Below are 55,732 nucleotides of genomic sequence, written 5' to 3' on the forward strand. Positions count from 1 at the left end.
AAACGCCCGGTTACATTCCGAACCCGGAAGCTAAGCCTTACAGCGCCGATGGTACTGCAGGGGGGACCCTGTGGGAGAGTAGGACGCCGCCGAACTCCTTTTACAGCTCTGGCTCTTGGGCATACAGCCCAGGAGCCAGAGCTTTTTTGCGTTGAGGTAAGGTCAGGGGGCATCGTTGGCTCGTTTCCTACTGGAGGCCCCCGGGTGGAGGTCCAGGAGACCCGTGTTCAGACCGACCGGGTCCTCACCATCCCGAACATCCTCAGCATGGCGCGTCTCGTCGGCGTGCCCTTGTTCCTGTGGCTGATTCTCAGGCCTGAGTTCGGGGGTCCGCAGAGCGACGGCTGGGCCCTCCTGGTGCTGGCTCTGAGCGGGGTCAGCGACTACCTGGACGGCAAGCTCGCACGTCGCTGGAACCAGATCAGCAGCCTGGGCCGGCTTCTCGACCCGGCCGCTGACCGGCTCTACATTCTGTCCACCCTGGTCGGTCTCACCTGGCGGGAGATTCTGCCTGTCTGGTTGACGGCGGTACTTCTCGCGCGGGAACTGCTTCTGCTGCTGATGGTGGGCGTCCTCAGGCGGCACGGCTATCCGCCGCCCCAGGTCAACTTCCTCGGGAAGGCGGCCACGTTCAACCTGATGTACGCCTTCCCCCTTCTGCTGCTCAGTGACGGATCTGGATGGTTGGCGTCACTCGCTGCTATTTTCGGATGGGCGTTCGCAGGATGGGGTACAACGCTCTACTGGTGGGCAGGAGTCCTCTACGTGGTGCAAGTCCGCCGCCTGGTCCGTGCGGACGCCATGGCCGACTGAGCCCGCCGATCGCCTAGCAGTGGCTCGATGGCCCGCGGCGGAAAAGTGCGGGACAATCTGGACGGGTGAAGTCGGCTAGACCGTCGTCTCTTCAAGGAGGACGCTTCCGACATGAAGGCCGTCGTGATGGCCGGAGGCGAAGGCACACGCCTTCGCCCTATGACCTCGAGCATGCCCAAGCCGCTCCTGCCGGTGGCCAACCGGCCGATCATGGAGCACGTTCTGAGGCTGCTCAAAAGGCATGGGCTCAACGAGACCGTCGTCACTGTCCAGTTCCTGGCGTCATTGGTCAAGAACTACTTCGGTGATGGTGAAGAGCTCGGAATGGAGCTCAGCTATGCCAACGAGGAGAAGCCACTCGGTACCGCCGGAAGCGTCAAGAACGCAGAGGAGGCGTTGAAGGACGACGCCTTCCTCGTGATCTCCGGTGATGCCCTGACCGACTTCGACCTCACCGAACTGATCAACTTCCACAAGGAAAAGGGTGCGCTGGTCACCGTCTGTCTGACACGGGTGCCCAATCCGCTGGAATTCGGCATCACGATCGTCGACGAAGAGGGCAAGGTCGAGCGTTTCCTGGAGAAGCCGACCTGGGGCCAGGTCTTCTCGGACACCGTGAACACCGGCATCTACGTGATGGAGCCCGAGGTCTTCGACTACGTCGAGGCCGACGTGCCCGTCGACTGGTCCGGCGACGTCTTCCCGCAGCTCATGAAGGAAGGCAAGCCGATCTACGGCTATGTCGCCGAGGGCTACTGGGAGGACGTCGGCACGCACGAGAGCTATGTGAAGGCGCAGGCCGACGTCCTCGAGGGCAAGGTCGACGTCGAGCTCGACGGGTTCGAGATCTCGCCGGGCGTGTGGGTGGCCGAAGGTGCCGAAGTGCATCCCGACGCCGTTCTGCGTGGGCCTCTCTATATCGGTGACTACGCCAAGGTCGAGGCCGGCGCGGAAATCCGTGAGCACACCGTCGTCGGGTCGAACGTCGTCGTGAAGAGCGGCGCCTTCCTGCACAAGGCCGTCGTGCACGACAACGTCTACGTCGGGCAGCACAGCAACCTGCGCGGGTGTGTCGTAGGCAAGAACACCGACATCATGCGGGCCGCCCGGATCGAGGACGGTGCCGTGATCGGTGATGAGTGCCTGATCGGTGAAGAATCGATCGTGCAGGGCAATGTGCGGGTCTATCCGTTCAAGACCATCGAAGCGGGCGCGTTCGTCAACACCTCGGTGATCTGGGAGTCGCGGGGGCAGGCGCACCTCTTCGGCGCCCGCGGGGTGTCGGGAATCCTGAACGTGGAGATCACGCCGGAGCTGGCGGTGCGGCTCGCCGGCGCCTATGCGACGACGCTGAAGAAGGGCTCCACGGTCACCACGGCCCGTGACCACTCCCGCGGTGCGCGTGCGCTGAAGCGGGCGGTCATCTCCGCGTTGCAGGCGAGCGCCATCGACGTACGGGACCTGGAGAACGTGCCGCTGCCCGTGGCGCGGCAGCAGACCGCGCGGGGCAGTGCCGGCGGCATCATGATCCGGACCTCGCCCGGTGTGCCGGACTCGGTGGACATCATGTTCTTCGACGGGCAGGGCGCCGATCTGTCACAGGGCAGCCAGCGGAAGCTGGACCGGGTGTTCGCGCGGCAGGAGTACCGGCGGGCGTTCCCGGGCGAGATCGGGGACCTGCACTTCCCGGCCAGCGTCTTCGACTCGTACACCGGGTCGCTGCTGCGGAACGTGGACACGACCGGGATTTCCGAGTCGGGTCTGAAGGTCGTCGTGGACGCCTCGAACGGAAGCGCCGGGCTCGTGCTGCCGAGTCTGCTCGGCAAGCTCGGGGTGGACTCGCTGACCATCAACCCCGGTCTGGACGAGTCCAGGCCGACCGAGACGGGCGACATGCGGCGCCGGGGGCTCGTGCGGCTCGGGGAGATCGTGGCGTCCTCGCGGGCAGCGTTCGGCGTGCGTTTCGACCCCGTGGGCGAGCGGCTGTCCCTGGTGGACGAGAAGGGCCGGATCATCGAGGACGACCGGGCCCTGCTCGTGATGCTCGACCTGGTGGCCGCGGAGCGGCGCAGCGGGCGGGTGGCCCTGCCGGTGACGACGACGAGGATCGCCGAGCAGGTGGCGGCGTATCACGGCACTCAAGTCGAGTGGACGACGACCTCGCCGGACGACCTGACCAGGGTCGGACAGGACGAGTCGACGATCTTCGGTGGCGACGGCAAGGGCGGATTCATCGTCCCGGAGTTCAGCAGCGTCTTCGACGGTACGGCGGCCTTCGTCCGGTTGATCGGGCTCGTGGCCCGGACGCAGCTCACGCTGAGCCAGATCGACGCGCGGATCCCGCGGGCGCACGTCCTGAAGCGGGATCTGGCGACGCCGTGGGCCGTGAAGGGGCTCGTGATGCGGCGGGTCGTCGAAGCCGCCGGGGACCGCTTCGTGGACACCACCGACGGTGTCCGCGTGGTGGAGACGGACGGACGCTGGGTCATGGTCCTGCCGGACCCGGCCGAGGCCGTCACGCACCTGTGGGCCGAGGGTCCCGACGACGCCTCCGCGCAGGCCCTGCTGGACGAGTGGACGACGGTCGTGGACAGCGCCGGGCGCTGAAACCCGCACCACGCGCGCGTGCCGGACACGTGTCCCCCAAGGGGGCCTGTCCGGCACGCCGGTGGGGCCGTTCGGAGCTACTGGGCGCGGCGTGCGACGATGTGCGGCATGCCGCAGCAGCCCCCCGTTCGGAGCACACCCGCGCGCGCGTCGCGCCCGGACGCGTCCATGTCGCTGCTCACGAACGTCATGGACCACAGCCTCGACGACGGGTACGCCGAGGCCGCCGCCCGGAAGCGGGCCGACGGCGCCGGGGGCATGCCCAAGACGCTGCGGGCGAAGCTGGGCCTGGCGGCCGGTCTGGTGCTCGCCGCCCTCGTGGTGACCGTCGGCGCGGCGCAGGCACGCGTCGCCGCTCCCGTCGTGGCCAAGGAGCGCGAGGAGCTGATCGACCGCATCGACCGGGAGACCGAGGCGGCGGACAAGCTCGAGGGGACCGTCGACGAGCTGCGCGACGACGTGAGCGCGCGGCAGCGGGAGGCGCTCAGGGACAGCGGGGGCGGCGACCAGGCGGAGCTCGTGGGCATTCTGGCGGGCGCGGTCGAGGTGCACGGCCCCGGGATCAAGCTGGTCGTGGACGATGCGAAGGAAGCCGCCACGGGCGGCGAGGGCGATCCGCGCGAGACCACCGGGTTCTCCGACACCGGTCGGGTGCGCGATCGCGACATGCAGCGCGTGGTCAACGGGCTGTGGGCGTCCGGAGCCGAGGCCGTCTCCATCAACGGGCAGCGGCTGACGGCGCTGTCGGCGATCAGGGCAGCGGGCGACGCGATACTGGTCGACAACAAGCCGCTGGTGCCGCCGTACACGGTGCTCGCGGTGGGGGACGGCAAGAACCTCGGCACGCGGTTCCAGGACAGCGCCGACGGGCTGTACCTGAACGCCCTGCAGGAGAACTTCAACATCCGGACCGCCCTTTCCGTGGAGGACGACGTCCGGCTGCCCGCCGCACCGAGTGTGATCGTACGTACAGCACAGCCGAGAACTGAGAAGGGCACATCGTGATCGCCGTACTGGGCCTCGTCGTGGGAGTCGTGGCCGGCCTGTTGGTCCGGCCCGAGGTTCCGGCGGTCGTCGAGCCTTATCTGCCGATCGCCGTCGTGGCGGCGCTGGACGCCGTGTTCGGCGGTCTGCGGGCCATGCTCGACGGCATCTTCGACGACAAGGTCTTCGTCGTGTCGTTCCTGTCGAACGTGGTCGTGGCCGCCCTGATCGTCTTCCTCGGGGACAAGCTGGGCGTGGGAGCGCAGCTGTCCACGGGCGTCGTGGTCGTCCTGGGCATCCGTATCTTCTCCAATGCCGCGGCGATCCGCCGGCACGTGTTCCGGGCGTGAGGCCGATGAGCAACCAGGACGGGACGCACCAGGACGAGACGCCGACCACCAGGCTGCGCAGAGAGCTGCCCGCGGAGGTCCCTGCGGCGGACGTGGGGGCGGACGCGCCCGAGGAGGCCTCCGAGCCGTCGCTGACCGGCCGGCAGCGGCTGGTGCAGGGGCTGTGGCCGCCGCGCGTGTCGCGGGCGCAACTCATCGTCGCGGTGCTGTTGTTCGGCCTCGGTTTCGGCCTGGCCGTCCAGGTCGCCTCCAACAGCGAGAGCAGCAACGCCCTGCGGGGCGCGCGTCAGGAGGATCTCGTACGCATCCTCGATGAACTCGATGACCGCAGTCAGCGTCTTGAGGACGAGAAGCAGGGACTCGAGAAGCAGCGGCAGGAGCTGGAGAACAGCTCCGACCAGGCCGAGGAGGCCCGGAAGCAGACGGTCGAGAAGGAGAAGCAACTGGGCATTCTGGCGGGCACGGTGGCCGCCCAGGGGCCCGGCATCACCATGACCATCGAGGACACGAAGGGGACGGTCGAGGCGGACATGCTGCTCGACGCGATCCAGGAGCTGCGCGCGGCAGGGGCGGAGGCGATCCAGGTGAACGACGTGAGGGTCGTCGCCGGCACGTTCCTGACGGATTCCGGCAAGAGTGTGAGTGTCGACGGGAACAAGATCAACGCGCCCTATCGTTTCAAGGTCATCGGCAAGCCGCAGGACCTCGAACCGGCGCTCAACATCCCTGGAGGCGTGGTGCAGACTCTCGAGAAGGAGCAGGCCACCGTGACCGTCGAGCGATCGACCAAGATCGTCGTGGACGCCTTGCGACCGGCGGAGCAGCCTGACTACGCTCGGTCGTCCTCCCAGTGAACCGGGGGTGCATGCGGGCCGTCCGGCAGGGGCATGAGGTTGCGGGGGGTCGGCGCACCGATCGGGTGGTGCGTGGTGGAAACTGTCTGGTGGATACGGACGTTGTGAAGGTGTCCGGGTCGGCCGGTGTATTCAGTCAGGGTTCGTCCTGCCCCACGGGCGGGTCTGTTTCGGTCAAGGGGAATCGCCCGTGAAGTTGTTTGCGAAGTTGTTCGGCAAGAGCGCGCGAGAGGGCAGCGACAACGCGACCGCCCGCCATCGCGCACAGCCTGACGCGGAGGGCCAGCGGCCGTTGTTCCGCGACCAGGTGCCTGGTCCGGGTGGTGACATTTCCGGAGGCCAGGGCGGGGCGTCGGTTGACCCTGCCCAGTCCGGCGGCATAGGTTTCGGCCAACCGTCAACCTCAAGTGCGGGTGGAGGGTTTTCCCCTATGTCGGCCCTGGTGTGTACGAGGTGCGGTAACCGCAACGCGGAGAACAGCCGCTTCTGTTCCAACTGCGGCGCGCCGCTGAGGCCCGGCCTGACGCCCGAGCGCGCGTCGGAGACGACCTCCACCATCTCCATCTCCGGTCTGGAGGCCTACGACTCCGAGACCACCGGTCAGACCCAGTTGCCGGCGCTCTCGCCCGAGGCGCAGGCCGCTGTGGACGCGCTGCCGCTCGGCTCCGCCCTGCTCGTCGTGCGTCGTGGGCCCAACTCGGGCAGCCGCTTCCTGCTGGACGGTGACCTGACCACGGCCGGGCGTCACCCGCAGAGCGACATCTTCCTGGACGACGTGACGGTGTCGCGCCGCCACGTGGAGTTCCGGCGCCGCCAGGACGGTTCGTTCACGGTGGCCGACGTCGGCAGCCTGAACGGCACGTACGTCAACCGGGAGCGGATCGACGAGGTCGCTCTGTCGAACGGCGACGAGGTGCAGATCGGCAAGTACCGGCTGGTCTTCTACGCGAGCCAGCGAGGCTACTGACCCTCCCCCCGGGCTCCGTCCGGGGGTACTCCCAGGGAAGGCCCATGCTGCGAACACCGAGGGGCGGTGCCGGACACGGCACCGCCACCGCGGACGGTGGTCTGATGAGCATCGGCACGGTGCTGAACGTGCTGCGCGACGAGTTCCCCGAAGTCACCATCTCCAAGATCCGCTTCCTGGAGTCGGAGGGGCTCGTCGAGCCGCAGCGGACCCCATCCGGGTACCGCAAGTTCAGTGCCGAGGACGTCGAGCGTCTCGGGCACGTACTGAGGATGCAGCGGGACCACTACCTGCCGCTCAAGGTGATCCGGGAGTACCTGGACGCCATGGAGCGCGGCGAGGCCGCGCAGCTGCCGACCCTGGGCCGGCAGCGGGACGGGGAGGCCGTCCCCGAGCCGTCCGACGCCCCCACGGTGGCCCGCATCGGGCGGGCCGAGCTGCTGGCGGCCGCGGGCATCGGGGAGCCGGAGCTCGCGGAATGGGAGTCGTACGGGCTCGTCGTGCCGCTGGAGGACGGCGTCTACGACGCCGAGGCGGCCACGGTGGCCTCACTCATCGCCGAACTGGGGCGCTTCGGCATCGAGCCCCGGCATCTGCGGGTGATGAAGGCCGCCGCCGACCGTGAGGCGGGGTTGGTGGACCAGGTGGTCGCCCCGCTCAAGAGGCACCGCAATCCGCAGACCAGGGCCCTTGCGCAGGCCCGGACGAAGGAGCTCGCCGACCTCACGGTCAGGCTGCACGCGGCGCTGGTGCAGACCGCGCTCGGTGTGCGGCTGCCCTGAGACAGAGGGCTCCGGGCGGCCCGGATCGGTCACCCGTTCCCGGCCCGACTACCCAAACGTCCCGGGCACGGCCTAGGGTTGCTGTGTGAACGAGCTCGATGTCGTAGGTGTCCGGGTCGAGATGCCCTCCAACCAACCGATCGTGCTGCTGCGTGAAGTGGGAGGCGACCGCTACCTCCCCATCTGGATCGGACCGGGGGAGGCGACGGCCATCGCCTTCGCCCAGCAGGGCATGGCTCCCGCGCGGCCGCTGACCCACGACCTGTTCAAGGACGTGCTGGAGGCCGTCGGCCAGGAGCTCACGGAAGTGCGCATCACGGACCTGCGTGAAGGCGTCTTCTACGCCGAGCTGGTCTTCGCCAGCGGCGTCGAGGTGAGCGCCCGCCCCTCCGACGCCATAGCGCTGGCACTGCGCACCGGGACGCCGATCTACGGCAGCGACACCGTGCTCGACGACGCGGGGATCGCCATCCCGGACGAGCAGGAGGACGAGGTGGAGAAGTTCCGCGAGTTCCTCGACCAGATCTCGCCCGAGGACTTCGGCAGCAGCAACCAGTAGGAGGCGCTCCGCCTCGGCAATTGCCGGTGGCCCGTGAGAGCGTCCTACGGCTTCCCCTCAGCGCATTCGGCTAGCCTTTCCCCGCGGTGGGGTGCGGGAAACCACTCTTAGGGTGATTATCACTCGGCGTGGCGAGTGTGGCGATCGTTGACGCACCCCTGGTGACTGCCTACCGTCGAGAAGGCAGGTCAAGGACGGAGGTCGGCGTGAGAAGCAGCGGCGACGGTACGGCTGGGGGTGCCCCCGGACTCGGTGTCGGGGGGAGCGGTCCGTACCCTCCCCCGAACTCGCGGCTGCGTTCGAGCAGGGGGTACCCCCATCACGGCAGCGCGGCCGATCACGCTCCTCAGCGACCGGCGGCCGTGCCGAGCAGCGGAGGGGCGGCGTCCATGGCGTCCGAGCAGATCGGCTACCGCGGTCCGACGGCCTGTGCGGCCGCCGGCATCACCTACCGGCAACTGGACTACTGGGCGCGCACCGGGCTCGTCGAGCCGAGCGTGCGCCCCGCGTACGGGTCCGGCACACAGCGTCTGTACAGCTTCCGGGACGTCGTCGTCCTGAAGATCGTCAAGCGGTTCCTCGACACCGGCGTGTCGCTGCAGAACATCCGCACCGCCGTGCAGCACCTGCGCGAGCGCGGGTTTCGCGACTTGGAGCGCCTGACGCTGATGAGCGATGGTGCGACGGTCTACGAGTGCACCTCGCCGGACGAGGTCCACGCACTGCTCCAGGGCGGTCAGGGCATCTTCGGCATCGCCGTCGGCGTGGTGTGGCGGGACGTCGAGAGCGCGCTGTCCCAGTTGCACGGGGAGCGGGTCGACACCGGCGAGACGCTCGTCGGGCACAATCCGGCGGACGAACTGGCGCGGCGGCGCAACCGGGCGGTCTGAGCCCTTCCCGTCGGGCGCCGGGTGCCCGGACCGCCGAACGGGGCTGGCTCCGCCGTATTGTCGGGGCGCCGGACGGCCGGTCCGCCGGCAATGTCGGGGCGCCGGGCGGCCGGTCCGCGGTCGGTCATTGTCAGTGGCGTGGTGCAGCATCGGAGATGTGAGAAACGCGCCCACCATCCTGCATCTCGACATGGATGCCTTCTTCGCGCAGGCGGAGCAGGCGTCCAAGCCGAGTCTGCGCGGGAAGGCCGTGATCGTCGGCGGTCTGGGGCCGCGCGGGGTGGTGGCGACCGCCTCGTACGAGGCGCGGGTCTTCGGGGTGCACTCGGCGATGCCCACGGCCCAGGCGCGTCGGCTGGCTCCGAACGCCGCCTACCTCAGTCCGCGCTTCGCCTTCTACCGGTCGATCAGTGACCAGGTCATGGGGCTGCTGCGGGCCCTGTCTCCGCTCGTCGAGCCGCTGAGTCTGGACGAGGCGTTCGTGGACCTGGAGGCCGGGGGAGCGGCCTGGGACAGCGAGTCGGCGCGGCTGGCCGGAGTGCGGCTGCGGGCGGACATCCGGGCCGTCACGGGGCTGACGGGGTCGGTGGGCCTGGCCGCCTCCAAGATGCTCGCGAAGATCGCCTCGGAGCAGGCCAAACCCGACGGCCTGGTGCTGATCGAACCGGGCACGGAGCGGGCACTTCTAGGTCCCATGTCGGTGCGGACGCTGCCGGGGGTCGGACCGGCCACGGGCGACCATCTGAGGCGGGCCGGCATCACCACGGTCGACGAGATCGTCGAGGCGGGCGAGGACGAGCTCGTACGGCTGCTGGGCAAGGCACACGGGCACGGGCTGTACGCCATGGCGCTGGCGCGCGACGACCGGCCCGTGGTGGCGGAGCGGGAGACCAAGTCGGTGTCGGTCGAGGACACCTACGACGTGGACATCCACGACCGGGTGCGGGTGGAGACGGAGGTGCGGCGGCTGGCCGATCGGTGTGTGCACAGGCTTCGGGGCGCGGGTCTGTCGGGACGGACCATCGTGCTGAAGGTGCGGCGGTACGACTTCTCCACCCTGACCCGGTCCGAGACGCTGCGGGGGCCCACGGACGATCCCGCGGTGGTGCGGGAGGCGGCCGCACGGCTGCTCGACTCCGTGGACACCACGGGCGGGGTGCGGTTGCTCGGCGTCGGGGTCAGCGGGCTGGCCGACTTCACCCAGGAGGACCTGTTCGCGCAGGCGGCCGAGGAGCGCGGGGAGGGGCCGGAGGAGGAGGTCGCGGTCGAGCCCGTCCAGGAGGAGGCGGTACCGGCCGAGCATCACTGGCGGCCCGGGCACGACGTGCGGCACAGCGAGCTGGGGCACGGCTGGGTGCAGGGGAGTGGGCTGGGGCGGGTGACCGTGCGGTTCGAGACGCCGGAGTCGGAGGTGGGCCGGGTGCGGACGTTCCGGATCGACGACCCGGATCTGGAACCGGCTGATCCGTTGCCGCTGGTGCGGCGAAGACCGGGGGAGGCCGCGTCGTCGGACGCGGCGGATGCGGCGGCCACTGTGGAAGCAGAGGGGGTGGCGGGCACGGCGGGCTCAGCGGACGCGGCGGGCACTGGGGACATCGACAACGCGGTGCAGACGGTGGGCACGGTGGGCACGGTGGGCACCGCGGAGTCGGCCGGCGCGGCGGGGGCGGAGGGCGATGTGCCGGTGGGGCGGCACGGGGGCGGGTCCTGACGTCGGTGCGTCCTGTCGGGGTTCCCGGAGTGCCGGGACGAGGCAACGGGGCGTGGTGCGCGGGTCACCGGGTCGGCCGTCGGCCTGAGGGCCCTCCAGGAGGCGACCGACCCCGGATCCGGCCACCCAGCACCCGGACACGGGCCCCGGCGAGCAGCACCGTTTCCACTGCCGGTCGACGGCGGAACGTGACGCGGCGCCGGTGATGGGGCCCGTGGCCTGCGCTGTCCCGTCGCAGCTGTGCCCGACCGGGTTCAGGTCTCGTCCTTGCCCGCCAGCTTTCCGAAGTCGTGGTCCTCGAGCGGGGGAGGGGCGCCCACGTCGAGGCCGTAGTGGTGGTAGAGCTGGAGTTCCTGCTCGGGGGAGAGGTGGCGGCCCACGCCGAAGTCCGGGGCGTCCTTGATCAGGGCGCGGTCGAAGGGGACGCGGAGGGTGCCGTCGACCAGTTCGCTGGGCTCGAGGGGGACGAAGGCGTCCCGGGAGAACAGGCCGGTGCGTATGGCCGCCCACTCCGGCACGCCGGTCGCGTCGTCGAGGTAGACCTCGTCGATGGTGCCGATCTTGGTGCCGTTGCGGTCGAACGCCTTGCGGCCGATCAGGTTGCGCGGATCGATGTCGGTCTGCACGGGCCCTCCACTTGGTCGCAACTCATCCGTAAGCACTACAAAAGAGCACATTTGTGATGGCGGCCACTCGACAGGAGGTGGCGTTGACCTCGCTGGTAGTCTGACAACGGCTGCTGACCCCGTGCGGGAGAGTTCTCCGGAGATCTCCGGAGGCGCCGAAGGAGCAAATCCTCCCCGGAATCTCTCAGGCACACGTACCGCACGGACGAGGTCACTCTGGAAAGCAGGGCGGGTGTCGACGGCTTCCGCTCTCACCGACGGTGAAAGCCGGGCGCTCTCGGGCGGCCGGTGAAGCTCTCAGGTTGAGATGACAGAGGGGGAGGCCGTCCGGGTACCCGTTCCGTGGTGCCCCTCGAAGGTCGCGTCAGACCAGGAGGCCTCCGCAATGACCGCCCATCGCATTCCGCTCTCCGACCTCGAACAGGGAATCCCCTTCGAGCAGCGCCACATCGGGCCCGACCAGGAGGCGCGGGCCAAGATGCTCGCGCAGGTCGGGTACGGCTCGCTGGACGAGCTCACCGCCGCCGCCGTCCCGGACGTGATCAAGAGCGCCGACGCGCTGGACCTGCCGGGCGCCCGGTCGGAGGCCGAGGTGCTGGCCGAGCTGCGCGCGCTGGCCGATCGCAACCAGGTCCTGGGCTCAATGATCGGGCTCGGCTACTACGGCACCTTCACGCCGCCCGTCATCCTGCGCAACGTCATGGAGAACCCGGCCTGGTACACGGCCTACACGCCCTACCAGCCGGAAATCTCCCAGGGCCGGCTCGAGGCGCTGCTGAACTTCCAGACCATGGTCGCCGACCTCACGGGCCTGCCGACCTCCGGCGCCTCCCTGCTCGACGAGGGCACGGCCGCCGCCGAGGCGATGGCGCTGTCCCGGCGCATGGGCAAGAACAAGAAGGGCCTCTTCCTGGTCGACGCGGACGCGTTGCCGCAGACCATCGCCGTGATCGAGACCCGGGCCGAGCCGACCGGCGTCGAGGTCGTCGTCGCCGACCTCAGTGAGGGCATCCCGGCCGAGATCGCAGCTCGGGAGATCAACGGCGTACTGATCCAGTACCCGGGCGCCTCCGGGGCCGTACGTGACATCAAGCCGGTCATCGAGCAGGCGCATGGGCTCGGAGCGCTCGTCACCGTGGCCGCCGATCTGCTCGCGCTGACGCTGCTGACGTCGCCGGGTGAGCTGGGCGCGGACATCGCGGTCGGGACCACGCAGCGGTTCGGGGTGCCGATGGGCTTCGGCGGGCCGCACGCCGGCTACATGGCCGTGCACGAGAAGTTCGCGCGCAGCCTGCCCGGGCGGCTCGTGGGCGTGTCCGTCGACGCCGACGGGAACAAGGCCTACCGGCTGGCGCTGCAGACGCGTGAGCAGCACATCCGGCGCGAGAAGGCGACCAGCAACATCTGCACGGCGCAGGTGCTGCTCGCCGTCATGGCCGGGATGTACGCCGTCTACCACGGGCCCGAGGGGCTGAAGGGGATCGCTCGGCGGACGCACCGGTACGCGTCGATCCTGGCTGCGGGGCTCACGGCCGGTGGCGTGGAGGTCGTGCACGGCTCCTACTTCGACACGCTGACCGTGCGCGTGCCCGCGAGGGCCGCCGAGGTCGTCGCCGCCGCGCGGGACAACGGCGTGAACCTGCACCTCGTCGACGCGGACCATGTGTCGGTCGCCTGCGACGAGACCACCGGGCGGGCCCAGGTGGGCGCCGTCTGGGCCGCCTTCGGGGTCGACGGGGACGTCGAGGCGCTCGACGCGGTCACCGAGGGCGCGCTGCCGGCCGGGCTGCTGCGCAGCGACGCTTTCCTCACCCACCCCGTCTTCCACGAGCACCGCTCCGAGACCGCGATGCTGCGCTACCTGCGCCGGCTCGCCGACCGCGACTACGCGCTCGACCGTGGCATGATCCCGCTGGGTTCCTGCACCATGAAGCTCAACGCGACCACCGAGATGGAGCCGGTCACCTGGCCCGAGTTCGGGCAGCTGCACCCCTTCGCGCCCGCGGAGCAGGCGCAGGGTTACCTCACGCTCATCCGTGAGCTGGAGGAACGCCTCGCCGAGGTCACCGGGTACGACAAGGTGTCCCTCCAGCCCAACGCCGGGTCCCAGGGCGAGCTGGCCGGTCTGCTGGCCGTCCGCGGGTACCACCGGGCCAACGGCGACGAGCAGCGGACCGTGTGCCTCATCCCGTCGTCCGCGCACGGCACCAACGCCGCCAGCGCCGTGATGGCGGGCATGAAGGTCGTCGTCGTGAACACCGCCGAGGACGGCGAGATCGACATCGAGGACCTGCGGGCGAAGATCGAGAAGCACCGGGACGAGCTGGCGGTGCTGATGATCACGTACCCGTCGACGCACGGTGTGTTCGAGGAGCACGTCGCCGACATCTGCGCGCGGGTGCACGAGGCCGGCGGGCAGGTCTACGTCGACGGCGCCAACCTCAACGCGCTCGTCGGGGTCGCCAAGCCGGGCCACTTCGGCGGTGACGTCTCCCACCTGAACCTGCACAAGACGTTCTGCATCCCGCACGGCGGCGGCGGTCCCGGCGTCGGCCCGGTCGCCGTACGGTCGCACCTGGCGCCGTATCTGCCGAACCACCCGCTGCAGCCCGCCGCCGGGCCCGACACGGGTGTCGGGCCGATCTCGGCGGCGCCCTGGGGTTCCGCGGGGATCCTGCCGATCTCGTGGGCCTATGTGCGGCTCATGGGCGGTGAGGGGCTGAAGCGGGCCACGCAGGTGGCGGTGCTGTCCGCCAACTACATCGCCAAGCGGCTCGAGCCGCACTACCCGGTGCTGTACACCGGCCCCGGCGGGCTGGTCGCGCACGAGTGCATCATCGACCTGCGGCCGCTGACCAAGGCGACCGGGGTGAGCGTCGACGACGTGGCCAAGCGGCTCATCGACTACGGCTTCCACGCGCCGACGATGTCGTTCCCGGTGGCCGGGACGCTGATGATCGAGCCGACCGAGTCGGAGGACCTGACCGAGCTCGACCGGTTCTGCGAGGCGATGATCGCCATTCGCGCCGAGATCGAGAAGGTCGGCTCCGGCGAGTGGCCCGCCGACGACAACCCGCTGCGCCACGCCCCGCACACCGCGGGCGCGCTCGGCGGCGAGTGGGAGCACGCGTACACGCGCGAGGAGGCCGTCTTCCCGGCCGGGGTGTCCGCGGCCGACAAGTACTGGCCGCCGGTGCGCCGGATCGACCAGGCCTTCGGTGACCGGAACCTGGTCTGCTCCTGCCCGCCGCTGGACGCGTACGAGGACTGACGCGCGGACGCCGCAGGCGTGGGGCTCCCGTCCGGTTCGGGCGGGAGCCCTCGGCGTGTCAGGCCGTCACCAGCGAGACCTCGGTCGACTTGATCAGGGCGACCACCGGGGAGCCGGCCGTCAGTCCCAGGTCGGTGGCCGCCTCCTTGGTGATCACGGAGGTCAGTTCGCCGGCTTCCGAGGCGATCTTCACGGAGGCCATGGCTCCCCCGGCCGTGACCTCGGTGACCGTCCCGGGAAGCTGGTTGCGGATCGAGAGGTGGTCGGCCCGCGCCGTGGCGAGGGAGACCTCCGTCGCCTTCACCAGGACCCGGACGGCGGTGCCCGGGGCGAGACCGAGGTCGGTGACGGCGTCCAGGGTGATCGCCGCGGTGAGGGCCTGACCACCGGTGAGACGGACCCCGACGGTGGCCATCACCTCGCCGGGGTTGACGGCGGTGACGGTGCCGGGGAGCTGGTTGCGGATGCTCAGGGTCATGGCAACCACCGTAGGACCCCATGCCCTCTCTGCCCGGTATGCACTCTGTTGTCTGTCGTGGCTATGCAGGCTTTGTCATGCCGGGTAGGCGTGGGTCTGGGCCGCCTTCACCGTCGCCCATACCGGAGCCCCCGGGTGCAGGTCGAGTTCCGCGGCCGCGACCGTGGTGAGGTCGGCGGCGAGGGGGAGTTCGCCGGTGAGGTCGGCGCGGATCTGGTCGCCGTGGGTCTCCAGTCCGGCGACCTCGCAGCGCCAGAGGTTGCGGGCGCTGGAGCCGGTGGGGCGGTCGCGGTGGAGGGTGACCGCGCTCGGCGGGAACGCCACGAAGGCGGGCCCGGAGAGATGCTCCGTGGTGGTGATGACCGGCCCGGTGGGTGCCTTGCCCGCGGTGGTCGCCGGACCCGCGTCGAGACGCACGGTGTGGCCGTCGGCCCGGCCCCGGTAGAGGTTCAGGCCGACCAACTGCGCGATGTAGTCGGTGCGCGGATGACGGGCGATGTCGGACGGAGTGCCCTCCTGGACCACCGCGCCGTGCTCGACGACGACCAGGCGGTCCGCGAGGACCATGGCGTCGAGCGGGTCGTGGGTGACGAGGACGGCGACGGCCTCGAACTCGGCCAGGTGACGCCGGAGTTGGGCGCGGACCTCGAGACGGGTCCGGGCGTCCAGCGCGGCGAGCGGCTCGTCCAGCAGGAGCAGCCGGGGGCGGGTGGCGAGGGCACGGGCCAGGGCCACGCGCTGGGCCTGGCCGCCGGAGAGGCGGCGGGGCTTGGCGCCGGCGTGCGCGGCGAGCCCCATGCGCTCCAGCCACGCGGCGGCCCGGGCGCGGGCCTCCGCCTTGGTCGCGCCGTGGCAGCGCGGGCCGAAGGCCACGTTGTCCAGGGCGGTCAGGTGCGGGAAGAGCAGGTAGTCCTGGAAGACCACGCCGACAGGGCGGGACTCCGGCGGTGTGCGCTCCAGCGCCGTACCGTCCAGCCGGAGATGGCCGCCGGAGAGCGGGACGAGGCCGGCGAGGGCGCGCAGGGCGGTCGTCTTCCCGGCGCCGTTGGGGCCGAGCAGTGCCACGACGTCGCCGGGGGCCGCGGTCAGGGAGACGTCGAGGCGGAACGGGCCGCGGTCGACGACGAGACGGGCGTCGAGCCCTTCGCCGGGCGGGCCGGTCGTCGTCGTGGCGCGGGTGGTGGAGCTCATGAGGCGGTCATCCAGCGGTCGCGCAGGCCTGCCAGGACCGCGATCGAGACGGCCAGCAGGACCAGGCTGAGGGCGATCGCGGCCTCCGGGTCGCTCTGGAGGGCGAGGTAGACGGAGAGCGGCATCGTCTGGGTGCGGCCGGGGAAGTTGCCCGCGAAGGTGATCGTCGCCCCGAACTCGCCGAGCGCGCGGGCCCAGGCCAGTACGGCGCCGGCCGCGATGCCCGGCGCGATCAGGGGGAGGGTGACGCGCCGGAACGCGGTGAAGCGGGAGGCGCCCAGGGTGGCGGCCGCCTCCTCGTAGCGGGGGTCGGCGGCGCGCAGGGTGCCCTCGACGCTGATGACCAGGAACGGCATCGCCACGAAGGTCTCCGCGAGGACGACCCCGGTCGTGGTGAAGGGGAGGGTGATGCCGAACCAGGCGTCCAGCCACCGCCCGACCACGCCGTTGCGGCCGAGGGCGAGCAGCAGGGCCACGCCGCCCACGACCGGGGGCAGGACCAGGGGGAGGGTCACCAAGGCGCGGACGACACCGCGGCCGGGGAAGTCGGTGCGGGCCAACAGCCAGGCCAGGGGCACGCCGACGACCAGGCTCACGGCGGTCGCGGCCGTGGCGCAGACCAGGGAGAGCCGGAGGGCCTGCCAGACCGCGGGGCTGGTCAGCTGCTCGGGAAGGCTGTGCCAGGGGGCGCGTACCAGCAGGGCGACCAACGGGAGGAGGAGGAACGCCAGGCCGAGGAGGGCGGGGAGGAGGAGGGCGAAGGGCACGCCCGTGCGGACGCGACCGGGCCGCGCGCCGTCGTGGTGCGGCGTGTCCGCGGTACCGGTCTTCGCGGGAGACGTCATGGCTCGAGGAACCCGGCCTCGGACAGCACCTTCTGACCGTCGGCCGATCGCACCAGGGCGATGAAGGCCTTGGCCGCCTCGGCGTTCGGCGCGTCCCTCAGGAGGGTGATGGGGTAGTCGTTCACGGCGTCGGCCGACTCGGGGAAGTCCACGCCGTCCACCTTGTCACCCGCCGCGTGCACGTCGGTCTTGTACACCACCGCCGCGTCGGCCTCCTTCAGCTCGACCTTCGTCAGGGCGCCCTTGACGTCCTGCTCGTAGGAGACCGGGGTCAGCTTCAGGCCGCTCGCGTCGAGGGCCTTCTGGGCGGCGGCCCCACAGGGGACCGTCCTGTCACACAGGACGACTTTCAGGCCGGGCCTGGTGAGGTCCTCGAACGAGGTGACCCCGTCGGGGTTGCCCGGCAGGGTGGCGATCGCCAGCCGGTTGCGGACGAAGGTCACCGGAGGCGTCGCGTTCGCCTTGTGGTCCGTCACGATCTCCATCGTCTTGGCGCTGGCGGCGGCGAAGACGTCGGCCGGGGCGCCGCCGGTGATGTTCGCGGCGAGAGTGTCGCTGCCACCGAAGTTGAAGGTGACCTTCGTCCCGGGGTGGGTCTTCTCGAACTCCTCGCCGAGCGTCGTGAAGCTCTCCTGCAGGGAGGCGGCCGCGAAGACGGTCACCGTGCCGGAGAGCTTCGCGGAGGAGGGGGAGCCGGATTTCGAGGACGCGTCCGCGGAGCCGTCGGAGGAACAGGCGCTCAGGGCCAGCAGCGCGGCGACTCCCACGCCGGTCGCCTGGAGGGTGCGGCGGGCGCGACGCCTGGTACGGGTCATCACGGTGTACTCCTCGGTGTCTGCGAGCCCTCGAACAGCCCCGGCGCAGCCCGGTGCGGCCCGGTGTGATGATGATGCCGCACATGCGAGGCGTATGTCTCCTGTGGCATCGCATCATCAGGGGCGATCGCGGGCTTCGCCGCGCATGTGCGTTCCTACGGCGATGACCTGTGGTCGGCCCGGCGGACGCTCAGACGCGGTCGATGTGTACGTTCGTCGACTTCACGCGGGCCGTGGCCTCCATACCGACCTCCAGGCCGAGTTCCTCGACGGCCTCCCGCGTGAGCAGGGAGACGAGGCGGTGCGGGCCGGCCTGGATCTCGACCTGGGCGGCGACGTCGCCGAGTTTGATCGCCGTGACGATGCCGGGGAAGGCGTTGCGGGCCGAGGTGTAGGAGGCGCCCTCCTCGCCGCCGGTGGACCCCGCGAGTTCGACGGAGAACTCGGCGAGGTCCTTTCCGTCGATGAGGCGTCGTCCGGTCTCGTCGCGGTGGGTCGCCACCCGGCCCGCGTCCGCCCAGCGGCGCGCGGTGTCGGGGCTCACGCCGAGCAGCCGCGCGGCCTGGCCGATGGTGTAGGACTGCATGTCGGTCACGATAAGCGCCTCGCCTGCCGGGGCGGTGACGGGGGACGCGGGCGGACGTGGGCACGGCCCGGCGGGCGGACGCGGGCGGACGTGGGCACGGCCCGGCGGGCGGACGCGGGCGTGGCCGGGCGGGCGGACGCGGGCGTGGCCGGACGGCTCGGGTATGCCCGCAGGGCTTGAGGACCCGGAGCACGGCAGCCGTGTGGACGCGCGCGGCGGGTGCAAGCGCGTGCCGGACCGGATGGCGGGTGGTTCGGCCGATCGATGCCGTCTTGCCGAGCCACCCGTGGCTCCCTACAGTCCGCTCCGTAATGTTCGTCGACGAGACCGAATGTTTCGACCGCTCCGGTCTCCCGAAGGGGCTGACGTACGTGAGGACGAACGGCAAGGCGTCGCGCAGGACCTACGACAATCCCGTCATCACCGGCTTCCACCCCGACCCCAGCGTCTGCCGGGTCGGGGACGACTACTACCTGGTCTGTTCCAGCTTCGAGTACTTCCCCGGAGTCCCGCTCTTCCACAGCCGCGATCTCGTCCACTGGCAGCAGATCGGCAACGTCCTGGACCGGCCTTCCCAACTGCCGCTGCCGGACGACCTGCCCGCCTCGGCCGGTGTCTACGCGCCCACGATCCGCCACCACGACGGCCGCTTCCACATGATCACCACGAACGTCGCCGGCGGCGGGAACTTCCTCGTCACCGCCGAACGGCCGGAGGGCCCGTGGTCGGATCCGGTGTGGATCGACCTGCCGGGCATCGACCCCGACCTCGCCTGGGACGAGGACGGCACCTGCTGGTGCGCGGTCGCGGGCGTGGGGGTGGCCCGTATCGACCCGGTGACCGGCAAGGTCCTCGAAGGGCCGGTCAAGGTGTGGTCCGGCACGGGGCTCCAGCACCCGGAGGCCCCGCACCTGTACCGCATCGGGGAGTGGTGGTACCTGCTGCTCGCCGAGGGCGGCACGGCTCACGGGCACAGTGTGTCCGTCGCCCGCGCGCGCTCGCCCCTGGGCCCCTACGAACCCGCCCCGGCCAACCCGCTCCTCAGTCACGCGGGCACCGATCTGCCGGTCCAGTGCACCGGCCACGCCGACCTGGTCGAGGCGGCCGACGGCAGCTGGTGGATGGTGCTGCTCGGCACGCGCCCGCGCGGCTGGTTCCCCCAGTTCCACGTGCTCGGCCGGGAGACCTTCCTGACCCCGGTCGAGTGGGTGGACGGCTGGCCCCGGGTGGGCCCGGTGCGCGAGCGGCACCCCGCGCCGGCGGGCGCCTGGCACCCGCTCCCGCCCGAGCCGGAGCGGGACGACTTCGACGCCCCCGCTCTCGCGCCGTACTGGATCTCCCCGCGCCGCAGGCCCGAGGGGTCCTGGTCGCTGAGCGCCCGGCCCGGCCGGCTGACCCTCGTCGCGACCGGTGACAGCCTGGACCGGCCGGGCTGCACCTTCGTCGGCCGCCGCCAGCGCCACCCGGACTGCCGTACGGCCGCACTGCTGGAGCCCGGATCCGGGCGCGCGGGACTGTCGGTCCGCCTCGACGAGGCCCACCACTACGACCTGGAGGTGGGCGGGGGAGAGGTCGGCGTGGTCGCCCGGATCGGCCCCGTACGGCAGTGGGTCGCGCGTCGGCCGGTACCTCCCGGGCCGCTCACCCTCGTCGTCGACGTCCGCACGACGGACGTGGTGGCGCCCATGGTGACGACCGCGGGTCAGGAGACCGCCGGCGTCCGTCCGGCGGGCCCCGACACGATCGCCTTCTCCGTCGAAACCGCCCAAGGCGTCCTGTCGCTCGCCGAACTCGACGGGCGGTACCTCTCCACCCAGGTGGCCGGCGGCTTCACCGGCCGGGTCATCGGGCTCTACGCCACGGAGGGCACCGCGGCCTTCGACTGGTGCGAGCACCGTTCGTCCCGCTGAGCCGACCGCTCGACGACCCGGTCGGATTCCCTGCGTTCAAGGGGTTGCCACCCGTCGGAGCCTGTCTCTAGGGTGCGGCAGCAGCGAAGCTTTCTGGATCTACTCCGAAACTTTCGAAATCATTGGACGGACACGGTGTGCCGTCCCGTACCCCAAGGAGCGCATGATGGGCGACCCGGCACTGTCCCGCCGCGGCTTCCTGGCGGCCTCCGCCGCGGCCGGTCTGAGCATGACGGCACTGAGCGCCTGCGGCGGCGACTCGGACGGAGGGTCGTCGGGGACGACCACGATCGAGTGGTGGAACATCTCCACCACCCAGCCGACCAAGGACGTCTGGGCCGCCCTGGCCAGGCAATTCGAGGCACAGAACCCCAAGGTCAAAGTCAAGATCGTCCAGCTGGAGAACGACGCCTACAAGTCGAAGATGACCGCGCTGACCGCTTCCGGGAAGCTGCCGGACATCTTCCACACCTGGGGCGGCGGCGTCCTGAGGCAGCAGATCGACGCAGGACTCGTCGAGGACCTCACCGACCGGACCAAGGAGTGGGCGGACGGTCTGCTGCCGGTCGCCAGGGAGCCCTACCTCGTCGACGACAAGGCCTACGGCATCCCGTTCGACATCGGCATGATCGGCTTCTGGTACAACAAGGCCCTCTTCCAACAGGCCGGCATCAGCGCGCCCCCCACCACGTGGACCGGCTTCCTCGACGCCGTACGGAAGTTGAAGTCCGCCGGCATCACCCCGCTGGCCCTGGCCGGCAAGGAGAAGTGGCCCGGCATGTACTTCTGGGCCTACCTCGCGATGCGCACCGCCGGGATCGACGCTCTCCAGAAGGCCAACGACGACAAGGACTTCACCGGGGAGGGCTTCGTGCAGGCGGGGCAGCACCTGCAGGAGCTGGTCGACCTCCAGCCGTTCCAGAAGGGCTTCCTCGGCGCCGCCTACTCCAGCCCCACCGGCCAGGCGGCCACCGTCGGCAACGGCAAGGCCGCGATGGAACTCATGGGCCAGTGGGCGCCCGTGGTCCAGGCCGACGCGGGCAAGGGGCTCGGCGCGAACCTCGGCTTCTTCCCGTTCCCGAAGGTCGAGGGCGGCAAGGGCGCGCTCACCGAGGTCTTCGGCGGAGGCGGCGGACACGCCCTGCGGGCGGGCGCCCCGCAGGCGGCCGTCGACTTCCTGAAGTTCTTCGCCTCCGCCACCACCGACACCGAACTCGTCAAGAAGACCGGCGTGCTGCCCGTGGTCCCGGCCGCCGAGAGCGCCCTCACCGACCCCAACCTCAAGGCCGTGCAGACCCAGTTGAAGGCGGCGACCGGCTTCCAGCTCTACCTCGACCAGGCCTACGCGCCCGCCGTCGGCCAGGAGGTCAACGACAGCGTCGCCGCCCTCATCGCCGGATCCAAGTCGCCCCAGCAGGTCACCGAGTCGATCACCAAGGTCGCGAAGGAAGAGCAGTAGCCGGCGATGACCTCACGTTCCTCAAGGAAGCGGGACAGCAGGCGATGACCTCGACCTTCCTCCCGGACAAGCGCAGCGGCCCCGACGTCGGCCCTCCGCCCCCGGCCGCCGGCGCGGCCCGGGGGCGGGCCCGGCGGCGCGCGCTGCACTGGCTCACCGCCGTCGGCTTCCAGGCGCCCGCCCTGGTGCTGTTCGGCACGCTCGTGCTGCTGCCGATGCTGTTCGCGCTGTACGCCGCGTTCTTCCGCTGGGGCGGCTTCGGCATGCCCGAGGACTACGTCGGCGGCGACAACTTCACCCGGCTCTTCCAGGACCCCGTCTTCCTGGGCGACCTGTGGCGCTGCCTGGTCCTGGTGGTGCTCTCGCTCGCCCTCCAGCTGCCGTTCGCGCTCGCCCTGGCGGTCGCGCTCAACCAGCGGATCCGCGGCCGGGCCGTCTACCGGATGCTGTTCTTCGCGCCGTACATCCTCTCCGAGGCGATCACCGGCGTGCTGTTCGGCATGATCTTCGCGCCGGACGACGGACTCGCCGACCACGTCCTCGGCGCGATCGGCCTGGACGGGGTGGGCGGGCAGTGGTTCGCCGACCCGTCCACCGTCATGGCCACCCTGTTCCTGGTCATGACGTGGAAGTACTTCGGCTTCCACATGATGCTCTACCTGGCCGCGCTCCAGTCCGTCCCGGCCGAGTTGACCGAGGCGGCCCTGATCGACGGGGCCGGACCCTGGCAGCGCTTCCGCCACGTCACCCTGCCGCTGCTCGCGCCGACGCTGCGAATCAGCGTCTTCCTGTCCGTCATCGGTTCGATCCAGCTCTTCGACCTGGTCTGGGTCACCACCGCGGGCGGCCCCGACCACCACTCCGAGACGATGGCCGTGACCATGTTCCAGTACGGCTTCAAGCGCTACCAGGTCGGCTACGCCAGCGCGATCAGCGTGGCCATGTTCGCCATCAGCCTCGTCTTCGCCCTCGCCTACCAGCGGTTCGTGCTCCACCGCGACCTGGAGGGCGCCACCACCACCCTGCGAGGAGGCGGCTCGTGAGCGCCCGCAAGACCGGCGGCGCGGTGAGCGTCCGCGAGACCGACACCGCCGTACGCGCCCGCAGGACCGGCCGTACCCTCCCGCTGCACGTCGTCCTCGTCGCCGTCGGCGCGGTGATGGTCGTGCCCCTGGTCTACGCCGTCCTGTCCGGTTTCAAGTCCACCGACGAGCTCTCCCGCAACCCCGTCGGCCTGCCCGACTCCTGGATCACCTCCAACTACACGGACATCCTCGGCGCGGGCTCCTTCTGGCGGCTGGTGGGCAGCAGCACACTGATCGCGATCGGGACGACGCTGGTGGTGGTCGCGGTGTCCGCGCTCGCCGCGTTCTCCTTCGCCCGGTTCGCCTTCCGGGGGCGCGAGGCGCTGTTCACGCTGTTCACCATGGGGCTGATGTTCCCCTTCGCGGTGGCCGCCCTGCCGCTGTTCCTGCTGCTGCGCTCGCTCGACCTGCTGGACAACCCGCTCGGCGTGATCCTCCCGCAGGCCGCCTTCGGGCTGCCGATGACCATCGTCATCCTGCGCGGCTTCTTCCGGGAGATCCCCGCCGAGCTGGAGGAGGCGGCCACCCTCGACGGCTGCGGCCCGCTCGGCTTCTTCTGGCGAATCCTGCTGCCCATGGCCCGCCCGGCCCTCGGCACGGTCTCCGTCCTCGCCGTGGTGGGCAGCTGGAACAACTTCTTCCTGCCGCTGCTGGTCTTCACCGACTCCACGTGGTGGACGATCCCCATCGGCGTCCAGCAGTTCCAGGGCCAGTACTCCGCCGAGTACGCCCGGGTCTTCGCCTACCTGGTCCTCGCCATGGTCCCCGCCCTGGCCTTCTACTCCGTCGCCGAGCGCCAGCTCGTCGGCGGCCTCACCGCCGGCGCCACGAAGGGATGACGCGCGCCCGCGAACGCACCGCACCAGCACCGCCGTACGGCTCACCCACACCCCGTACCGTGAGGAGTCGCACCATGGCCAGCACCTTCCGTGCCCCCCGCCCCTTCCGCACCCGGCTCGGACTCGCCGGAGCCCTCGCCGCCGTCCTGGTCGCCGCCGGGGTCGCCGGCGGCCCTGCCGCGCAGGCGGGGGAGCGGCACCGCGAGCAGACCCTCGCCGACCTCGCCCAGCGCCACGGCCGCTACTTCGGCAGCGCCACCGACAACCCCGAACTCACCGACACCGCCTACACGAAGATCCTCGGCCACGAGTTCGACATGATCACCCCCGGCAACGGCATGAAGTGGTACGCCACCGAGCCCCAGCAGGGTGTGTTCGACTTCTCCCAGGGCGACGAGATCGTGAACCTCGCCCGCGCGAACCACCAGAAGGTCCGCGCCCACACCCTGGTCTGGCACAGCCAGCTGCCCGGTTGGCTCACGAGCAGGGAGTGGACGGCCGACGAACTGCGGGCCGTGCTGAAGAACCACATCCAGACCGAGGTCCGCCACTACCGGGGCAAGGTCTACGCCTGGGACGTCGTCAACGAGGCGTTCAACGAGGACGGCACCTACCGGGAGACGATCTTCTACAAGACGCTCGGACCCGGCTACATCGCCGACGCGCTGCGCTGGGCCCACCAGGCCGACCCGAAGGCGAAGCTCTACCTCAACGACTACAACGTCGAGGCCGTCGGCCCCAAGAGCGACGCCTACTACCGGCTCGCCAAGGAGCTGAAGGCGCAGGGCGTCCCGCTGCACGGCTTCGGCCTCCAGGCCCACCTCGCCCTCCAGTACGGCTATCCGACGACCCTGGAGGACAACCTCCGCCGCTTCGCCCGCCTCGGCCTGGACACCGCGCTCACCGAGGTCGACGTGCGGATGCTGCTGCCCGCCACCGAGGAGAAGCTGGCCCAGCAGGCCGAGTGGTACCGGGACATGACCGAGGCGTGCCTCGCGGTGCGCCGGTGCGTCGGGATCACGGTCTGGGACTACACGGACAAGTACTCGTGGATCCCGGCCTTCTTCCCCGGCGAGGGCGCGGCCCTGCCGTGGGACGAGCAGCTCGCGCCGAAGCCGGCGTACCACGCGATCCGGGAGGCCCTGCGGCGGAAGTAGCGCTCAGGACCGGCGGGCTGGTGGCGCGGTGCTCGACCGCACCACCAGCTCCGTGCCCAGTTCCACGCGCGGTGCATCGGGGCGGTCGCCTCGCGCCAGGCTGAGCACGGTGCGGGCCGCGAGCTTGCCCATGTCGGCGAGGGGCTGGCGGACGGTCGTCAGCGGCGGGGAGGACCAGCGGACTTCCGGAAGGTCGTCGAAACCGACCACGCTCATGTCCTCCGGCACGCGCAGCCCGCGCCGGCGCAGTGCCTCGATCGCGCCGAGGGCCATCTGGTCGCTGGCCGCGAAGAGGGCGGTCGGTGGTTCGTGCAGGTCGAGCAGGGCGGTGCAGCCGGTGAAGCCGGACTCGGGTCGGAAGTCGCCGGGGACGACGAGGGACTCCTCCACGGCGAGGCCGGCCGCCTCCAGGGCCGCCCGGTAGCCGTCGAAGCGGGCGCGGGAGCACAGCAGGCGCGGCGGGCCGGCGATGAGCCCGATCCTGCGGTGGCCGAGGGAGAGCAGATGCTCGGTGGCGGCCAGGCCGCCCGCCCAGTTGGCGGCGCCGATGGCCGGGGTGTCCAGGGCGGGGGAGCCCGTCGGGTCGACGACCACCAGCGGGACGCCCAGGATGCGCAACTGCTCGTGCAGGGTGGGTTCCAGGGCCGAGGTGACGAGGATGACGCCGTCGGAGGCGCGGGCCCGCAGGTTGCGCATCCACTCCCTCGCGTCGCCGGAGCGTCCGTGGATGGCCGACACGACCGTGCCGACGCCGGCCGCGTGGGCGGTCTCCTCGACGCCCCGGATGATCTCCACCGCCCAGGGGCTGTCGAGGTCGTTGAAGACCAGGTCGAGCAGGGCGGCGCGGGTCGGTGCGGAGGAGGGGCGCTTGCGGTATCCGTGCAGGCGGAGCAGGTCCTCGATCCGGGCCCGCGTCTCGGACGAGACGTCGGAGCGGCCGTTGACCACCCGGGACACGGTGGGCACGGAGACGCCGGCCCGGCGGGCGATCTCCGTGAGGGTGACCCTGCCCCGGGGCGCGGGTGCCGTCTCGTCCGTCGCCACTTCCCCCACCTCCGTCGCGTCGCCTCGGACGCTCCCGCCGGAACTTCCGGGAGTCTTCCGGAAGCCGGTGGCCGGGGGAAGACGTGCAGTCGGGAATCGGAGCGGCTTCGGCGGGTGAGCGAGCGGAACGGGGCGGCGTGGAGACGAGGAGGGCGGGGCACGCGGCAGTGCGCGAGCGCGGAGAGCGGGAGCGGACCGTTCGGTCACGGTGAGTGAGCGTGCGCGGACACGCGTGGGGGCCGGTGCGCAGCGGCGGCTGCGGTCCCGGCCCCTCGGGTCGGCGGGCGGCGCTGCCTCACGCCGTCCGGGCGGTGCTCAGGCGGCCGTGACGATCCGGCCGGCGTCCAGCGGGCGGCGCGGCGCGATGACCTGGCCGTCCGGCAGGAGCTCCCCGGTGTCCTCGAAGAGCAGGACGCCGTTGCACAGCAGGCTCCAGCCCTGCTCCGGGTGGTGCGCCACGAGACGGGCGGATTCCCGGTCGGCGGACTCGGCTGTCGGACACGCTGGCTGGTGCTGGCACATGGAGGGGATCTTTCGCTCTGTCGTGATGTGTGGACGGTGTGTCGTGTCTGTCCCGCGGCGTGAAACGTCGTTCATGGCCGCCCCCCGTTGTGATAAGTCGGTCGGAACCCAGTGTTGCCCCACGGGCGTCGATCCGCAGGGATTTCGCTGCACCGCTTCTCACAGGTTGATGACGCATCACCCGCGCGGGCGGTTCATTCCAACTGCACGGTCACTTCGGGTGGTTCCGGCTGGCCGGATGGGGCTAGTCCGCCTGGGCGAGCAGGCCGCGAACGGCACCGTACCCCGCCACCGGGGCCGGCGGTGGCGGGGTACGGAGACGGGCGCCCGGCCGCGGGCGGGCGTATCAGGCCGGGGAGCCGAGCAGCGGGCCCGGGCCCGGCGGCACCCGGAGGGTCAGCACCGGCAGCAGTTCGGCGACCCGGTGCGGGCGGTGGGCGGCGATGCCGGGCGGCGCCGGGGCCAGCGGCACCAGCACGTCGGTCGCCGCGGGATGGCCGGTGGTCCCGTCGGAGGCGCAGTCGCCGTGCAGCCACAGGGTGAGCATGTACAGGCCGGGCACGGACAGCAGGCGTGCCTGGTAGGGCTGGGAGGACGACTCCGCCTGGCGCAGCGCGCGCTCGGTGGAGGCGATGTAGGGGCCCTCGAAGAAGTGCGAGAAGGCCCAGCCGTCCGGGGTGAGCCGGGTCTCGGCCGCGGCCACCGCCCGGTCGCCGCAGCGGATCAGGAAGCGCCAGCCGGCCAGTCGTGTCGCCGACACGCCCTCGGGGGTGATCCGGTCCAGGACGTGCACGGGCAGGGGGAGTTCGGGGGTGACGGGGCCCTGGGCGGTGCGCAGGGACGGGGTCCGAGCCTCGAGGACCGCGGTGGGAGAACTCAGTGCCGTGAGGACGGAGCGCAGGGCGGGCGCGGGAGCCGGGGGGACATGCAGCGGCATGGTGGGTCGCCTCTCATTGACAGGCACGGTGGCGCGAGGGCGTGTGGGGCGGACGACGCTGTCAGCTCTCAGGAGGAGGTCGGAGAGGCGGTGGCCGGGGTCTGGGATCGGGGCTGCGCGACTGGCCCGCCGTCCGTCACCTCGACGACGACAGGCTCCTTCGACCGCGGGCGCCCACCTTCTCCGCCTTGTTCGCGGAGTTTATACGACACGTGTTCAGACTGTGTTTCGTCTAGTCGGTTCCGGGACACTCGGCAAGGGTCCATTCCGTCGCCGATACGTGTGAATCATCCCGATTCAGAGGGGGTCGCACCACGATGACCTCGTGATATGCGCGCCCAACGGTCGGCCAATTTTCATCGGCGTTTTTCACGAGGCCCCGAGTTCACGAAACACTCGTGACACATCGATTTGCGTCTTGCCCGATGAATGTGCCTCCGGTCATCTCCGGTGAGGGTAGCGGCTCACACGGCCGACGGGGGACGTTATCGATCGAGAAGGCTGGGCATCATCCCACCTGACCCCGGGACACCGGCGGCCGGACAGCCGGCCCGCCCATGCGAGGAGGGACGCTTCGATGGGGGAGAAGGTCGTGGCAGGCGGGTTCGACCTGTCCGATCGTCAGCGCTACCGCGACAAGCTGCGACAGTGCCTGACGGGGCTGGAGCGGCTCCTGGCGCAGCAGCGCTTCGACCGCCCGAAGAACCTCATGGGTCTCGAGATCGAGTTGAATCTCGCGGGCGCCGACGGTCTGCCGAAAATGCTGAACGGGCAAGTACTGGAGAGGATCGCCAGCCGCGATTTCCAAACAGAACTCGCCATGTTCAACCTGGAAGTGAACATAGCCCCACACCGCTTGGGCGGACGGGTATTCGACCGGCTCGCGGAGGAACTCCGCACGTCACTGGCATATGCCCACCGAAAGGCGGGCGAGGTCGACGCGGGAATCGTGATGATCGGTATTCTGCCGACTCTGGACCGTGACGACCTGGTCACCTCGAATCTCTCCGACGTCGATCGCTACACCCTCCTCAACGATCAGATCGTCGCCGCCCGTGGTGAGGAGTTCACCCTCGACATCGACGGCGTGGAGCATCTGTCCTGCACCTCCAAGTCGATCGTGCCCGAGGCCGCCTGCACCTCCGTGCAACTGCACCTGCAGGTCACCCCGGCCCGCTTCGCCGACGTGTGGAACGCCGCACAGGCCGTCGCCGCCGCGCAGATCGCCGTCGGCGCCAACTCGCCGTTCCTCTTCGGCCGCGAGCTGTGGCGCGAGTCCCGGCCCCCGCTGTTCCAGCAGGCCACCGACACCCGGCCGCCGGAGCTGCAGGCACAGGGCGTACGCCCGCGGACCTGGTTCGGCGAGCGGTGGATCACCTCCGCCTACGAGTTGTTCGAGGAGAACCTGCGCTACTTCCCCGCCCTGCTGCCCATCTGCGACGAGGAGGACCCCCTGGAGGTCCTGGCGGTGGGAGGCGTCCCCAAGCTCGCCGAGCTCGTCCTGCACAACGGGACGATCTACCGCTGGAACCGCCCCGTCTACGGCATCGCCGACGGCGTGCCCCACCTGCGCGTGGAGAACCGCGTCCTGCCCGCCGGCCCGACCGTCACCGACGTCGTCGCCAACGCGGCCTTCTACTACGGCGTCGTCCGGGCCCTCGCCGAGGACTCCCGGCCGGTGTGGACCCGGATGCCGTTCGAGACCGCCGCCGCCAACTTCGACGCCGCCTGCCGCCACGGCATCGACGCCCGCCTGCAGTGGCCGCGGCGCGGCCGCCTGGGCGGCACCACCGAGGTCGACGCGGTGAGCCTCGTCCGGGACGAACTGCTGCCGCTGGCCGAGGCCGGACTGGACGCGTGGGGGGTGGAGCCGGCCGACCGCGATCTCTACCTCGGCGTCATCGAGGAGCGGTGCCGGCGGCGGACCAACGGCGCGAGCTGGCAGGTGGCCACGTTCCACCGCGCCCGCGAGGCGGGTCTCTCCCGTGACGCGGCCCTGGCGGCGACGACGCGGAGGTACGCCGAGCTGATGCGCCAGGGCGAGCCGGCGCACACCTGGCCGGTGGGGCTGCCGGAGCCGGTCGCCTTGGGGTGAGGATCCCTCGGGAAGAGGGCGGGGGCCGGGGAGAGCCGGCCCGGGTGAGTGGGGGCCGGTCGCCTCCACGCGGCGGAGTCGCACGTCGCGATCGACTCCGGCCTCCGCGCGCACCCGCCCCCACGATCGCCTTCGGGGACCGTCGCCAGCGCCGCCGTGCGGCGGCGTGCGAACACCGGGGGCCGCTGGTGCCCGCCCCGCATTCATCGGGCAAGCTGTGACGTCCCATGACGGTGGCGCCCTCCCCGCCGGTCCGTGAGCCGGATGTCCGGCCCCACGGCAGGCGAACGGGAGGCGCCCCCGTACGGCGTCCGTCCCCCCGACGGACCGTCGCGCACGATGTCCCTGACTGCGTTCGGGAGCCTCGCGACGCGCGGACGGGGAGGAGGCGGGTCTACCCAACAGGAGGCAGGTGTGCAGGCGGAGGAGGGGCCGGTGGCCGATTCCTTGCCGCAGGAGCGACTCTCGCGACGGATCTTCCGTGACGAGACGCTGCTCGTTCTGGGGCTTTCGCTCGGTGCGAGTGGCGTGTCCGCCCTGATCAGCTTTGTCGGATCGGTCACGAAACCCGGAGGCCTCAAGGACCAGGCCGCGACCCTCAACGCCTCGGCCGCGCCGGGCCGTCCGTGGCTCGACCTCGCCTGGCAGCTCTTCGGGATCACCACCGCACTGGTCCCGGTGGCTCTCGTCGCGCACTTCCTGCTGCGCGAGGGACAAGGGCTGCGCACCCTCGGCTTCGACCGCACCCGCCCTTGGCCCGACCTCGGTCGCGGCGCCGCCGTCGCGGCGGTCATCGGCAGCTCCGGCATCGCCTTCTACCTGGCCGCCCGGGGCCTCGGCTTCAACCTCACGGTCGTCCCGGAGGCCCTGCCCGACGTGTGGTGGAAGTACCCGGTGCTGATCCTCTCCGCGCTGCAGAACGCGATCCTCGAAGAGGTGATCGTCGTCGGCTATCTGCTGCGCCGCTTGGGCCAGTTGGGCTGGACCCCCGTCGGCGCGCTGGTGGCCAGTTCCGTACTGCGCGGCTCCTACCACCTCTACCAGGGCATCGGCGGCTTCATCGGCAACATGGTGATGGGCGTGGTGTTCGTGTACCTCTACCGGCGATGGGGCCGGGTGGGCCCCCTGGTCGTGGCGCACTCCCTGCTCGACATCGGAGCGTTCGTGGGCTACGCGCTGCTGGCGGGGAAGGTGGGGTGGCTGCCGACGGCGTGAGCCACCGCCGGCAGCACTCGCCGGCCTTCGCTAGGCGAGCAGCTCGCCCTCGATGACGGTGACGGCCCGGCCCCTCAACAGAGTGCGCTCGCCGCGCAGTTCGGTCCGCACCCGGCCCGAGCGGGGCGAGGCCTGGAGCCCGGTGAGGTCGCGGCGGCCCAGACGCTCGGACCAGTAGGGGGCCAGTGCCGTGTGGGCGCTGCCCGTGACCGGGTCCTCGTCGATGCCGACGTTCGGGAAGAAGCAACGGGAGACGAAGTCGTAGCCGAGGGCGGGGTTCTCGGCGCGGGCGGTGGCGATGATGCCGCGCGCGGAGAACGCGGCGAGGGCCCTGTGGTCGGGCCGCAGGGCGTGGACCGTCCTCTCGTCGGCGAGCTCGACCAGCAGGTCGCCCACGTTCGGGCCGGTGTCGAAAGCCGCGAGCGGCTCGGCGCCAAGGGCCCCGGCGACGCCCTCCGGGATGTCCACGCGGGTGAGCGGGGCGGTCGGGAAGTCCATGGTGACGGAGCCGTCCTCGGCGGGGGTCGCGACGAGGACGCCACTGCGGGTGGCGAACCGCACCGGCCCCTTGTGGGCGCCGGTGGCGTGCAGGACATGGGCGGTGGCGAGCGTGGCGTGACCGCACATCGCCACCTCGGCGACGGGCGTGAACCACCGCAGCGCCCAGTCCGCCTCGCCGCCCGCCGGCAGCGGGTGTGCGAACGCCGTTTCGGCGTGGTTGACCTCCAGGGCCACGCTCTGGAGCCAGTCGTCGCCCGGGAAGGCGTCGAGCAGCAGGACGCCGGCCGGATTGCCGGCGAAGGGACGGTCGGTGAAGGCGTCGACGATACGAATCCGCATGGGGATGACGGTAGGGGGTGCGGGAAGCGCGGAGCCAAGGCCAATTCCGTGATCATGGCCTTGATTCCGGGGCGGGCGCGGGAGCCGGCCGCGCCGCCGGAACGCACGACCGTCTGATGCGCTCCGCGGCCTTCTGATCGGCTCGGCGACACTTCCTCATCCGCTCGGCTGACCTCCGGAACAGTCCCGCGAGACACCTCCGGAGCAGCCCCGCGAGCTCCCGTCATGGCTCCGCGGCCAGCTGGTGCGCTCCCGCGACACCCGAACCTGCTCCGCCGTCGCCTGGCGCCACCCCGCGGGAGGAGGCCCGCGTCGTACGCCCGGGCCAGTACACGGGGTTACTCCCACCGTGGGACGTCCGGGCCCTGTTCGCCCGGCACGGTGGTGCCCGTGAAACTCGACCGCCCCGCACGCCGGGCCACCCTCGTCGTCCACGTAGCCGCCTCCGCCGCCTGGCTCGGGCTCACGCTCGGGCTGCTCTCCCTCGGCATCACCGCGACCACGACCGGGTCGGCGGCGACCACGGAGGCCTCCGTCCGGGCCATGAAGCTGTTCGCCGACTGGCCGCTGCTCCCCGTCGCGTTCCTCACCCTCCTCAGCGGCCTGCTGCTGTCCCTGGGTACGCCCTGGGGACTGGCGAGGCACCGCTGGGTCTACACCAAGTTCTGGCTCACCCTGGCCACGACCACCGCCACCGTCTTCGCGCTGCGCCCCGGGGTGAACTCCGCGGTGGCCGCCGTCGCCGCGGGCGGGCCCCTGCCCGACCCCGGCGACGTCCTGTTCGGCCCGATCGTCTCCCTGTCCGCCTACCTGTTCATGACGGCGATCTCGGTTCTGAAGCCGTGGGGACCGACGCGGCGCGGACGACGGCTGCGGGAGGAATCCCGCACGCCGGTGGGCGCCGCGCGGGTCCGCCGGGCGGCCTGACCGCCGACGGCGTGGTGGGGGGCGGCGTCCGGGCGTCGGGGCGCGCCTTATGCGGATCACTGCGATGCTGAGGGGAAGCGGTACCCCACGACCCGACGGTGGTGAAAGCCATGGCTGGGCTCGAGGAGAGCGAACCTGATTCCGAGTCGCCGCATGCCGATCCCCGGGGAGATCCGTTCCTGCCCACGCGGTTCTCCGTACCGGGACGTCCGGTGACGTTCCTCCGACGTGAGCGGCTGACCACGCACCTCGACGAGGCGCTCCGGACACCGCTGACCATGGTCAACGGCGCGGCGGGCGCGGGCAAGACCCTGCTGGTCGCCGACTGGGCCGCCGGCCGGCAGGACTGTCTCGCCTGGCTCACCACCGACGCCGTGGGACAGGGCCCCGGGATGTTCTGGGCATACGCGCTCCACGCCCTGCGCGGCTCCGGCGTCGCTCTGCCCGCCGACATCGGCAGCCCCGCGGACGCGGGCAGCGTCGCCCCTGGGCTGCTGGCCCGGCTCGCCGCCGAACTGAGCATGCGCGACGGGCCCGTGGTTCTGGTGCTCGACGACTACGACCGGGTGACCGACCCGGAGATCGCGGAGCAGCTGGAGTTCGTCCTGCACCACGCCGGGCGGGGCCTGCGGCTGATCCTGGTCACCCGCACCGAACCGCTGCTGCCGCTGCACCGCTACCGGGCCGCGGGCGAGCTGACGGAGATCAGGGGCGCGGAACTGGCGTTCACCGACGACGAGGCAGCCGCACTGCTGGAGCTGCACGGACTGCGCCTTCCGACGACCGCGGTGGGCGCGCTCGTGGAGCGCACCCGGGGATGGGCCGCCGGGCTGCGGCTGTGCGCCCTCGCGGCGAGAGAGAGCCCGGATCCGCAGACGTACCTCAAGGAGTTCGAGGCCGACCGGACCACGGTCGCCGACTTCCTCCTGGCCGAGGTGCTCAAGCGGCAGACGGCGGAGACACAGGACCTCCTGCTGCGGGTCAGCGTCCTGGAGCGCTTCTGCGGCGACCTGGCGAACGCGCTGACCGAACGCACCGACGCCGGGTCCACCCTGGCCCGGCTGGAGCGGGAGAACGGGTTCGTCGAGCACCTCGGACACGCCTGGTACCGCCTGCACCCGCTGTTCGCGGAGATCCTCCGGGCCCACCTGCGGGCGCGATCCCCCTGTCTGGAGCCCGAACTCCACCGGCGGGCGGCGCAGTGGCTGCGGCGGTCCGGTTCCCTGCTGGAGACGCTCGGTCACGGAGCGGCCGCGGGCGACTGGGAGTTCGCCGCGGCAGCCCTGGTCGACGATCTCGCCATCGGCCAGCTCTTCACCGGTCTGCCCTCCGACGACCTGGCCGAGCTGTTCTCACGGATGGCGCCCGAGGCCCGCAGCCCGGCCACGGACCTCGTCCGGGCGGCCCGTGAGCTGGCCGAGTGCGACCTCGCCCACGGACTGGTCCACCTGCGTGACGCCGAGCGCAGCCTGGCGCGGGAGCAGCCGGGGGCAGACCTGCCCGAGTGGGCGGCGGCCCGGCTGAGCTGCGCGCTGCTGGAAGCGCTGGCGGGCCGGTTGACCGGCTCGCCCGAGCGGGCGGAGACCGCGATGAAGGCGGCCGGTCGACTGCGGGAGGAGATTCCCGCCCACCTCCTGGACCGGCACCCCGAATTCCTCGCCCTGCTGATGACCCATCTGGGCTCGGCGCGGCTGTGGGCAGGGAGCTTCGAGGAAGCGGGTGCCGCCCTGTCGGCCGTGGCCGGTTCCTCCGACGGCGCCGCGACGGCCCTTCCGCGTGAGGACGCCCTGGCCCGTCTGGCCCTGATCGACTACCTCAACGGCTGGCTCGGGAGGGCGGAGAGCAAGGCCCGGGCCGCGATGACCGAAAGGGAGCGGTACGGCCTCGCCCGGACGTCCCGCTGCGGGGTCGAAGGGCTGGTGCTGGCTGCCGTCGCCGTGGACCGCAACGAGCTGCGGCGGGCCGGGACCCTCCTCGACCCGGCAGGCGGTGAGGACCCCGCACTGCGGGACCCGGTGACGGCAGCGGGCCGCGCCATCGCCACCGCGCGCCTGTTGCTGGCCCACGGCGACGCCGGAGCGGCGCTCGCGGCGGCGGAATCCGTCGTCCCGGCCGACGTGCCCTCCCCGTGGGCGGAAGGGCAGAGGGCGCTCGTCGCCTCGGCCGCGCATCTGGCCGAAGGCCGGCCGGAGGTGGCCGCCGGGCTGCTGGCGGATGTGCCCGACGAGCAGGCGGCGTGCCTCGTGGGGGCCGCGCGCGCTCACCTCGCCGCACGCCGGCCCGCGGCGGCGGAGGAGTTCCTCGACCGCGTGCGGCCCGATGGCCGCTTCGGGCCCGCGGTGACGGTCCGCGCCACGCTGGTCCGAGCCGAGGTCGCGGACGCGGCGGGGGACCCCGCGACGGCACGCAGGCTCGTCGCCGAGGCACTCCAGGAGGCGCGCCGTGAACAGCTGCACCGGCCCTTCCTCGAGGCCGGGCCGTGGATCCGGCGCTTCCTGGACGCGCCCTCACCGCGCGGGCTCGCGGCGGGATGGATCATCCCCGGTTCCACACCGCACGGGGGCGCGCTGCCGCAGGTCGAGGAGCGGCCGCCGCCGGTCGTGGAGGAGCTGAGCCCACGCGAGTGCGACGTGCTGCGACGACTGGCCCAGATGATGTCGACGGAGGAGATCGCCGCCGATCTGTATGTGTCGGTGAACACGGTCAAGACCCACCTCAAGAGCGCCTATCGGAAGCTGTCGGTGAACCGCCGCAGCGAGGCCGTGCGCCGCGCGCGCGACGTGGGCATCCTGTGAGGTCCGGCGGTCCTGCCCGGCTTGCGTCTGCCGGTCCTGCCGTGCGTCCGCCGGTCCTGCCCGGCTCGCCCGTGGCGGGTGAGGCGCCGTCCGGGTGACTCCGCTGCGACGGGGAGGGCTGGCGGCCGTCGAGCGCCCGCCGCCCGCCCGGCACTGCCGACGGCACGGGCCGACTCGGCGCGCGCGTCCGGAGCGCCTCGACCCGCATGGTCGTGAGGCCGGTGCCACGAGTGGCCGCTCGTCAAGGGCGCCCGTGCCGCCCGCAGTGGCCGTGGCCGTCAGCCGCTGCCGGACCTGGACCTGGACCTGGACCTGGACCTGGACCACAGGGTGTCGTGTCGCTCGCGCTCGCCGACGTGGTGGCGGTACGGGTGGGCTCGTCGGTCGCCGCGGCGCGACGTGCGAGGACGTCCCCGCGCCTGCAGGCCACCCCGCGTCGCTGAACGCCGCCGGGTCTGCGGATCATCGTGTCGGCGCTCTTCCTGAAGCACTGACGCCCGAAGCCCGGAACGTGCCGATCGCGCGTGGACGCGGCTTATCACCTGCACGGGGTGAGGACCGGACCGTTCCCGGAGGCGGACGATCGGGTGTAGGGCGCAACCCGTCCGTCCCAGGCCACGCGGGAGAGAGCCCATGCGCTACGAGATCCGCGTCGACGGACACATGTCGGAGACGCTGAGCAAAGCCTTCCCGGAGCTGGAGCATGTCGTCATGTCCGGTCAGACCGTGCTGTTCGGGCAGGTGGTCGACGAGGCGCACCTCTACGGGCTGCTCGCCCGGTGCCAGTCCCTGGGGCTGCGGGTCGTGGAGATGCGACAGCTGCCGGAGTGACCCGGACCGCGCGACGGTCCGGGGCTCGCCGTGCCCGGGGCTCGGGCGCCTCAGAGGCTCACCGTGCGGATCCTCCCGGAGCGGGCGGCGGCGCCCAGGGCCTCGAAGTCCCGCTCGTTCTGGTTGGCGTAGGCCTGCGCGAAACCGACGAGCGCGCGGTCGAAGCGGTTGCTGCCGCCCAGGTAGGCGGCGATGGCGACGGGGTCGCCGGAGCGGGCGTGGGCCCGCGCCAGGCAGGCTCCGCACAGCCGCGCGAACAGGCACAGCAGACCCGGGTTCATGGTCTCCGGACGGGCGATGCCCTTCCAGTCGCGCAGTTGGCGCACGTAGAAGTCCCGTTCGCGCCCGTCGAGCCCCACGGCGTGCGTCCAGCCCAGGAAGATGTCGCTGGTCGTCTGGATCAGCCGTTGACCCGCGACCACACGGTGGCCCTGGTTGTCGTAGGGGTCGCCGCCCGTGTGCGCGGCGAGGACCGACTCCTGTGCCTCCTTCGCCTGCAACAGCAGAGGATCGTCGTCGTCCCTGCCGAGCAGGAGCAGGATCCAGCAGCGTGTGCCCACGCTGCCCACGCCCACCACCTTGCGGGCGATGTCCGTCAGACGGTAGTGCCGCAGCAGATGGCGGCGCTCGGACGACAGGGTCCGCGTGTACCCGTCGAATACCAGCTGGAGGGCCTTCTCCTCCTCGGCGGCGTCGGTCACCAGATGCCCGAGCGGAGTGATCAGCGGCGGGTCCGCGGCGATCCGCCGCCCTTCGGCCGTGTTCAGGGTGAGCTTCTCGAAGGCCTGGAGATGGGTGCGTGTGCGGGCGCGCGCCGTCGCCTCGGCCGCCCTGCGCCTGGCCTCCTTGTTCACCGACGAGGCCAGCAGCTCCCGCATCCGGTCGGTGTCGTCCTGCGCGTACCAGATGTCCAGGGTCCGCATGCCGGCGAACTCCCGCACGCGCTGCCGGTACGACTGCACGGCCGCACGCACCGCGTCGTTCTGTTCCCCGCCCGAGAACCCGTTGGCCCGGCCGGCGATCGCGAAGTTGGCCGCCAGTCGTTTGACGTCCCACTCGAAGGGGCCCGTCAGCGTCTCGTCGAAGTCGTTGATGTCGAAGACGAGATGGCGTTCCGGCGAGGCCAGCAGGCGGAAGTTGAGCAGATGGGCGTCGCCGCAGAGCTGCACGTTCAGACCCGTGCTCGGGGTGGGGCCGAGGTCGGCGGCCATGATCGCCGCCGCGCCCCGGTAGAAGCGGAACGGGGACTCGAGCATGCGGGCGTAGCGGATCGGCACCAGGTCCGGCACGCGGGTGGCGGACTGTCGCTCCACGACGTCCACCGGATCGGGGCGGTCCGCCGCCGGCTCGAACCAGCCGTGGCAGGAACGCGGCGCCCGGCTGCGGGCGTTCCGGCCGTACTCCGCTCTCTCGGCCGGTGACAGCGAGGGCGTGAAGGCTGTCGGTACGACCATGGCTTCCACCTCCTGGGCACCGTCCCACTCGATCGGAGACCTCGACTCGGCCCCGCCCGGCTGGGGAAAGGCCGCGATGTCGCCGTGTCCCACAGGGTGACCGGCGGGTTCTTCTCGTCCGTCGTGCCGCACGCAGGGGTGTGGCTGCCCGCACCCACCTCACCGCCTCGGGGACGCGCCCGGATCACCCGCGGCGGGTGACCCGGCCCCCGCCGGTCGGCGGGACGCTGGCCCGGTGAGATCACCGCACCCCGCCTCGTCGGCGGTCCGGGAGCGATCCGCTCGATCGCGCGAGGAGGAGCCATGACCACGTCGCATGGACCGGTACCGCACACCGGACCGGAGCCGGAGCCGCTGTCCGACGGGGCGGCCTCCGTACGAACGGGCGGTCGGGGACCCCATGGCGCCGGCCCGGTCGCGCCCGATGCCCCAGCGGCGTCCTCCGCCGCGTCCGCCACAGCGTCCCCCACCGCGTCCTCCGCCCCGGCCGACGTGCTGGCCGCGGTCGGGCGGTCCTGGACATGGACCGGGACATGCCTCACCGCGGGGTCGTCCTCGGCGCCGCGGCACTCGGCATCGTCGCGGGGATAGTGGTGCTCGCCCTGCCCGCCGAGTCCGCCCGGGCGCTGACCCGGCTGCTCGGACTGTGGCTCGTCCTGCTCGGACTGGCCGAAACGGCGGTCGCCTTCGCCTGGCGGGCCGCGCTGCGCCGGGCGGGCCTGGCCGGGTCGCGCACCCCGGACCGGACCGGCTGAGACCGCGGGCGGGAGCCCCACGGCCGCGCCCGGACCGGCTGACGCCACGGGCAGTCCGCCGTAGCGCGCCCCCGTCCGCGACGGCGGAGCGCGTTGGCGCGGGCGGCACAGACCTGCCGGGGGGCGGCGACCACGCCTGCCGGGGGACGGCACACACCTGCCGGGGGACGGCACACACCACGAGGAGGAAACATGGTCTCGGGTGACACCTCTGGACCGTCACGTTCCGGCGAGGACCCCGGCGGCGGTCACGTCCTGAGCATGGAGGAGCGCGCGGAGTACGAACGGCTGCGCCGGGCGGCGAACGTGCGCCACCGGCGCCTGCGCAAGGCGGGCGCCGCGGCCCTGCTGGTCGTGACCCTGCTGCTGGCCCCCCTGGCGGTGGTCGCGGCCTGGTTGCAGGACACCGTCACCGACAACGATCGCTATGTGCAGACCGTGGCGCCGCTCGCCTCCGAGCCCGCGGTGCAGGACGTGGTGACCGACCGCCTGACCAACCGCGTGGTCGAGAACGTGGACGTCGAGGCGATCACGGCCGGGTTGACGAAGCTGCTGTCCGACGCCGGTGCACCCCCCAGGGTGGTGGCGGGCGCCGACGCCCTCGCCGGTCCGCTGCGGTCGGCGGTCCAGAACGTCGTCCACCGCGCCGTCTCGCGCGTGGTCACGAGCGACGCCTTCGAGCAGGCCTGGGTGGCCGCCAACCGGCGGGCCCAAGCCGCCGTGGTGAACGTGCTCACGGGGAAGCGGGAAGGGGCGCTGCGCGCCACGGGGGACGCCGTTGAGCTCGATCTCGGCGCCGTGGTGGACCAGGTGCGGCAGCGCCTCGTGGACCAGGGCTTCGACAAGGCGGCCGCCATCCCCGACGTCGACCGCTCGATCACGCTGTTCCGGTCCGAGGAACTGGGCAAGGCGCAGGACGCGATGCGCCTCCTGGACATCGTCGGCGTCTGGCTGCCGGTGGTGACCGTCGTGCTCGGCGCCCTCGCCGTGTGGACCGCTCCGGGCCACCGGGTGATGCTGCTGATCACCGCGCTGGGCGTCGGTGTGATGATGGTGCTGCTGCTGGTCGTGCTCGCCGTCGTCCGGCGTGTCTATCTGGACTCGGTGCCACCGTCCGCGCTGCCGCCCGACGCCGCCGCGGCAATCTTCGACACCTTCCTGCGCTTCCTGCGCGACAGCACACGCACCCTTCTCGTCGTCTCGGTGGTCGTCGCCCTGGCCGCCTATCTGTTCGGGCCCGGCCGGGCGGCCCGCTGGGTGCGCGGCGCGGCCCGGCGCTCGACCAGGGCCGGCGGGCAGGCGCTGAGCCGCGCGGGGCTGCGCACCGGGTCGGCGGGACGATGGATGGAGACCCACGCGAAGTGGATCACCGGAGTCGTGATCGGGGCGGGCGCGCTGACGCTCGTGCTCTGGAACCACCCCACGGTCGGCGTGGTGGTCCTGGTGCTGGTCATGGTGGTCCTGGTGCTGCTCGTCGCGGCGGTGCTCGCCGCCGCGGCCCCCGCGCGGCACGGTCCCGCCCGGAAACCCCGGGGCACGGCCCCCTGAACCGGGATGGCCGGCTCACCCGCCACCGCGGCACCCGCCCGGACGCCCGGGGGCGGCGCGGCGCGGGGCACGCCCGCGGCCGAGCACCGCGCCCCCTCGCTCACCCGCTGCCGACGCCCCCTGGCGCGGCGAGGCCGCACGGAGCCGGGCGCGGCAGGAGGTGCGCCGGTACCAGCGGGGCGCACATCATCACCCGTGCCGGGTGAGGCGGCCGACCGGTTGCCGTGCGCATGCTGAGACCGCATGCCACGGCTCCGGGGGCCGGGCCCTGGACGGAGGAGCGAGGTGAGTGAGGACATGTACCTCGCCTACGACTATCCACTGCTGAGCGTCTTCTGGACCATGCTGGTGCTCTTCCTGTGGATCATGTGGTTCGTCCTGCTCTTCCGGATCATCGTCGACATCTTCCGCGACGACGACCTGAGCGGATGGGCGAAGACCGGCTGGCTGGTGTTCGTCATCCTCCTGCCCTTCCTGGGCGTGTTCGTCTACGTGATCGCCCGGGGCAGGAACATGGGCCGCCGCGAAATCGCGCAGGCGCGCGCCCAGCAGCAGGCCTTCGACAGCTATGTCCGGGAGACGGCCAAGGGCACCGGGCCCAGCAACGTCGACGAGCTCGCCAAACTGTCCGACTTGCGTACCCGCGGCGACCTCACGGACGAGGAGTTCGTCAGGGCCAAGCAACTGGTCCTCAGTGGCCACGGCCCCGCGGACCGTGCGGGTCCCGCCGCGTCCGCCTCCGGTCGCTGAGTACCGAACGACACCGAATCGAGGGACCAGGGTGACAAGGACACACGCCTCGCAGACACGGTCGACCAAGTACGCGTGGGCCGAGGGCCTCACCGTCTTCGCCGCCGTCACACTCATGCTGGCCGGCATTCTGGCCATCTTCCACGGGATCATGGGCATCGCCCAGGACGACGTCTTCGTGACGACCCGCAACTACGTCTTCCAGTTCGACCTGACCGGCTGGGGCTGGATCCACCTGATCCTGGGAGCGGCCGCGGTGATCGTCAGCCTGGGGCTGTTTCAGGGGGCGATGTGGGCACGCGTCTCGGGCGTCGCCATCGCCGGACTCATCATCGTCGCCAACTTCCTGTCCCTGCCGTACTACCCGATCTGGTCCGTGGTGATGATCGCCTTCTCCGGCTTCGTCATCTGGGCACTCTGCGTGGGGCGCGGAGAGGGGGCGTACGGGCGCGGATCGTACGGCGAGTGACGTGAGGCGGGCGCCACGTTCGGTGCGCCGCGTCATCGTCGGCGCACCGCCCGTCGGCCGGAGCGGTCGTCGGTCGGCCCCGCCTCGACGGGGAGACACGAGGAGACAGCAGACATCAGCCGTCGGCCGGGCCGACGGCGGTAAGGCGGTGGACCATGTGCCGTTGGCTCGCCTACTCGGGCACACCCGTCCTGCTCGACGCCATCCTCTACCGGCCGACGCACTCGCTGATCGACCAGAGCCTGCACTCCCGGCTGGGTGTGGAGACGACCAACGGTGACGGATTCGGCATCGGCTGGTACGGGCCGCACGTGGAGACCCCGGCGGTGGTCCGGGACATCGGCCCGGCCTGGAGCAACCGCAACCTTCAGGAGATCGCGGGGCACGTCCACTCGCGTCTGTTCTTCGCCCACATCCGGGCCTCCACCGGGACAGCGGTGCAGCAGACCAACTGCCACCCCTTCCGCCACGGCCGCTGGATGTGGATGCACAACGGCGCGATCGCCGAGTTCCACCGGCTCCGGCGTGACCTGGCTCTGGCCGTCGACCCGCACCTCTACCCCGACATCGAGGGGTCGACCGACTCCGAGATGATGTTCTACCTGGCGATCACCTTCGGCCTGGAGGAGGACCCGCCCGCTGCCGTCGCGCGCATGGCGGGCCTGGTGGAGCGGGTCGGTCACGAACACGGTGTGGAGTTCCCGCTGCAGATGACGGTGGCCGTCACCAACGGGCAGCGGCTGTGGGGCTTCCGCTACTCCAGCCAGACGGAGTCCCGCTCACTCTTCTACAGCACCCGGGTGGACACCCTGCGTGCCCTCCACCCCGATCTGGACTTCCTGCGGGAGCTGTCCGACGAGGCACGCCTCATCGTGTCCGAGCCCCTCGGTGACCTGCCGGGAGCCTGGAACGCGGTCCCCGAGGGCACCTACGGCGTCGTCCAGCCGGAGGGGGACGAGATGCACTCGTTCGTGCCGATGGCGGCGTAGAACGGGCCGGGCCGGAAACGACGGACCGGGGGACCAGCGGGATCGGCCGGGGGCCAGCGGGATCGGCGCCCACGGTTCGAGGGGAGACGCGGCAGGGGCTTGTCACGCCAACTGTACCGATATATCGTTGACGCATCGCGACAGATCAATGATCGCGTGAAGGAAGTGATGGCGATGCGTACCCACGGATTCGAGCGTGGACATCGGCAGGACGGCCCGTTCCGGCGCGGCCGGGGCGGCCTCGGGCCGGACTTCGAGGGACGTCGGGCGGCCTTCGGGCCCTTCGGGCCGGGTGGGCCGGGCTTCGGCCCCGGCGGTCCCGGCGGTGGCTTCGGGCCGGGCTTCGGCCCCGGGCCCTGGGGCGGACGAGGGCGCGGCGGGCCGAGGGGAAGGGCGCGGCGCGGTGACGTGCGGGCCTCGATCCTGGCCCTGCTCAAGGAACGCCCCATGCACGGCTACGAGATGATCCAGGAGATCGCCGAGCGCAGCGGCGGCGCGTGGAAGCCGAGCCCCGGCTCGGTGTACCCGACCCTCCAGCTGCTGGAGGACGAGGGCCTGATCAGCAGTGAGTCGGAGGGCGGCAAGAAGCTGTTCTCGCTCACCGACTCGGGCCGTTCCGCGGCCGAGGAAGGCCCGGACGCCCCCTGGGAGGAGGCCTCCCGCGGGGTCGACTGGGAGGCCCTCGGTGAGATCCGCCAGGCCGGCTTCGGTCTGATGGAGGCCTTCGGCCAGGTCTGGAAGACGGGCAGCAAGGAGCAGCGCGAGAAGGCTCTGACCGTCATCAACGAGGCCCGCAAGAAGCTGTACCTGATCCTGGCCGACGAGGACTGACGGCCTCCCCGCCGTGAGACCGCCGTGAGGCATGGATGGCGCCCCGTGGAGTGATCCGCGGGGCGCCTTCGCGTGTGCGCCGACGCTGTAGGGCTGTGTCCAGTCGCGTCGTCCGCCGGGAACGCGGGCGCGACTTCGCGGACCCCCTAAGTCACCAGCCCGCCCAGCCTGCGCAGTGACTCGTTCAGCGCGGCCGTCGCCGAGTCCTTCAGCTTGCCCGCCATCAGCGACACCGCCGCGCCCGTGAACTCGCCGTCGATGCGGACGCCGGTCGCCTCGCCGTCGGCGATGAGCGTGTAGCGCGTGGCGACGGTCACCGCCATCGGGCCCTTGCCGCGGATCGCGAGCACCCGGGCCGGCTCCAGTTCCTCCACGGTCCACTCGACCTCGGCCGGGAAGCCCATCAGCTTCATGTTCTCCTGGAAGGTCGCGCCCACCTCGAGGCTGTCCGGACCGCCCGCGGGAAAACCGGTGTGGGTCGCGTTCCACTCCCCGTACGCCGGCCAGTCCGTGAGCTGCGCCCACACCTTCTCGGCCGGTGCCTGGATGCGTGCCTCCGCGCTGACTTCGGCCATGCGACCACCTCTTCGTGTCGGGCGACTCGGGCTACGGTGTCGCGGAACGTAGCCGTAGGGCCTCCAATGTTCAATACTGACGAACCGTCAGGAAACATGGGTGCGGCTGAGCGGCAAGTTGGCGCGCGTCGCCGTGCGGGAAACGGCCAGATCTCCTCCCTGAGGAGGAGATTCCGAGCTGCCCGGTCCACTCCCCGTGGGACGCGAGAATGCTTCCCTCCGGGGATGACCCGCGCCGTTGGGACTGATGGGGTGGGGATGTGCGACCCCGTATTCCCCGGCAGCCGGCCCGCGACGACGCGGCCCACGCCATGGACGACGACGCCGGGCTCAGCGCGGAACTGGCGGCGGCGCTCGCCGGTGCCCGGCGCCGGGCCGTCCGGGACGGGGACCGCCAGATCGACACCGCCCACCTGCTGCACTCCCTGCTGGAGTACGACCCCCAGGTGCGCGCCGCGTTCGACGACGGCCCCCAACTCGCCCGGCTCCTCGGCTATCTGGTCCAGCGCAGCATCGGCTACGGCCTGCGCTGGCAGAGCGGTGTCGAGGACTCCGGAGCCCTCCCGGTCTTCACCACCGTCGAGGGCTTCTCGCCTCTCGCCTCCGCCGCGCTGGAGCACGCACGCGTGCGCGCCGCCCGCCGCGACGGCGACCGGGCCCGCGGTGCGGATCTGCTGGCGGCGATCGTCGCCGACCCGGAAGCCCGGGCCGTCGAGGTCCTGACCCGCGCTGGCGTCGACGCCCGGCAACTGCAGGCCCGTGTCGAGGACGGTCCGCAGCGGTGCGAGCGCTACGAGGAGTGCGAGAACCGCGAGGGCTACGAGGAGAGCGAGGAGTGCGTCGGGGGCGGCGAGGCAGCCCACTGATTCCGGTCTGCTGCCGTCCCGCCTCGTGACCTGGCCGGCGCCCGCTTCCCATCACCCCTGACGTGTGCGGTCGGTGGCTCGCGCCGCCCGGCTTCGCTGGCTGCCCGCCTCCCGCCGCCTCGTGACCTGGCCGGCGCCCGCTCCCGGGAGCCTCCGACCGTCTTTGACCTGCCCGGCCCGCGCGTCGCGCTGCCCGGCCTGGCGACCGCCGGGTTCCTCGCGGCCTGGCGATCGCCTGCCTCCTCGCCGCCTGAGAGCGGCCTGGCCCGCGCCCCCCGGCGACCCGCCCCGGCCCCCGCCTCCCGTCACCGCCTCCACCCGTGCCTCCCCCCACCTCCTCGGCCCTCCGTCCCCGTCCAGTCGCTGAGACAGGTGTCAACGGGGGTGACGCTCATGTCGTCGCCTGTCATCATGTGCCGGTGCATACGTCTGTGAGCAGTCAGGTCAACCGCGGAAAGGGCATCGGGCTCTCTCTGGCGGTCGGGTCGGCCATCGCCTTCGGCGGATCCGGGGTCGCGGCGAAACCGCTGATCGAAGCGGGGCTCGATCCGCTGCACGTGGTGTGGCTGCGGGTGACGGGCGCGGCCCTGGTGATGCTGCCGCTCGCCGTACGCCACCGCGCGCTGCTGCGCCGCCGCCCCGCGCTCCTCGCCGGGTTCGGCCTGCTCGGCGTGGCCGGTGTGCAGGCCTTCTACTTCGCGGCGATCTCCCGCATCCCCGTCGGTGTCGCGCTGCTCGTGGAGTACCTCGCGCCCGCCCTGGTGCTGGGCTGGGTCCGGTTCGTGCAGCGGCGGCCGGTGACGCGTGCCGCCGCGCTCGGCGTGGTCCTCGCGGTGGGCGGACTCGCCTGCGTCGTCGAGGTCTGGTCGGGGCTCGGCTTCGACGCCCTCGGACTGCTTCTCGCGCTCGCCGCCGCCTGCTGCCAGGTCGGCTACTTCGTCCTGTCCGACCAGGGCAGCGACTCCGGCGACGGCGCCCCCGACCCGCTCGGGGTCATCGCGTACGGACTCCTCACCGGCGCCGCCGTGCTGACGGTCGTCGCCCGTCCCTGGGGCATGGACTGGTCGGTGCTGGCGCACTCCGCCCGTATGGACGGCACCGAGGTCCCGGCCTGGCTGTTGCTCGCCTGGATCGTGCTGATCGCCACGGTGGTCGCGTACGTCACCGGCGTGGTCTCCGTGCGCCGGCTCTCTCCGCAGATCGCGGGGGTGGTGGCCTGTCTGGAGGCGGTCATCGCGACCGTCCTGGCGTGGTTCCTGCTGGGCGAGCACCTCTCCGCCCCGCAGATCGTGGGCGGCGCGGTGGTGCTGCTGGGCGCGTTCATCGCCCAGTCCTCCACGCCGTCCAAGGGCTCCGCCCAGCCGGTCGCCGGCGGCAGCCCCGAACGCGAGTTGTCCGCGCGCGGGACGGCCGCCTAAGGTAGTGATCATGCATTCGGACGCACGCGTTCTTCCGCCCCCGGCCGCCTGAGGCGGGCCTCCGGTCACACGCCCGGCACGGGTGCCGGGCCCCACGGTGCTGCCCGCGGAGAAGTCCACGGCCCGCCGCCCGAGCGGCGGTCCTCCCTCGTGCTTCTGCACCTCTGCGGAGAGAACGCGTGTCTGTCACTGCTTCCGTTTCCACGACTTCGTCCCGCCTGCCCGTCGGGCGGGGCCTGCTCTATCTGATCGTCGCCGGTGTCGCCTGGGGCACCGCCGGCGCCGCCGCCTCCCTGGTCTACCGGGCCAGCGACCTGGGCCCGGTCGCCCTGTCGTTCTGGCGCTGCGCCGTCGGGCTCGTCCTGCTGCTCGCCGCCCGCCGTCTGCGCCCGCGCGCCCGGACCACCACCCCCGCCACCGCGGCCCTCATCCGGCCGGAGCCGCTGCGCCGCAGGGCACTGCGCGCCGGGGTCACCGGCCTCGGGCTCGCGGTCTTCCAGACGGCGTACTTCGCGGCTGTCTCCGCCACCGGCCTCGCCGTCGCCACGGTCGTCACACTCGGCGCGGGTCCCGTCCTGATCGCGCTCGGCGCCCGGATCACCCTGGGGGAGCGGCTCGGCCGCGGCGGGGCGCTCGCCGTCGCCGGAGCGCTCGCCGGCCTCGGCGTGCTCTTCCTCGGCGAGGAGGGAACGGCCGTGGATACCGCGGGCGTGCTGCTCGCGCTGCTGTCCGCCGCCGGGTACAGCGCGATGACGCTGCTCACCCGCCGCTGGGGCCGTGACGGCGGCGCCGACGCCTCCGCGACGACGGTCGGCGCGTTCGCGGTCACCACCCTGTTCCTGCTGCCGTTCGCCCTGGCGGAGGGACTGATGCCGTACAGCGCCGAACCGGTGCGTCTGCTGGCGCTGCTGGCCTACATCGCGGCGGTGCCCACAGCCCTCGCCTACGCCCTCTACTTCGCGGGCGCGGCCGTCGTACGCTCCGCCACCGTCTCCGTGATCATGCTGCTGGAGCCGGTGAGCGCGGCGGTGCTCGCGGTGACCGTCCTCGGCGAGCGCCTCACCCCCGCGACCCTGGCCGGCACGCTGCTCATGCTGGGCTCCGTCACCGGTCTGGCGCTCGCGGAGGCCAGGAGCGGCACGTCGGCCGCCGACGTGCCGCGGCGGGCGGGCCGTAGCGGCGCGTCAGATCGGTGACGGACCGGAGCCGTCACCTGACGAGGTAGTCCGGGAGCTCGGTGCCGGGGGCCAGGTCGGCCTCCGGCAGCGGGGTGTCGTAGCCCTTGCGCAGCGGGACCACGCCCGCCCAGTACGGGAGGGTGAGGTCCTCGGGTTCCTCGTTCACCCCGCCGGTGCGGGTCTTGGCCGAGACCTCGTTCAGGTCGAGGCGGATCACCGCGGTGGCCGCCAGCTCCTTCTTGTTGGCCGGCCGGGAGTCGGCCGCCCGGCCGGGGACGACGTGGTCGACCAGGGCGTCGAGGGCGGCCCGCTTCTCCTCCGGGTCGGTCACGTCGTGGGCGAGGCCGTGCACCACCACGGACCGGTAGTTGATCGAGTGGTGGAAGGCCGAGCGGGCCAGGACCAGGCCGTCGACGTGCGTCACCGTCAGGCACACCGGCAGCCCCGGGTCGGCCTGCCCGGCCATCCGCAGCGGGCGCGAGCCGGTCGAACCGTGGACGTAGAGCGTCTCGCCGACCCGGCCGTACAGCGTCGGGAGCACGACCGGCGCGCCGTCGCGGACGAACCCCAGGTGGCAGACGTATCCCTCGTCGAGTATCGCGTGCACCAGTTCCTTGTCGTAGGAGGCCTTCTGCGCGGCACGGGTGGGGACGGTGCGGTCGGTGGGGGTGTAGGCGGCGGCTGTCGTCGGTTGCGGGGTCCCCTGCATGGTGCTCTCCATTGCACTAGTGCATAATCGGCTTTGTGCTAGGAGACTATCGGATCAAGGGTCGGCGTGCAGCGGACATTTCCGCGAGCATCGAGCAGGCGGTGGGGGCCGGCGCGCTGCAACCGGGGCAACTGCTGCCGCCGATGCGCGAGTTGGCGGAGCAGCTGGGGGTGAACCCCAACACCGTGGCGGCCGCGTACCGCACGCTGCGCGAACGCGGGGTGATCGAGACCGACGGTCGCCGCGGCAGCCGGGTGCGGTCGAAGCCGGCCACGACCGGCCGCGAGTTCATCCGGGTGGAGGTCCCGCAGGGCGTGCGGGACGCGTCCGCCGGCAATCCGGACACCGCGCTGCTCCCGCCCCTGGCGCCCGCGTTCGCCTGGGCCGCCGCGCAGGGCGACAGCGAGCCGGTCCTGTACGGGCACGAGCCCGTGGAGCCCGAACTGGCGCGCCGGGCCAGGGCGGATCTCGACGCCGACGGAGTCCCGGCCGGCCCGGTGGCCGTCACCTCCGGTTCGCTCGACGCCATCGAGCGCGTCCTCGCCGCGCACCTCAGGCCCGGCGACACCGTGGCCGTCGAGGATCCCGGCTGGGGTTCGCTGCTCGACCTCGTACCCGCCCTCGGACTACGGACGGTCCCGGTCGGCCTGGACGACGACGGCCCCCTGCCCGACGAGGTGGACCGCGCCCTGGGGTCCGGAGCGCGCGCCCTGATCGTCACCGACCGGGCGCAGAATCCGACGGGCGCCGCCGTGAGCGCCCCGCGCGCGCGTGCCCTGCGGAGTGTGCTGCGCCGGCACCCGCAGACCCTCCTCGTGGAGGACGACCACGGCCATGGGATCGTCGACCTGCCCCTGCACCCCCTCGCGGGCGTCACCCGGCACTGGGCGTTCGTCCGCTCGGTGGCCAAGGCGTACGGCCCCGACCTGCGGCTCGCCGTCCTCACCGGGGACGATCTCACCCTCGACCGGGTCCGCGGGCGGCAGCAACTCGGGCCCGGCTGGGTCAGCCGGATCACCCAGCGCGCCGTGGTGCGGCTGTGGGCCGACGGCGCGGTGGACGCGGTGGCGGTCGCGGCGGCGTACGGGAGCCGCCGCGACGCGCTGATCGCCGCGCTGGCCCAGCGGGGGGTCGAGGCGCGGGGGCGCAGCGGGATGAACGTGTGGGTTCCCGTCGTCGACGAGACCGGGGCTGTCGCCCGGTTGCTCCACGCCGGGTGGGCCGTCGCGCCCGGGGCGCGGTTCCGGCTCGGCTCGCCGCCGGGGATCCGGATCACCGTGTCGACGCTGACCCCGGGGGAGGTGGGGTTGCTGGCGGACACGGTCGCTTCCGCGGTGCGGCCGGGGTCCGTGCGCGGCTATGTCTAGGACGCGGCGGTGGCGCGCAGCGCGGGCGTGGCGCGCAGCGCGGCGGGGGCGCGAAGCGCAGGGGTGGCGCGAGCGCCGTGGGGGTGCGGGTGCTGGGCGGGTGCGGGTCGTGTGTGGTGTGTCGCGCAGTTCCCCGTGCGCCTTGGGGTGGGGTGCTGTGCCCGGCGGTGGGGTGGTGCTGCGTGCTTGTTCTCGCCGGTGGTCGCCTTGCCGGGCGCCGTGGGGGTGCGGGTGCTGGGCGTGTGCGGGTTGTCTGTGGTGTGTCCGCAGTTCCCCGCGCCCCTTGGGGGCGGGCGCCGCGCCCGGCGTCGGAATGGTGCCGGCGCCCTTGTGCTCGTCGGCGGTCGCGAGCGTCGGCGGGGCCACCTCCACGTACAGGCGGCCGTCTGTGCGACCCCGCCCGCCGTCCGTGTCCCCCCGCGGCCACCCCTACGACCTCCCCCGCACCTGTGTCAGCGCGGCGCCCGCCAGGACGATCAGTGCTCCCACCGGGGTCGACCAGCTCAGTGACTCGCCGAGGAGGGCCACGCCCGCGGCCGTGGCGATGACCGGGATGAAGTACGTGACCATCTGGGCCGTGGTCGGGCCGACCTCGGTGACGAGTCCGTACTGGATCAGGACCGCGAGACCGGTGCCCAGCGCGCCCAGGGCGGCGACCGCCAGCAGGGGCACCAGCGGGAAGCGGCTCGGCACGCCGGTGAACACGGGTGTGACGACGGCGAGCTGGACGGTCGCCAGGAGCAGTTGCGCGCCCGTCATCGACAGCACCGAGGAGCCCGTGCCGGCCAGGGTGCGGCGGACGTAGATCCAGCCGATGGGGTAGCTGAGGGAGGCCAGCAGAGCCAGTGCCGTGCCCCGGGCGTCGAGCCCTTCGAAGCCCTGCCACGCGCCCAGGACCGTCAGGACGCCGAGGAAGCCGAGGCCCAGGCCCGCGACCCTGACCCGGGTGGGCCGGTCCTCGGAGAGGGCCACCAGGGACAGGGCCATGCCCCACAGGGGCGAGGTGGCGTTGCAGATGCCCGCGAGCGTGGAGGGGATCGTCAGCTCCGCGTAGGCGAACAGGGAGAACGGCAGGGCGTTCAGGAGGAAGGCGGCGACCGTCAGGTGCCCCCAGGTACGTGCCCCGCGCGGCAGCCGCTCCCGCTTCACCGCCATCGCCGCCGCCAGGACCGCCGTACCGAAGACCAGCCTGCCGAGCGTCACCTGGAAGGGGGCGTAGCCCTCGGTGCCCACCTTGATGAGGAGGAAGCTGAAGCCCCAGATCAGCGACAGGGCGGCGAAGCGCAGACGCCAGTCCACGGTGCGGCGGGGGAGGGCGGGAGCGGCCGGTGGCCGGACGTGAGGGGCGGAGGCGGTGGTGGTCATGGTCCTTACGGTGCTGGACGGATACCTCGTAGCACAATCGAGATTTTCGACCCGGTATCTCGTAGCATCGCTTACATGTTGAACCTGGAGCGCCTGCGCACCCTCGACGCCCTCGCCCGGCACGGCTCGGTCAGCGGCGCCGCGACGGGACTGCACATCACGACGTCGGCGGTCTCGCAGCAGATGGCCAAGCTGGAGCGGGAGGTCGGGCAGCAGCTCCTCGCCAAGCACGGCCGGGGGGTGCGGCTGACCGACGCCGGCCGGCTGCTCGCCGAGCACGCGGCCCGGATCCTGTCGCAGGTGGAGCTCGCCCAGTCCGACCTGGAGGCGCAACGCGGGCAGGTCGTGGGGGAGCTGCGGCTGTCCGCCTTCCCGACCGCCGCGCGCGGACTGTTCCCCGCCGCGCTCGCCGACCTGCGCAAGGAGCACCCGGGACTGCGGGTGCGCTCCTGCGAGCTGGAACCGGAGGACGGCATCGCCGGGGTGGTGCGCGGCGACCTCGACCTCGCGGTCGTCCTCGACTGGTACAACAAGCCGATGCCGGTACCGGACGGCCTGGTCAAGGCGCCCATCCTGGACGACCCCGCCGACGTGGCGATGCCGGCCGGGCACCCTCTCGCCGGGCGGGACGAGGTGGACCTCGGGGAGTTCGCCGAGGACGAGTGGATCACCTGGGGCGAGGGCGAGTTCTGCCACGAGTGGCTGATGTTCACGCTGCGCTCCCGCGGCATCGAGCCGATCGTCGGCCACCGCGCCGCCGAGACCCACACCCAGCTGAACCTCGTCGCCGCCGGGCTGGGGGTGTGCATCGCGCCGCTGCTCGGCCGCCACCCGGTGCCCGAGGGGGTCGTCATGGTGCCCCTGCGGCAGCGGGTGCGCCGGCACGTCTACGTCGTGTGGCGGGCGGACGCCGACCGCCGCCCGTCGATCCGGGCGGCGGTCAGGTCGCTGAAGTCGGCTGCCGAGAAGGTCGGCTGACCTATCCGTCGCCCAGCTTGCGGAAGTCCCAGGAGACGATCCTCTCCGGCCGCAGCCGCACCCAGGCGTGCCGCCCGTCGTGCGGCATCGAGTCCAGCCCGAAGTTCTTGCGCGCGAACAGCGTCTCCACGGCGTCGAGTTCGGCGCACAGCTCACCGGTGCGCGGGATCTCGCCCACGAACTCCGCGGTGCCGGACAGCTCGACGCCGCGCAGTGAGTCGTACTCCTCACCCGTGTCGATCACGACCGCGATCCGTGGGTCGCGGCGCAGCTGGGTCCAGCGCTTGCTGCGGACGACCGAGTACAGCCAGAGCGCGCTGCCGTCCCACAGGAACCACAGGGCGCTGACGTGCGGCGCGCCGTCGGCGGACACGGTGGCCACCCGGCAGGTGCGCTGGGTGGTGAGGAACGCGTCCAGCTCGCCCGGTGTCATCATGATCTTCCGGCCCCGGCGCTGCGTGACGGTCATCCGGCCCCCTCTTCTTCTCCTGTGCTGCTTTTCTGACGTCCCGTCAGAAAAGGATGGGTCTTCTTCCTTCTCCGCGCAATGACGGCTAGTGTCGCCGCCCCCGCCCCACGCCGACACCAGGGGGAGCCGTGCCGTCGTCCGAAGAGCTCAGCGACCTCCTCGACCCCGCGTCCACCGTCCTGATCACGGTGGAGTGCCAGCAGGGCGTCGTCGGACCGGACGCCGCGCTGCCCGAACTCGCCCGTGAGGCGCGGGCGTCGGGCGCCCTCGCCAACGTCGCCCGCCTGGTGGCCGGCGCGCACCGCGGCGGCGTCCAGGTGATCCACGCCGTCGCCGAACGCCGTCCCGACGGCCGGGGCGCGAACCGCAACGCCCGCCTGTTCCGCGCCGCCGAACGCCTCCCCGTCCAGCAGCTCCGCGGCACCGCCGCCGTCCGCGTGGCACCCCCCGTCGAGGTGGCGGAGGAGGACTTCGTCGTACGACGGCTGCACGGCCTGTCGCCGATCCAGGGCACCGACGTCGACGCCCTGCTGCGCAACCTGGGCTGCCGCACCCTGGTCGTCACCGGTGTCTCCGCCAACGTGGCGGTCCCCAACGCCGTCTTCGACGCGGTGAACCGCGGCTACACGGTCGTCGTGCCGGCCGACGCCGTCGCGGGGGTGCCGTCGGAGTACACCCCCGCGATGGTCCGCCACACCCTCGCGTGGGTCGCCACGGTCGCGACCACGGACGAGGTGCTGGCGTGCTTCGAGCGGCCCGGCCGGAACGTCAGGCGAGCGTGATCGAGTCCCCGCTCACCGTGATCCGCACCTCGGGCAGCGGCTTCGTCGCCGGACCGCTCTTCACGCTGCCGTCCGTGATCGAGAAGTTGCTGTTGTGACAGGGGCAGTTGATCACCCCGTCGGCGATGCTCTTCACCGCGCAGCCCTGGTGCGTGCACACCGCCGAGAAGGCCTTGAACTCGCCCGCCGTCGGCTGCACCACGACCACCTTCTCGGCGTCGAAGACCTTCCCGCCGCCTTCGGGGATGTCGGCGGTCGTCGTGAGCGCGCCGCCGGCCGCCGCGCCGCCGGAGCTCGCCGATCCGGAGCTCCCGGTCGAACCGGTGGAGCCCGAACCGCCGGAGGAGGCCGACGAACTCGACGCGTCGTCGGAGCCTCCGCACGCGGTCAGCGCGACGGCGAGCCCCGCGGCTCCGGCGGCCGCCACGACGGTACGACGGGCAGGTCCCGGCACGGGTGTGTGCGATGCGCTCGTCATGCTGCGGTTCCCTTCGGGGGAGGTTCGATGATCTGCAGGGATGTACGGGTCACGGTCGCGGGCCGTTCAGCTCCCGCCCCAAGTCCGCACGCTGCCGAGATAGTGACCCGCTCGGGATGAGGCGCACGTAAGCCACAGCTGTCGCGAAGCTGTCGGCCGGACGCGGCGGGTCCCTCGCGCCCCAGTAGCCTGGGGCGATGCTCAAGGAAGTCGTCGCGACCCGTTACATCACGCCCCTGCGTGAGGGCGGCTCGCTGCCGGGGCTCGTCGAGGCCGACGACCTCGGGACCTACGTCCTGAAGTTCGCCGGCGCCGGACAGGGCCGCAAGACGCTCGTGGCGGAGGTGGTCTGCGGCGAACTCGCCCGCCGGCTGGGCCTCAGGGTGCCCCGCCTGGTGACCGTCGACCTCGACCCGGTGCTCGGGCTCGGCGAGCCCGACCAGCAGGTGCAGGAGCTGCTGCGCTCCAGCGGCGGCACCAACCTCGGCATGGACTTCCTCTCCGGGGCCCTCGGCTTCGACCCGCTCGCCTTCCCGGTGAGCCCCGTGGAAGCCGGCCGCATCCTCTGGTTCGACGCGCTGGTGAACAACGTCGACCGCTCCTGGCGCAACCCCAACCTGCTGGTGCACCGCGGCGACCTGTGGCTCATCGACCACGGCGCCACCATGATCTGGCACCACAACTGGCCCTCCGCCGAGACCTCCGCCGCCCGCCCCTACGACGCCACGGACCACGCCCTCGCCCGCTTCCGCCCGGACACCGCCGCCGCGGCCGCGGAGCTGGCCCCCCTGGTCACCGCCGACCTCCTCGCCGAGGTCACCGCCGAGATCCCGGACGCCTGGCTGGCCGGCGAGCCCGGCTTCGACACCCCGGACGCGCTGCGGCGTGCCTACGCGGCTCCCCTGCTCGCACGCGCCGCCGTCATCCACGAACGCATCAAGGGAACCGAGTGAACGACCGCCACATCATCAGGGCCAGCGAGGCGAACGAACGGGACGTCTACGAGTACGCCCTGCTGCGCGTCGTCCCGCGCATCGAACGCGGCGAGTGCGTCAACGCCGGTGTGCTCGTCTACTGCCGCGCCCAGGCCTACGTCGGCGCCCGCACCCATCTCGACGAGACCCGGCTGCTGGCGCTCGACCCGGACGCGGACGTGGCCGGGGTGCGGGCCGCTCTGCGGGCCGTGGAGCGCGTGTGCGGCGGTGGGGAAGCCGCCGGTCAGGCGGCCGGCGACGACCCCGGGCGGCGCTTCCGCTGGCTGATCGCGCCCCGCTCCACCGTCGTCCAGCCGGGGCCCGTGCACACCGGCCTGACCTCCGACCCGGCCGCCGAGGCGGAGCGGCTCCTGGACCTCCTGGTGAGGTAATGGATCACATGCCCCGGGTGTGCCGTTGACACCGGGTGCCATCGCTTCTAGCGTCACCTGTGGTGAAGGTACTAAGCGGTCGCTCACCCGAGGGCGTACCGTGGAGCCGCAGACCAACCCCAGGCGTTCAGGCTTTCTCGAGGGCGAGGAGATCCAGCAATGTCCACCACAGAGCAGCGGGTCGCAGTAGTCACCGGCGCGGCACGCGGCATCGGCGCCGCCACCGCCGTACGGCTGGCGGCCGAGGGCCGCGCGGTCGCGGTGATCGACCTCGACGAGGCCGCTTGCAAGGACACCGTCGAGAAGATCACCGCCGCGGGCGGCCGGGCGATCGCGGTCGGCGCCGACGTCTCCGACGAGGCCCAGGTCGAGACGGCGATCGCGCGGGTCGTCGAGGAGCTCGGCGCGCCGACGATCCTCGTGAACAACGCGGGCGTGCTCCGCGACAACCTGCTGTTCAAGATGAGCGCCTCCGACTGGGACACGGTGCTCAACGTGCACCTGCGCGGCTCCTTCCTGATGACCAAGGCCGTCCAGAAGCACATGGTCGACGCCGGCTTCGGCCGTATCGTCAACCTCTCCTCGTCCTCCGCGCTCGGCAACCGCGGTCAGGCCAACTACTCCGCCGCCAAGGCCGGTCTGCAGGGCTTCACCAAGACCCTCGCCATCGAGCTCGGCAAGTTCGGCATCACCGCCAACGCGGTCGCCCCCGGCTTCATCGCCACCGACATGACCGCCGCGACCGCCGCCCGCGTCGGCATGGGCTTCGAGGAGTTCAAGGCCGCCGCCGCGACCCAGATCCCGGTGCAGCGCGTCGGCGAGCCCGACGACATCGCCAACGCGATCGCCTTCTTCACGGGCGAGGCCGCCGGCTTCGTCTCCGGCCAGGTGCTGTACGTCGCCGGCGGACCGCTGAACTAAAGGGATCATCGACATGACTGAACTGCCTGAACTCTCCGGCAAGGTCGCCCTCGTCACGGGCGCCAGCCGCGGCATCGGCTACGGCGTCGCCGAGGCGCTCGTCGCCCGCGGCGACCGCGTGGTCATCACCGGCCGCAACGAGGACGCCCTGAAGGAGGCCGTCGAGAAGCTGGGGGCCGACCGGGCCGTCGGCGTCGCCGGCAAGGCCCACGACGAGGCCCACCAGGCCGTCGCCGTCGAGCGGGCCATGGAGGCCTTCGGCCGGGTCGACTACCTGGTCAACAACGCCGGAACGAATCCGGTGTTCGGGCCGATCGCCGACCTCGACCTGAACGTGGCCCGCAAGGTGTTCGAGACCAACGTGATCTCGGCTCTCGGCTTCGCGCAGAAGACCTGGCACGCCTGGCAGAAGGACAACGGCGGCGCGATCGTCAACATCGCCTCCGTCGCGGGCATCGCGCCCTCGCCCTTCATCGCCG

At 71.9% G+C, this 55,732-nt stretch carries 52 protein-coding genes, 1 rRNA gene, 1 pseudogene and 1 riboswitch (1 of these 55 cut by a window edge); of the genes and pseudogenes, 38 read left to right on the top strand and 16 right to left on the bottom strand.

Annotated elements, in window-relative coordinates:
• From rrf to ACIHAR_RS36380, 11 genes are all read left to right on the top strand, one after another.
• Positions 1 to 95: ribosomal RNA gene (rrf, locus tag ACIHAR_RS36330) — 5S ribosomal RNA — on the top strand; the annotation flags it as partial.
• A 109-nt stretch (positions 96 to 204) separates the two neighbouring features.
• Entirely contained in the window at positions 205 to 813 is a 609-nt protein-coding gene (locus tag ACIHAR_RS36335; protein WP_365464720.1) for a CDP-alcohol phosphatidyltransferase family protein, read from the top strand.
• A gap of 111 nt (positions 814 to 924) precedes the next feature.
• Positions 925 to 3,420, top strand: coding sequence for a mannose-1-phosphate guanyltransferase (locus tag ACIHAR_RS36340; protein ID WP_365464722.1), 2,496 nt, complete (start codon positions 925 to 927; stop codon positions 3,418 to 3,420).
• A gap of 168 nt (positions 3,421 to 3,588) precedes the next feature.
• Positions 3,589 to 4,425, top strand: a complete 837-nt coding sequence (locus ACIHAR_RS36345) for a DUF881 domain-containing protein (protein WP_400023482.1) — start codon at positions 3,589 to 3,591, stop codon at positions 4,423 to 4,425.
• Positions 4,422 to 4,754, top strand: a complete 333-nt coding sequence (locus tag ACIHAR_RS36350) for a small basic family protein (RefSeq protein WP_003988855.1) — start codon at positions 4,422 to 4,424, stop codon at positions 4,752 to 4,754. Before ACIHAR_RS36345 ends, ACIHAR_RS36350 begins: the two co-directional genes overlap by 4 nt.
• Positions 4,755 to 4,759: 5 nt before the next feature.
• A complete protein-coding gene (locus ACIHAR_RS36355) occupies positions 4,760 to 5,608 on the top strand; it encodes a DUF881 domain-containing protein (protein ID WP_365464728.1) in 849 nt (282 codons plus the stop codon).
• A gap of 82 nt (positions 5,609 to 5,690) precedes the next feature.
• Positions 5,691 to 6,575 carry an FHA domain-containing protein gene (locus ACIHAR_RS36360; RefSeq protein ID WP_365465033.1) on the top strand — a complete coding sequence of 295 codons (885 nt, stop codon included), beginning with the start codon at positions 5,691 to 5,693 and terminating at the stop codon, positions 6,573 to 6,575.
• A gap of 44 nt (positions 6,576 to 6,619) precedes the next feature.
• Complete coding sequence (locus tag ACIHAR_RS36365) at positions 6,620 to 7,357, top strand: MerR family transcriptional regulator (protein ID WP_365464731.1); 738 nt, start codon at positions 6,620 to 6,622, stop codon at positions 7,355 to 7,357.
• Positions 7,358 to 7,442: 85 nt separating this feature from the next.
• A complete protein-coding gene (locus ACIHAR_RS36370; protein ID WP_030833746.1) occupies positions 7,443 to 7,916 on the top strand; it encodes a bifunctional nuclease family protein in 474 nt (157 codons plus the stop codon).
• 206 nt (positions 7,917 to 8,122) lie between these two features.
• Positions 8,123 to 8,806 carry a MerR family transcriptional regulator gene (locus ACIHAR_RS36375; protein ID WP_365464734.1) on the top strand — a complete coding sequence of 228 codons (684 nt, stop codon included), beginning with the start codon at positions 8,123 to 8,125 and terminating at the stop codon, positions 8,804 to 8,806.
• 157 nt (positions 8,807 to 8,963) lie between these two features.
• The gene (locus tag ACIHAR_RS36380; protein WP_400023485.1) at positions 8,964 to 10,517 is read left to right on the top strand and encodes a DNA polymerase IV; all 1,554 of its coding nucleotides are present in this window, start codon (positions 8,964 to 8,966) and stop codon (positions 10,515 to 10,517) included.
• Positions 10,518 to 10,771: 254 nt separating this feature from the next.
• Here ACIHAR_RS36380 and ACIHAR_RS36385 read toward each other — a convergent pair whose 3' ends face one another.
• Positions 10,772 to 11,143: a PRC-barrel domain-containing protein gene (locus ACIHAR_RS36385; protein ID WP_365464740.1), complete on the bottom strand. Its 372-nt coding sequence runs from the start codon at positions 11,141 to 11,143 to the stop codon at positions 10,772 to 10,774.
• A 114-nt stretch (positions 11,144 to 11,257) separates the two neighbouring features.
• A riboswitch (glycine riboswitch) is annotated at positions 11,258 to 11,353 on the top strand.
• 175 nt (positions 11,354 to 11,528) lie between these two features.
• Here ACIHAR_RS36385 and gcvP point away from each other — a divergent pair.
• Complete coding sequence (gene gcvP / locus ACIHAR_RS36390; protein ID WP_400023487.1) at positions 11,529 to 14,414, top strand: aminomethyl-transferring glycine dehydrogenase; 2,886 nt, start codon at positions 11,529 to 11,531, stop codon at positions 14,412 to 14,414.
• A gap of 58 nt (positions 14,415 to 14,472) precedes the next feature.
• On the opposite strand, the gene ACIHAR_RS36395 is transcribed toward gcvP, so the two are convergent.
• The 5 genes from ACIHAR_RS36395 to ACIHAR_RS36415 form a co-directional block, all read right to left on the bottom strand.
• Positions 14,473 to 14,892, bottom strand: a complete 420-nt coding sequence (locus tag ACIHAR_RS36395) for a TOBE domain-containing protein (RefSeq protein WP_365464746.1) — start codon at positions 14,890 to 14,892, stop codon at positions 14,473 to 14,475.
• A gap of 75 nt (positions 14,893 to 14,967) precedes the next feature.
• Positions 14,968 to 16,083: an ABC transporter ATP-binding protein gene (locus ACIHAR_RS36400; protein ID WP_400023490.1), complete on the bottom strand. Its 1,116-nt coding sequence runs from the start codon at positions 16,081 to 16,083 to the stop codon at positions 14,968 to 14,970.
• Positions 16,080 to 16,928, bottom strand: coding sequence for an ABC transporter permease (locus tag ACIHAR_RS36405; RefSeq protein WP_400023492.1), 849 nt, complete (start codon positions 16,926 to 16,928; stop codon positions 16,080 to 16,082). Before ACIHAR_RS36405 ends, ACIHAR_RS36400 begins: the two co-directional genes overlap by 4 nt.
• Positions 16,925 to 17,743, bottom strand: coding sequence for a molybdate ABC transporter substrate-binding protein (gene modA / locus ACIHAR_RS36410; RefSeq protein ID WP_400023494.1), 819 nt, complete (start codon positions 17,741 to 17,743; stop codon positions 16,925 to 16,927). The genes ACIHAR_RS36405 and modA overlap by 4 nt, the downstream gene beginning before the upstream one ends.
• Positions 17,744 to 17,933: 190 nt before the next feature.
• Positions 17,934 to 18,329 carry a helix-turn-helix transcriptional regulator gene (locus ACIHAR_RS36415; RefSeq protein ID WP_365464758.1) on the bottom strand — a complete coding sequence of 132 codons (396 nt, stop codon included), beginning with the start codon at positions 18,327 to 18,329 and terminating at the stop codon, positions 17,934 to 17,936.
• A 311-nt stretch (positions 18,330 to 18,640) separates the two neighbouring features.
• Here ACIHAR_RS36415 and ACIHAR_RS36420 point away from each other — a divergent pair, with 311 nt between their 5' ends.
• The 5 genes from ACIHAR_RS36420 (at position 18,641) to ACIHAR_RS36440 (ending at position 24,779) form a co-directional block, all read left to right on the top strand.
• Complete coding sequence (locus ACIHAR_RS36420) at positions 18,641 to 20,239, top strand: glycoside hydrolase family 43 protein (protein WP_400023496.1); 1,599 nt, start codon at positions 18,641 to 18,643, stop codon at positions 20,237 to 20,239.
• A gap of 166 nt (positions 20,240 to 20,405) precedes the next feature.
• The gene (locus ACIHAR_RS36425) at positions 20,406 to 21,698 is read left to right on the top strand and encodes an extracellular solute-binding protein (protein WP_400023498.1); all 1,293 of its coding nucleotides are present in this window, start codon (positions 20,406 to 20,408) and stop codon (positions 21,696 to 21,698) included.
• Positions 21,699 to 21,742: 44 nt separating this feature from the next.
• Positions 21,743 to 22,741, top strand: coding sequence for a carbohydrate ABC transporter permease (locus ACIHAR_RS36430; RefSeq protein ID WP_400023499.1), 999 nt, complete (start codon positions 21,743 to 21,745; stop codon positions 22,739 to 22,741).
• A 116-nt stretch (positions 22,742 to 22,857) separates the two neighbouring features.
• Complete coding sequence (locus ACIHAR_RS36435; RefSeq protein WP_365465038.1) at positions 22,858 to 23,622, top strand: carbohydrate ABC transporter permease; 765 nt, start codon at positions 22,858 to 22,860, stop codon at positions 23,620 to 23,622.
• Positions 23,623 to 23,696: 74 nt separating this feature from the next.
• Complete coding sequence (locus tag ACIHAR_RS36440) at positions 23,697 to 24,779, top strand: endo-1,4-beta-xylanase (RefSeq protein WP_400023501.1); 1,083 nt, start codon at positions 23,697 to 23,699, stop codon at positions 24,777 to 24,779.
• Positions 24,780 to 24,782: 3 nt separating this feature from the next.
• Here the strand turns inward: ACIHAR_RS36440 and ACIHAR_RS36445 are convergent, their stop codons facing one another.
• From ACIHAR_RS36445 to ACIHAR_RS36455, 3 genes are all read right to left on the bottom strand, one after another.
• On the bottom strand, positions 24,783 to 25,832 hold the full coding sequence (locus tag ACIHAR_RS36445; protein ID WP_400023503.1) for a LacI family DNA-binding transcriptional regulator: 1,050 nt from the start codon (positions 25,830 to 25,832) through the stop codon (positions 24,783 to 24,785).
• A gap of 306 nt (positions 25,833 to 26,138) precedes the next feature.
• Positions 26,139 to 26,345 carry a DUF5999 family protein gene (locus ACIHAR_RS36450; RefSeq protein ID WP_365464769.1) on the bottom strand — a complete coding sequence of 69 codons (207 nt, stop codon included), beginning with the start codon at positions 26,343 to 26,345 and terminating at the stop codon, positions 26,139 to 26,141.
• 346 nt (positions 26,346 to 26,691) lie between these two features.
• A complete protein-coding gene (locus tag ACIHAR_RS36455; protein WP_365464772.1) occupies positions 26,692 to 27,282 on the bottom strand; it encodes a hypothetical protein in 591 nt (196 codons plus the stop codon).
• 577 nt (positions 27,283 to 27,859) lie between these two features.
• On the opposite strand from ACIHAR_RS36455, the gene ACIHAR_RS36460 reads away from it, so the two are divergent.
• The gene (locus tag ACIHAR_RS36460) at positions 27,860 to 29,377 is read left to right on the top strand and encodes a glutamate-cysteine ligase family protein (protein ID WP_400023505.1); all 1,518 of its coding nucleotides are present in this window, start codon (positions 27,860 to 27,862) and stop codon (positions 29,375 to 29,377) included.
• A 414-nt stretch (positions 29,378 to 29,791) separates the two neighbouring features.
• On the top strand, positions 29,792 to 30,592 hold the full coding sequence (locus tag ACIHAR_RS36465) for a CPBP family intramembrane glutamic endopeptidase (protein WP_384658714.1): 801 nt from the start codon (positions 29,792 to 29,794) through the stop codon (positions 30,590 to 30,592).
• A 30-nt stretch (positions 30,593 to 30,622) separates the two neighbouring features.
• On the opposite strand, the gene ACIHAR_RS36470 is transcribed toward ACIHAR_RS36465, so the two are convergent.
• Positions 30,623 to 31,432, bottom strand: a complete 810-nt coding sequence (locus tag ACIHAR_RS36470; protein WP_400023508.1) for a PhzF family phenazine biosynthesis protein — start codon at positions 31,430 to 31,432, stop codon at positions 30,623 to 30,625.
• 390 nt (positions 31,433 to 31,822) lie between these two features.
• On the opposite strand from ACIHAR_RS36470, the gene ACIHAR_RS36475 reads away from it, so the two are divergent.
• From ACIHAR_RS36475 to ACIHAR_RS36485, 3 genes are all read left to right on the top strand, one after another.
• A complete protein-coding gene (locus tag ACIHAR_RS36475) occupies positions 31,823 to 32,359 on the top strand; it encodes a DUF2269 domain-containing protein (RefSeq protein WP_365464783.1) in 537 nt (178 codons plus the stop codon).
• A 110-nt stretch (positions 32,360 to 32,469) separates the two neighbouring features.
• Positions 32,470 to 35,154, top strand: a complete 2,685-nt coding sequence (locus tag ACIHAR_RS36480) for a LuxR C-terminal-related transcriptional regulator (protein ID WP_400023509.1) — start codon at positions 32,470 to 32,472, stop codon at positions 35,152 to 35,154.
• Positions 35,155 to 35,787: 633 nt separating this feature from the next.
• Positions 35,788 to 35,985 carry a hypothetical protein gene (locus tag ACIHAR_RS36485; RefSeq protein WP_384658705.1) on the top strand — a complete coding sequence of 66 codons (198 nt, stop codon included), beginning with the start codon at positions 35,788 to 35,790 and terminating at the stop codon, positions 35,983 to 35,985.
• A gap of 50 nt (positions 35,986 to 36,035) precedes the next feature.
• Here ACIHAR_RS36485 and ACIHAR_RS36490 read toward each other — a convergent pair whose 3' ends face one another.
• Positions 36,036 to 37,439 carry a DUF2252 domain-containing protein gene (locus tag ACIHAR_RS36490; protein ID WP_400023511.1) on the bottom strand — a complete coding sequence of 468 codons (1,404 nt, stop codon included), beginning with the start codon at positions 37,437 to 37,439 and terminating at the stop codon, positions 36,036 to 36,038.
• Positions 37,440 to 37,966: 527 nt separating this feature from the next.
• Here ACIHAR_RS36490 and ACIHAR_RS36495 point away from each other — a divergent pair.
• The 6 genes and pseudogenes from ACIHAR_RS36495 to ACIHAR_RS36520 form a co-directional block, all read left to right on the top strand.
• Positions 37,967 to 38,194, top strand: a pseudogene (locus tag ACIHAR_RS36495) (DUF308 domain-containing protein); the annotation flags it as partial.
• A 192-nt stretch (positions 38,195 to 38,386) separates the two neighbouring features.
• Complete coding sequence (locus ACIHAR_RS36500) at positions 38,387 to 39,742, top strand: hypothetical protein (protein WP_400023513.1); 1,356 nt, start codon at positions 38,387 to 38,389, stop codon at positions 39,740 to 39,742.
• A gap of 285 nt (positions 39,743 to 40,027) precedes the next feature.
• Positions 40,028 to 40,492, top strand: coding sequence for an SHOCT domain-containing protein (locus ACIHAR_RS36505; protein WP_400023514.1), 465 nt, complete (start codon positions 40,028 to 40,030; stop codon positions 40,490 to 40,492).
• A gap of 31 nt (positions 40,493 to 40,523) precedes the next feature.
• Positions 40,524 to 40,961, top strand: coding sequence for a hypothetical protein (locus ACIHAR_RS36510; protein WP_365464804.1), 438 nt, complete (start codon positions 40,524 to 40,526; stop codon positions 40,959 to 40,961).
• A gap of 155 nt (positions 40,962 to 41,116) precedes the next feature.
• On the top strand, positions 41,117 to 41,950 hold the full coding sequence (locus ACIHAR_RS36515; RefSeq protein WP_365464806.1) for a class II glutamine amidotransferase: 834 nt from the start codon (positions 41,117 to 41,119) through the stop codon (positions 41,948 to 41,950).
• A gap of 174 nt (positions 41,951 to 42,124) precedes the next feature.
• A complete protein-coding gene (locus tag ACIHAR_RS36520; RefSeq protein ID WP_400023516.1) occupies positions 42,125 to 42,781 on the top strand; it encodes a PadR family transcriptional regulator in 657 nt (218 codons plus the stop codon).
• 146 nt (positions 42,782 to 42,927) lie between these two features.
• On the opposite strand, the gene ACIHAR_RS36525 is transcribed toward ACIHAR_RS36520, so the two are convergent.
• A complete protein-coding gene (locus ACIHAR_RS36525) occupies positions 42,928 to 43,356 on the bottom strand; it encodes an SRPBCC family protein (protein WP_365464812.1) in 429 nt (142 codons plus the stop codon).
• Positions 43,357 to 43,616: 260 nt separating this feature from the next.
• Between ACIHAR_RS36525 and ACIHAR_RS36530 the strand changes: the two genes are divergently transcribed.
• The 3 genes from ACIHAR_RS36530 to ACIHAR_RS36540 all read left to right on the top strand — a co-directional run bounded on the left by ACIHAR_RS36530 (position 43,617) and on the right by ACIHAR_RS36540 (position 46,836).
• Positions 43,617 to 44,222 (top strand): Clp protease N-terminal domain-containing protein, encoded by a 606-nt coding sequence (locus ACIHAR_RS36530; RefSeq protein ID WP_400023518.1) that lies wholly within the window; start codon positions 43,617 to 43,619, stop codon positions 44,220 to 44,222.
• 413 nt (positions 44,223 to 44,635) lie between these two features.
• Entirely contained in the window at positions 44,636 to 45,640 is a 1,005-nt protein-coding gene (locus tag ACIHAR_RS36535; protein WP_365464817.1) for an EamA family transporter, read from the top strand.
• 179 nt (positions 45,641 to 45,819) lie between these two features.
• Complete coding sequence (locus tag ACIHAR_RS36540) at positions 45,820 to 46,836, top strand: EamA family transporter (protein WP_365464819.1); 1,017 nt, start codon at positions 45,820 to 45,822, stop codon at positions 46,834 to 46,836.
• A gap of 13 nt (positions 46,837 to 46,849) precedes the next feature.
• Here ACIHAR_RS36540 and ACIHAR_RS36545 read toward each other — a convergent pair whose 3' ends face one another.
• Positions 46,850 to 47,527 (bottom strand): pyridoxamine 5'-phosphate oxidase family protein, encoded by a 678-nt coding sequence (locus tag ACIHAR_RS36545; RefSeq protein WP_365465041.1) that lies wholly within the window; start codon positions 47,525 to 47,527, stop codon positions 46,850 to 46,852.
• Between the two features lie 35 nt (positions 47,528 to 47,562).
• Here ACIHAR_RS36545 and ACIHAR_RS36550 point away from each other — a divergent pair, with 35 nt between their 5' ends.
• Entirely contained in the window at positions 47,563 to 48,894 is a 1,332-nt protein-coding gene (locus ACIHAR_RS36550; RefSeq protein WP_400023521.1) for an aminotransferase class I/II-fold pyridoxal phosphate-dependent enzyme, read from the top strand.
• 429 nt (positions 48,895 to 49,323) lie between these two features.
• Here the strand turns inward: ACIHAR_RS36550 and ACIHAR_RS36555 are convergent, their stop codons facing one another.
• Positions 49,324 to 50,259 carry a DMT family transporter gene (locus ACIHAR_RS36555; protein WP_365464825.1) on the bottom strand — a complete coding sequence of 312 codons (936 nt, stop codon included), beginning with the start codon at positions 50,257 to 50,259 and terminating at the stop codon, positions 49,324 to 49,326.
• A gap of 75 nt (positions 50,260 to 50,334) precedes the next feature.
• Here ACIHAR_RS36555 and ACIHAR_RS36560 point away from each other — a divergent pair, with 75 nt between their 5' ends.
• Positions 50,335 to 51,237: a LysR family transcriptional regulator gene (locus ACIHAR_RS36560; protein ID WP_365464828.1), complete on the top strand. Its 903-nt coding sequence runs from the start codon at positions 50,335 to 50,337 to the stop codon at positions 51,235 to 51,237.
• Position 51,238: 1 nt separating this feature from the next.
• On the opposite strand, the gene ACIHAR_RS36565 is transcribed toward ACIHAR_RS36560, so the two are convergent.
• On the bottom strand, positions 51,239 to 51,706 hold the full coding sequence (locus tag ACIHAR_RS36565; protein ID WP_365464831.1) for a pyridoxamine 5'-phosphate oxidase family protein: 468 nt from the start codon (positions 51,704 to 51,706) through the stop codon (positions 51,239 to 51,241).
• Positions 51,707 to 51,834: 128 nt separating this feature from the next.
• Between ACIHAR_RS36565 and ACIHAR_RS36570 the strand changes: the two genes are divergently transcribed.
• Positions 51,835 to 52,488, top strand: coding sequence for an isochorismatase family cysteine hydrolase (locus ACIHAR_RS36570; protein WP_365464834.1), 654 nt, complete (start codon positions 51,835 to 51,837; stop codon positions 52,486 to 52,488).
• Here ACIHAR_RS36570 and ACIHAR_RS36575 read toward each other — a convergent pair.
• Complete coding sequence (locus ACIHAR_RS36575; protein WP_365464837.1) at positions 52,475 to 52,966, bottom strand: Rieske (2Fe-2S) protein; 492 nt, start codon at positions 52,964 to 52,966, stop codon at positions 52,475 to 52,477. The genes ACIHAR_RS36570 and ACIHAR_RS36575 overlap by 14 nt on opposite strands.
• A gap of 197 nt (positions 52,967 to 53,163) precedes the next feature.
• Between ACIHAR_RS36575 and ACIHAR_RS36580 the strand changes: the two genes are divergently transcribed.
• The 4 genes from ACIHAR_RS36580 to ACIHAR_RS36595 form a co-directional block, all read left to right on the top strand.
• Positions 53,164 to 53,919 (top strand): HipA family kinase, encoded by a 756-nt coding sequence (locus ACIHAR_RS36580; protein WP_365464840.1) that lies wholly within the window; start codon positions 53,164 to 53,166, stop codon positions 53,917 to 53,919.
• On the top strand, positions 53,916 to 54,332 hold the full coding sequence (locus tag ACIHAR_RS36585; protein ID WP_365464842.1) for a DUF3037 domain-containing protein: 417 nt from the start codon (positions 53,916 to 53,918) through the stop codon (positions 54,330 to 54,332). The genes ACIHAR_RS36580 and ACIHAR_RS36585 overlap by 4 nt, the downstream gene beginning before the upstream one ends.
• 159 nt (positions 54,333 to 54,491) lie before the next feature.
• Entirely contained in the window at positions 54,492 to 55,253 is a 762-nt protein-coding gene (gene fabG, locus ACIHAR_RS36590; RefSeq protein ID WP_365464845.1) for a 3-oxoacyl-ACP reductase FabG, read from the top strand.
• Positions 55,254 to 55,266: 13 nt separating this feature from the next.
• Positions 55,267 to 55,732: the 5' portion of an SDR family oxidoreductase gene (locus tag ACIHAR_RS36595; protein ID WP_365464848.1), read on the top strand. The gene runs 296 nt beyond the window's last position; the window shows 466 of its 762 coding nt (coding positions 1-466); its start codon is at positions 55,267 to 55,269; the stop codon falls past the right edge of the window.

Origin of the sequence: Streptomyces sp. NPDC052016 (assembly GCF_044548445.1) — a bacterium.
In the GTDB taxonomy this organism is placed as follows: domain Bacteria; phylum Actinomycetota; class Actinomycetes; order Streptomycetales; family Streptomycetaceae; genus Streptomyces.

Bases quoted from the DNA above. Each gene is read 5' to 3' on its own strand.
- ACIHAR_RS36340 (WP_365464722.1), top strand. From the start codon at position 925: ATGAAGGCCGTCGTGATGGCCGGAGGCGAAGGCACACGCCTTCGCCCT.
- ACIHAR_RS36345 (WP_400023482.1), top strand. From the start codon at position 3,589: ATGTCGCTGCTCACGAACGTCATGGACCACAGCCTCGACGACGGGTAC.
- ACIHAR_RS36355 (WP_365464728.1), top strand. From the start codon at position 4,760: ATGAGCAACCAGGACGGGACGCACCAGGACGAGACGCCGACCACCAGG.
- ACIHAR_RS36365 (WP_365464731.1), top strand. From the start codon at position 6,620: ATGCTGCGAACACCGAGGGGCGGTGCCGGACACGGCACCGCCACCGCG.
- gcvP (WP_400023487.1), top strand. From the start codon at position 11,529: ATGACCGCCCATCGCATTCCGCTCTCCGACCTCGAACAGGGAATCCCC.
- ACIHAR_RS36395 (WP_365464746.1), bottom strand. From the start codon at position 14,892: ATGACCCTGAGCATCCGCAACCAGCTCCCCGGCACCGTCACCGCCGTC.
- ACIHAR_RS36400 (WP_400023490.1), bottom strand. From the start codon at position 16,083: ATGAGCTCCACCACCCGCGCCACGACGACGACCGGCCCGCCCGGCGAA.
- ACIHAR_RS36405 (WP_400023492.1), bottom strand. From the start codon at position 16,928: ATGACGTCTCCCGCGAAGACCGGTACCGCGGACACGCCGCACCACGAC.
- modA (WP_400023494.1), bottom strand. From the start codon at position 17,743: ATGACCCGTACCAGGCGTCGCGCCCGCCGCACCCTCCAGGCGACCGGC.
- ACIHAR_RS36415 (WP_365464758.1), bottom strand. From the start codon at position 18,329: ATGCAGTCCTACACCATCGGCCAGGCCGCGCGGCTGCTCGGCGTGAGC.
- ACIHAR_RS36420 (WP_400023496.1), top strand. From the start codon at position 18,641: ATGTTCGTCGACGAGACCGAATGTTTCGACCGCTCCGGTCTCCCGAAG.
- ACIHAR_RS36425 (WP_400023498.1), top strand. From the start codon at position 20,406: ATGGGCGACCCGGCACTGTCCCGCCGCGGCTTCCTGGCGGCCTCCGCC.
- ACIHAR_RS36430 (WP_400023499.1), top strand. From the start codon at position 21,743: ATGACCTCGACCTTCCTCCCGGACAAGCGCAGCGGCCCCGACGTCGGC.
- ACIHAR_RS36435 (WP_365465038.1), top strand. From the start codon at position 22,858: ATGGTCGTGCCCCTGGTCTACGCCGTCCTGTCCGGTTTCAAGTCCACC.
- ACIHAR_RS36440 (WP_400023501.1), top strand. From the start codon at position 23,697: ATGGCCAGCACCTTCCGTGCCCCCCGCCCCTTCCGCACCCGGCTCGGA.
- ACIHAR_RS36450 (WP_365464769.1), bottom strand. From the start codon at position 26,345: ATGTGCCAGCACCAGCCAGCGTGTCCGACAGCCGAGTCCGCCGACCGG.
- ACIHAR_RS36455 (WP_365464772.1), bottom strand. From the start codon at position 27,282: ATGCCGCTGCATGTCCCCCCGGCTCCCGCGCCCGCCCTGCGCTCCGTC.
- ACIHAR_RS36460 (WP_400023505.1), top strand. From the start codon at position 27,860: ATGGGGGAGAAGGTCGTGGCAGGCGGGTTCGACCTGTCCGATCGTCAG.
- ACIHAR_RS36470 (WP_400023508.1), bottom strand. From the start codon at position 31,432: ATGCGGATTCGTATCGTCGACGCCTTCACCGACCGTCCCTTCGCCGGC.
- ACIHAR_RS36480 (WP_400023509.1), top strand. From the start codon at position 32,470: ATGGCTGGGCTCGAGGAGAGCGAACCTGATTCCGAGTCGCCGCATGCC.
- ACIHAR_RS36485 (WP_384658705.1), top strand. From the start codon at position 35,788: ATGCGCTACGAGATCCGCGTCGACGGACACATGTCGGAGACGCTGAGC.
- ACIHAR_RS36490 (WP_400023511.1), bottom strand. From the start codon at position 37,439: ATGGTCGTACCGACAGCCTTCACGCCCTCGCTGTCACCGGCCGAGAGA.
- ACIHAR_RS36500 (WP_400023513.1), top strand. From the start codon at position 38,387: ATGGTCTCGGGTGACACCTCTGGACCGTCACGTTCCGGCGAGGACCCC.
- ACIHAR_RS36515 (WP_365464806.1), top strand. From the start codon at position 41,117: ATGTGCCGTTGGCTCGCCTACTCGGGCACACCCGTCCTGCTCGACGCC.
- ACIHAR_RS36520 (WP_400023516.1), top strand. From the start codon at position 42,125: ATGCGTACCCACGGATTCGAGCGTGGACATCGGCAGGACGGCCCGTTC.
- ACIHAR_RS36525 (WP_365464812.1), bottom strand. From the start codon at position 43,356: ATGGCCGAAGTCAGCGCGGAGGCACGCATCCAGGCACCGGCCGAGAAG.
- ACIHAR_RS36545 (WP_365465041.1), bottom strand. From the start codon at position 47,527: ATGCAGGGGACCCCGCAACCGACGACAGCCGCCGCCTACACCCCCACC.
- ACIHAR_RS36555 (WP_365464825.1), bottom strand. From the start codon at position 50,259: ATGACCACCACCGCCTCCGCCCCTCACGTCCGGCCACCGGCCGCTCCC.
- ACIHAR_RS36560 (WP_365464828.1), top strand. From the start codon at position 50,335: ATGTTGAACCTGGAGCGCCTGCGCACCCTCGACGCCCTCGCCCGGCAC.
- ACIHAR_RS36565 (WP_365464831.1), bottom strand. From the start codon at position 51,706: ATGACCGTCACGCAGCGCCGGGGCCGGAAGATCATGATGACACCGGGC.
- ACIHAR_RS36575 (WP_365464837.1), bottom strand. From the start codon at position 52,966: ATGACGAGCGCATCGCACACACCCGTGCCGGGACCTGCCCGTCGTACC.
- ACIHAR_RS36580 (WP_365464840.1), top strand. From the start codon at position 53,164: ATGCTCAAGGAAGTCGTCGCGACCCGTTACATCACGCCCCTGCGTGAG.
- fabG (WP_365464845.1), top strand. From the start codon at position 54,492: ATGTCCACCACAGAGCAGCGGGTCGCAGTAGTCACCGGCGCGGCACGC.